Source organism: Rhizobium moroccans (assembly GCF_057559155.1).
Map to the genome: position 1 here is coordinate 27022 of NZ_JBHFJG010000019.1, position 56700 is coordinate 83721.

A 56700-nucleotide genomic window follows, 5' to 3' on the forward strand; every position below is an offset into this window, starting at 1 on the left:
GCCCCCCCCCGGCACCCTTGCGATTTGGGAATGGTAACTGATGCAAAAACAGTCAGCAGGCTATCTGTTCGTTCTTCCTGCGCTGATGGTCCTTGGAATGCTGATCGCTTATCCGATCGCCTATACCGGACTGCTGAGCGTAACGGACAATGCCGGAAATTTCGTCGGCCTGAACAATTTCAGGCGCATCCTGGCGGCGCGAGCCACTCCGACAGCCTTCTGGAACACGCTCTGGTGGGTTTTCGGCTCGATCGTCTTTCAGGTGGTGCTCGGTGTTTTGACGGCCGTGCTGCTGAACCAGAATTTCCGCGGAAGAGCGGTTGTGCGATCCGTGACGCTGGTGCCCTGGGTCGTGCCGGGCATCGTCGCAGCCACGACCTGGGCATGGATGCTGCATACCGAGTTCGGCATCATCAACTACATGCTGACGTCACCGGGCGTGATCGACAAGCCGGTCGGCTGGCTGACCAACGGCAACACCGTGATGCCGGTGATGATCGCCATCAATATCTGGAAAATGTTCCCCTTCGTGGCCATCATGGTCCTGGCGGGCCTGCAGTCCATCTCCAATGATCTTTATGAGGCGGCGCGGATTGACGGTGCAAGCTTCTGGGAAGAGGTCTGGTACGTGATGCTTCCCCAGGTTCGCTCTGTGATCGTTGCGGTCACGCTGCTCTTGGTGATCTGGGCGCTCAATCACATTACCATCATCTACGCGATCACGCGCGGCGGCCCCGCCAATCGGACTTTGATCACGCCGATCCAGATCTTTCGGACGGCTTTCGAAAACGTCCAGTTCGGCCAGGCGGCGGCCCTCTCGGTCATGTTCTTCGCCGTCGCGATCGTGATCGTGTTCATCTACATCAAAACCCTGGCCTCCGGCGCGGAGGAAATGCGATGAGCCGTAAGACCGAAACTCTGAAGCGTCCCGGCCTGCCCATATGGCTGATTATCGTAGGCTCCGTCCTGCTGGTGTTCGTCTGCCTTTTCCCCTTCTGGTGGATGGTTCTTTCCTCGGTGAAGACGCTCCGAGAACTCTACACGGTACCGCCGATCTGGTGGCCCGAGATGCCGACCTGGGACAACTACCGCAAGGTTCTGTTCGAATCCAACATCCCGCGCTACTTCCTCAACAGCATCGTCATCTCGGTGGGATCGACGGCGCTTGCGCTGGTGCTGGCGATCTTCGCGTCCTACGGCTTCGCCCGCTTCAAGTTCAAGGGAAAGCCGCTGCTGCAGTCGCTGGTACTGGTCGGACAGCTCCTTCCTACCGCCGCCATCATCGTCCCCCTGTTCATTACCCTGCGGGTGCTCGGTCTGGTGAACACTTACTGGGGTCTGATCCTTGTCTACATGATCATCACGCTACCGCTCTCGGTATGGATGCTCACGAGCTATTTCAAGAATATTCCCGTGGAACTGGACGAGGCGGCGATCATCGACGGCGCCAGCCGTCTGGGCTGCCTGTTCCGCATCACCCTGCCCTTGTCGCTGCCGGGGCTGGCCTCCGTTATGGTCTACGCCTTCGTCACGACCTGGAACGAGTTCATCTTCGCGCTCTGCTTCGCCACGGATTCCTCCGTGAAGACCCTGCCGATCGGGCTTGCGGAATTTTCGACCGAGTTCAACACCGACTGGGGCGCGGTCATGGCTGCATCCGTGGTGATGACCCTGCCGATCGCCATCCTGTTTCTGTCCATGCAACGGCTTTTCGTCGGCGGCCTAACGGCCGGCGCTACGAAGGGCTGAGCCCTAGGGGAAGTATCATGAGCTATAACGCGCCTATCCCGCAACTCGGTCTCGGCACATACGGCCGCACGGGTGACGAGGGCATGCAGGCCATCCTGACGGCGATCGATATCGGCTACCGCCACATCGACACAGCCCAAAGCTACGATACCGAAGGCAATGTGGGCGAAGCAATCCGTCGCTCCGGCCTGCCGAGATCCGATTTCTTCGTGACGACCAAGGTGGCCGATACCAATCTGTCGAAATCCGACTTTCTGCCAAGCGTTGAGAAGAGCCTCGAAACGCTCGGTACCGGGCAGGTCGACCTTCTGCTCATCCACTGGCCGTCGCAGGACGATCGGGTGCCGTTCGAAGACTACGTGTTGGCCCTTGCGGAGGCCAGGCAGCGCGGATGGGCAAAGCACATTGGAGTTTCCAATTTCACGATCGCGCTGCTGGAGAAGACCTTCTCACTCATCGGCAGAGAGGCGATCGCCACAGACCAGGTCGAGATCCATCCCTATCTACAGGCACCGAAGCTTGTGGCTTATTGCCGTGAGAAGGGGCTAACGCTGACTGCATACCAGCCGCTCTACAAGGGTGCGGTCAACGACGACGCGCTCCTGAAGAGCATAGCGGTGGAGCACGGCGCCACGGCGGCCGCAATCGCGCTAGCCTTCCTCATGGCGGAAGGTCATGTCGTCATTCCGGCTTCCGGGAGCGAGAAGAACCTCAGGGCAAACTTCGCAGCACGGGATGTCGCCCTCACCACCGACGAGATCGCCCGCATCCGGACCCTGGATCGATCCATCCGTCACATCAATCCAGCCAAGTCCCCCCGCTGGGACGATTGAGGCCATTCTGACAGGAGACCGTAATTGGCACCGGTAACGATCGACAATGTTCGAAAATCCTATGGCGCCTTGGAGGTATTGCACGGTGTATCCGTCGACATCGCGGACGGCGAGTTCGTTGTTCTCGTCGGTCCATCGGGCTGCGGCAAGTCCACCCTGCTACGCATGCTTGCGGGGCTGGAGGATATCACCGCGGGCGAGGTCTCCATCGGCAGACGGGTGGTGAACTCGCTTCAGCCGAAGGAGCGCGACATCGCCATGGTTTTCCAGAGCTATGCCCTCTACCCTCACATGACGGTCGAGCAGAACATGGGCTTCTCCTTGAAGCTCGCCCGGGCACCGAAGGAGGAAATCCGCCAGCGCGTTCGCAAGGTGGCGAACATGCTCAACCTGGAAGACTACCTAAAGCGCTATCCGCGCCAGCTCTCCGGCGGCCAGCGTCAGCGCGTCGCCATGGGGCGGGCCATGGTGCGCAATCCGGAAGTCTTCCTGTTCGACGAGCCGCTTTCCAACCTCGATGCAAAGCTGCGCGTGCAGATGCGCTCCGAGATCAAGCAGAACCATCAGCGACTGAAGACCACGACCGTTTATGTCACGCACGACCAGATCGAAGCCATGACCATGGCTGACAAGATTGTCGTCATGCATGGCGGCCTCGTCGAGCAGATCGGCTCTCCTCTGGAGCTCTACGATCGTCCGGTCAACCTCTTCGTGGGGGGCTTCATCGGCTCTCCGGCGATGAACTTCCTCGCCGGAAGGATCGGCACGGGCGGCTTTGTCGGTGCTGACGGAACGCAGATCGCCCTGCCTGCTGCCGCCGGACAATCCGAAGGGACGGATGTCAAACTCGGCATACGCCCGGAACATCTGGTCCTCGATGCGAACGGGCATGCGGCGGAGATCATCACGGTCGAGCCGACGGGCGCCGAGACGCAGGTCCTGATGCGGCTCGCCGGCCATGAGATCGTCGGCGTCTTCCGTGAGCGCATCATGGAAAAGCCCGGCGAACGCCTCCATGTCTCTCTTATGCCTGATCGCGTCCATCTCTTCGACGGCAAAACCGGCCGGCGTATCGAACTTAGTCAGGAGGCTTGAACCATGGCGATCTATCCGGATCTCGAGGGAAAGACGGTTCTCATAACCGGCGGGGCAAGCGGTATCGGAGCGGCCTTGGTACAAGCCTTTGCGGAGCAGGGCTCGAAGGTGGGCTTCCTCGATCGCGACGAGAGGGCAGGCATCGAGCTTGCCGAAAAACTGGGCGCAGACGGACGGCAGGTTTTGTTTGTTCCCCTCGACCTGCGCGACATCAAGGACCTTCGTTCCAGCGTCGAAGCCGTACGGCAGAAGCTCGGGCCGATCACCGTTCTCGTCAACAACGCCGCGCACGACGAGCGGCATGTGACGGAGGAGGTGACGGAAGACTATTTCGACGACCGCATCGCCACCAACTTCAAGCACCAGTTCTTCGCCTCCCAGGCGGTGCTGCCGGACATGAAGGCAGCCGGCGGCGGGTCGATCATCTGCATGAGTTCGATCTCGTGGATGGCAGGTTTCGGTGGAATGGCGCTCTATACCGCCGCAAAATCAGCCGTGCTCGGCCTCGTCCGTTCTCTCGCCCGCGATTTCGGTCCCTTCGAAATCCGAGTCAACGCCATTTCGCCCGGCTGGATCATGACCAAGCGCCAGCTTGATCTCTGGCTGACGCCGGAGGCGGATGCGATGCGAAAGGAGCGTCAGGCCCTCAAGCGCCGCCTGCTGCCTGAAGACGTGGCCAAGATGGCGCTCTTCCTGGCCTCCGATGAGGCCGGCGCGATCACCAGCCAGAACTACATCGTTGATGGCGGCTGGGTCTGACCATCCGTTCCTCCCCAAGCATTTTCACCGAGGTCCCCCATGCAATCTCCCGCAGACATTAAAGACATCGCACGCCCTCCGCGCGAACTGTGCGACGCGCTTGCCAGAATCGGCTCGGCGACCGCCAGCAGCGAACTCAGCCTGATGGGTATCCGTGACCCGCAGATTCGCGGTCCGCAGCCCCTGAAGTACGGGCGCTCGGTCGCCGGTCCGGCGTTGACGCTGCAGTGTATGCCGAAGCGCGAAGACCTCTACGGCTCCAATGAATACGAAAATCCCGAACTCCAGCTTCATCGCCATGTGCTCTATCCCGCTCAGGCGGGCGACATGGTGGTCGTTGACGCGCGTGGCGACATGTCGAGCGGCATCTTCGGCGAGATGATGCTAACCTTCCTCGCCGGCCGCGGCGGCGCTGGTGTGGTCATCGACGGCTGCATTCGCGATTCCGCTAAGGCCAAGGAACTTGATCTTGGAATTTGGGTAAAGGGCGTGACGCCGAATTACCATGCCCAAACGGGGCTCATCCCCTTCGCCGTGAACGTGCCGGTCGCTTGCGGAAATGTACTCGTCATGCCGGGTGACATCATCGTGGCAGACGATGACGGTGTCATTGTCGTCCCGGTGGCACTTGCGCCGGAGGTGATCGAGCGCTCCAGTGAGCATGCGGAGTGGGAGGAATTTGCCCGCCTCAGGCTCTCCCAAGGCGGTGATCTGCGCAAATATTACCCCCTGACGGAAGGTGTACGGGACGAGTACGTCGCCTGGCGGGACAGACTGAGCACCGGGGTCTGATGCGTACGACTTGAATCTAGGCAGAATATGGCCGGGCAGCGTCCGACCATGTCTCTAAGACCCTCTTCCGGAGTACCAAAATGCCTACCTCTCCAAGCATCGAAGACCTGCTGGCCGAGGAGGATCGTGTCCAGCTGGATCGATTCAACTACGACTTCGCGTGGCTGCTCGGCTCCGAGATCCGCCGGCTGGCCTCAGAAGAGAGGCTGCCGATTGCGATCGAGATCGCCCAAAATGGCAATCCTGTCTTCACCACCCTGCTTCCCGGTGCCTCGCCCGACAACAGCGTATGGGTGAAACGTAAGCGAGCCGTTGTCGAGCGCTTCCAACGCAGCTCGCTCTATATGCGCCTGCTCTGCGAGCGTAATGGCGTCGATTTTCACGCACGCTATCGGCTTCCGATGTCCGATTTTGCCGCGAGCGGAGGAGGCATCCCATTGCGCCTTCATAATGCTGGGGTGGTCGGGGTGGCAGCCGTCAGCGGCCTGTCTGATGTTGAGGATCACCGTATCATCATGCGGGCGATCGCGAACCTGACGCATTAATGTCGCAACGGAGGCTGAAGGCGTTTGGGGGGCGTAGGCTACCAGCGATAGCTTGCCAAGACATCACCCCAGTTTGCAACCGCCATGCCGTTGCCGACGACGCCCCGGACGTTCAAGGGATCGGCGAGCTCCCAGGGGTCGGTTTTACTGATTTGCTTCAAATTCTGCGCGAGCTTTCGCCATGGGCATCTGCGTTACCAAACCGGTTGCGCCTTTCGTTCCTTCTGGGGAATTGCGGTTCTGACAGGACCCCCCGGCGCCGCGCGAGAAAAGCGAAGTCCTGCAAGAGACCCTTTGAGATTAGTGTCGTCGCTTGATTCAGGCCAGCGGGCTCATATATGACTACTGATAGTCATATGGAGACGCGACATGAAGGAAATCCAGCTCAAGGACGCCAAGGCGAAGCTTTCTGCGGTGGTTGATCAGGCCGTGGCCGGAGAGCCCACCGTTATCACTCGTCATGGCCGCAAGGAAGCCGTGCTGGTTTCCTTCGAGGAATGGCAACGGGTCTCCAGGGTGCCGGATTTCGCCGACCTGCTTCTGGCCTTTCCCGGTGAGCCGGCAGACATTCCCGAACGGTCGCGCAAGCCTGCCCGTGCGTTGCGCGAAAATGGTTTCTGATCGTGTATCTTCTGGACACAAATATCGTGTCGGCCGACGCGCCGACCAAGCGCCAGGTCGGTATCGAGGCCTTCGCGGCGTGGATACGGGCGCATAGCGACCGCCTCCACCTTTCCGCCGTTACCATAGCCGAGATTGAGGCCGGCATTGCCCGCGCGGAAAGGACCGGGGCGACGACGAAGGCGCAGAACTTGCGCCGCTGGCTCGCCACGGTCGAACACTTCTATGAGGGGCGGATCCTGTCGTTCGGCATCGAGGAGGCGAGGCACGCTGGTCTGATCCTCGACCAGGCGCGAGCTCACAACCCCGGCTTTGAGGACATTGCCATTGCCGCCACCGCCGCGGCGCACCGCCTCACTGTTCTGACGGCCAATGAGCGTCATTTCGAGCCGCTCGGTGTGCCGCTCGCCAATCCCCTGAAACAACTGCCGATCATACAATAACGGATCGTGCCCTGTTTGGCCTCTTCGCGACGTGCCAGTATTTTCGATGGCCTTCGCTGGGCTGCCACGCAAGCTATCGATCATGTTGAAATAACCTCCGGAGTTTCCTCCCACCGAATGTGAAGCCATGTAGCGAAAGCACCGATCTGCCACCTCGTCGGTAATCCGGTAATGCCAGCAGCTACATGGCTATGGCCAACATTCTCAAGCGTAGGTTTGATGATGCCTCGCCGCAGAGCGAAGGTTGTCCTCGGCGAATTTGACCGTGCGACCCAAGCCCGGACCGCCCCTATTCATCCCCATCTCGCCTCGGATCGGTGTCAGCTACCTTCACGATCGTTCCGTCCTTGACAAGGCAAGGCTTGCACGGGAGCTCCATTCTCCTGGGATTGAGATTTGCGACTTCTCTTGACCCCTCCTTCCATTTTCAGTATCTTATACTAGTTCAATATACTGAACAAAGGATACATGATGAGCGGACGCGGCGTCGAGCGTGTTTTGGATATGATCGAGTGGTTTGCGGCTTCACCGGAGGGTGCAAGCCTTTCGGAGATCGCTGCAGCACTTGCGATGCCGAAGTCGAGCGCGCTTCTCATGCTGCAATCGCTGACCGAGCGCGGTTATATCCATCGAACGCCGACCGGGACGTACCAGCTTCTGAGACTTCCCGGCGAAATCTCCGCAGACGGGCGCAACTACGGCGCCCTGATCGCGCTGGTGTCCCCTTATCTCTCCAATGCCGTTGAGGAGACGGGAGAGAGCGGCTTCATCGCCGTGCTGGAAAGCCAGTCGATCCGCTATCTCAACAAGGTATTGCCGAAGCGGGAGATTCTCTACGACCGCGACATCGGGCCGACGCGTCCGGCACACAAGGTCGCAAGCGGGATCGTTCTTCTGGCCGCCGGCAGCGATGCCGAAGTCGATGCCTATGCCGCATCGGCTTCTCTTTCCGACGCCGAACATTCGACCCTTCGCAAGGCCGTCGAAAGTGCCAGGACAGCGGGCTTCTACCTGAACGCCATGGGCGTCGTCGAAGGTGCGGCCGGCGCCGCTGCTCCCATCGTCGGAGTCGGCGGCAAGGCAATCGCCGCACTTAACATCTCCGGGCCCCAGGTCCGGTTCGTCACCCATTCCGACCGCATATGCGAAGTGGTCCGGGAAACTGCGGTCGCAATCAGCGAGGAGCTGGCGCGGCGCAGTCGTCGTCTATCGAAAGGGAGGTAATTGATGAAACTCTTCACGCTTTCGGCCATGGCCGGATTGTTTGCCGGCATTGCCGGTTTCGCCCAGGCACAGGAGGTGCCCTCCTACTATCCGGCCGATTATTCCAAGATCATCGAAGGGTCGCGCTCGGAAGCTGGCCTGATGATCTATTCCAACATGGCCGACAACAATTGGCAGCCTATCCTCAAGGGGTTCAATGCCAAATATCCGTGGATAAAGGTCGAGACCGTCGATCTCGGATCGGGCACCGTCCATTCGCGCTGGGAGGCCGAAAAAGGATCGAGCGCGCGCACCGCCGACGTGCTGGTTTCCGGCGCAAATGACCGTTGGGCCGCCTACGGCAAGGACGGCGCGATGGAGGATTACAAGAGCCCCGAGGTCGCCCATCTGCCGGAATTCGCCCATCCCTACCCCGGCGTGAACGTGCTTTCGACCGATCCACTGGTCATCACCTATAACGCAGCGCTGCTGCCGGAAGACCAGCGTCCGAAGGGTTTCGCCTCTCTGGTGGAGGCTGCGACCGCCGACCCCGACACTTTCCAGGGCAAGATCACGACCTATGATGCGGCCCGCAACAGCTTCGGCCTTGCCGCGTGGTGGAGCTATATGGACAAGGAAGGTGATACGGCCTGGGAAGGGCTTCGCAAGATCGGCCCGATGATCCGCGGCGAGACCTCCGGCGGCCCGATGAACGAGAAGATCGCGACCGGCGAATATCTGATGGGGATCGCCGTTTCCGGCATCACCATCTTCCCGCGCCTGGAACAGCCGGGCGGCGAGATCCTCGGCTTTGCCTTCCCCGACGACGGCACCATCATGATGCTGCGCGGCATGGGCATTCCCAAGGGTGCAGCCAACCCGAATTCGGCCAAGCTGTTCGTCGACTACGCGCTGAGCCACGATGGCCAGACGCAGGTCGGCAAAGGCGGGCTCGTTCCCTATCGCGAGGACGTTGCCGAAGATCAGGTCCGCTACACATTCCAGGAGATCGGCAGTCAGATCGGAAACGAAAACATGATCATCGCCGGTTTCGACCAGCGCCTGATCACCGAAGCGGGTCCCTTCGTGGAGAAGTGGAACGCTGCAATTGCCGGCCGTTGAGCCGTGACGGAGGGCTGCCAACGCAGCCCTCCCACTAACCCTGACAGGAAAATTCGATGACGGATATCAGCCACGCCGGCACGGCCGGACGGGGAATAGACCGATCGCGTGCGATCTACTGGGGCGTTGCGGCGCTTACGACGATCCTCGTGTTCGGCCCGATCACCCCGATCATCTTTCAGGCCTTTCTCGACAAGCCCCTCTATGACGATACAGCGGTCCTGACGCTTGGCAATTTCAGCCGCCTCATCAGCGAACCGGGCATGGCCGGCGTCTTCTTCAACACGCTCTACTTCGGCGCTTTGACGATGCTCGTCGCCCAGGTGTTCGGCACGATCATGGCGGTTCTTGTCGGGCGCACCAATCTTCCCGGCCGCAAGTGGCTGGGCGAGATCTTCATTTGGCCGCTCTTCGTCTCGAACCTCGTGATCGCATTTGGCTGGTTCACCATGTACGGCCCTTCCGGCTTCATGACGTTGGCCGCTAAGACCTATCTCGGCGGCGCGCCATGGAACCTCTACAGCGTCACCGGCATGGGCGTGGTCGCGGGCCTCAGCCAGGCGCCGCTGACTTATCTGATGTGCCTTGCAGCCGTCACCAAGGCCGACCCGCTGCTGGAAGACGCGGCGCGCTCGACCGGTGCCGGGCCGTTCCGGGCGCTGTTTTCGGTCACCATTCCGATGATCCGCCCAGCGATCATCTATTCGGCGGTGCTGAACTTCGTCGTCGGCATCGAGATGCTGGCGATCCCGCTGCTCTTCGGCGGCCCCTCCGGCATTCAGACGGTCACGACCTTCCTCTATAATGCCGGCATCAACGCCGCCGTTCGGCCGGAATACGGCATCGTTGGTGCGGCGGCCGTCATTCTGCTGATCGTGGTTGCGCTGCTCGTCTGGCTGCAGGGTTTCCTGATGAAATCCTCCGGCCGCTTCGTCACCGTGCGTGGCAAGGCAAGCCGCCCTTCGACGCTCGATCTCGGCGCCTGGCGCTGGCCGGCCTTTTTCTTCGTCTTCGCCTTCGCCTTCCTGACGATCATCTCGATCTTCGGCGGCATCTTCATGCGCTCGGCGGTGAGCTTCCTGACGCCGCTCATTCCCTTCTGGAAGGTGATGACGACAGCGAATTTCGAGAGTGTGCTCGGATCGGCGACCTATGTGCGGTCGATCGTCAATTCCGTCGTCGTCGCGACGATCGGGGCTGCCATCGGTACGTTCTTCATTCTGGTGATCGCGCTCGTCTCTCGGCGTTCGGATTTCCGCCACAGCCGGGCGCTGGAATACATTGCGCTCTTCCCGCGTTCGCTGCCGGGTATCATCGCTGGCCTTGGCTTCTTCTACGCGGTGATCTGGCTTCCCGGGGCAGATATCATCCGCGGCACCGTTGCCGTGCTGATCCTCGCCTTCATGATCCGCTATATCCCGGTCGGTTTCGGCGCCATTGCGCCGGCGCTTGCCCAGGTCGGAGAAGAGCTCGACCGCGGTGCGCGCATCTCCGGCGCCGACTGGTGGACGACGGTGACCCGCATCATCGTGCCGATCCTGAAACCCGCGCTGTTCAGCTGCTACGCGCTGCTGTTCATCCACTTTTTCAAGGAGTACGTGACGGCGGCCTTCCTCTACCAGCCCGGCTCCGAAATCATCGGCACCACCATGCTGCAGCTCGTCGCCCAGGGTGACAATGGCCCGGTCTCCGCCCTCGCAACCATCCAAGTCGTCATAACCGCCGCGTTCGTCATTCTCGCACGCCGCGTCATGGGAGCCAAAATCTATGGCTGATCTCGTCCTCCAGAATCTCACGATCAAATACGGCTCCGTCACGGCCGTCGACAACCTCAATATCCATGTCGCATCGGGTGAGTTCCTGACGCTGCTCGGACCGTCCGGCTGCGGCAAGTCAACCTCGCTGTTTGCGGTCGCCGGCCTCAACCATGCGACCTCGGGCACGATCCGCATCGGCGACCGGGTGCTGTTCGACGGCAACCCGAACAACACGGTGCCGCCGGAAAAACGCAATATCGGTCTCGTCTTCCAATCCTATGCACTGTGGCCGCACAAGACGGTGGCGGAGAACCTCGCCTTTCCGCTGACCCTCAGAAAGATCGGCAGGGCCGAGCGCGACGAGCGCATTAAGGAAGCGCTCGGCCTCGTCGAAATGCTGCCTTATGCGGATCGCTATCCGTTCGAGCTTTCCGGAGGCCAACAGCAGCGTGTGGCGCTTGCCCGTGCGCTCGTCTATCGCCCGCCGCTTCTGCTCCTCGACGAACCGCTGTCGAACCTCGATGCCAAGCTGCGCGAACGCGCCCGCGTCTGGCTGCGCGAACTGCAGGAAAGGCTGAACGTTACTACCATCTATGTGACCCACGACCAGGCCGAAGCGCTCGCCGTCTCCGACCGGATCGCGGTGATGAGTATGGGACGGATGCGGCAACTCGGAACGCCGCGCGATATCTACGAGCGGCCGGCCGACAGCTTCGTCGCCGATTTCATCGGCTCGTCCAACTTCTTCGACGGCACGATGATCGAGAGCGGCACGGAAAAGGCCCGTATCCGGCTGGCGGACGGCAGCGAGATCGTCACTCCGCCCGGCCCGGCCGGCAAGGATGGCAGCGTCGTCGTCGCCATCCGTCCGGAAAAGATCGAGCTCACCGGCGAGACCGGCCCCAACACGATGCGGGTTTCGATCGAACAGCGAACCTATCTCGGCTCCGTCTGGCAATACGCGGTGCGCTCGGGTGCAGTGGATTTCCGCATCCAGACTCCTTCGGAGCTGAAGGAGAATTCTATCCTCGTGCGCATTCCTCAGGAACACTGCGCCGTTTTCCCCGAAAAACCCGGCGCGAATTGAGGTTTACATGGCAGAGACTAAGAAAACCATCCGTTTCCAGCCGGAACAGAAGGGCCCGCTGCACGGCATCCGCGTCGTCGATCTGAGCCGTGTGGTCGCCGGCAACATGCTCTCCCTGCAGCTTGGCGATTTCGGCGCCGACGTCATCAAGGTCGAGCCTCCGCAAGGAGATGCATTGCGGGAGTGGCGCGACAATGGCCATTCGCTGCACTGGAAGACCTATGGCCGCAACAAGCGCTCGGTCGCGCTCAACCTGCGCCAGCCGAAAGCGCTGGAGGCCTTGAAGAAACTCATCGAAAAGGCCGACGTCTTCATCGAGAACTTCCGACCCGGAACGCTGGAGGAAATGGGCCTTTCACCCGAAGGCCTGCTCGAGCTCAATCCGCAGCTCATCATCGTGCGGATATCCGGCTTCGGCCAGACCGGTCCCTATGCCAAGCTTCCGGGCTTCGGCACGCTGGTCGAGGCGATGAGCGGCTTTGCCTCACGCACCGGTTTTCCGGATCGCGAGCCGGTCCTTCCCCCTTTGGCCTTGGCCGACATGATCTCGGGGCTGACCGGGGCGAACGCGGTGATGATGGCGCTCTTCGCCCGAGAGCGCGGAGATGCGGCCGGCCAGGTTATCGACCTTTCGCTTTTGGAGCCGATCTTCGCCTCGCTCGGGCCGGAAGCTTCGATCTACCGCGTGACTGGCAAGGTCAAGCAAAGGTCGGGCTCCGGGTCCAACACGGTCTCGCCGCGCAACGTCTATCTCTGCAGCGACGGCAAATATGTCGCGCTTTCCGGATCCACCCAAGTGATCGCGATGCGGATCTTCGACATCATCGGCCGTCCCGACATGAAGGACGACCCGCGCTTCTCCACCAATATGGAGCGCGTCAGGCATCGCGAACTCGTGGATGCCGCGCTCGGCGAATGGTTCGCGACCCGCACACGCGACGAGGCTCTGGCCGGAATGCGTGCGGCGGGCGCCACGGTCGGGCCAGTCTATGACATTGCCGACATCAGCAACGACCGGCATTTCGCCGAGCGCGAGATCGTGGTGGAGGTCGAGGATGCCGATCTCGGCAGTATCCCGCAACACAATATCTTCCCGCGCTTTTCCGCGACACCCGGCGTCTTCCGCCACCCGGCGCCGGCAGTCGGCGAGCAGACCGAGGCGATCCTTGCGGAAATCGGCATGACCTTGGGCGATCTGGAGGGCGAGGAATGATCTCTTCGCTTCTCTATGTACCTGGCAATGCGCCCCGCTTCCTGGAAAAGGCGGGGCAGCGCGGCGCCGATGTCGTCATTGTCGACCTTGAGGATGCCGTGCCGGAAGCGGCGAAAACCGAGGCCCGTGATGGTCTGGCGAAGTGGGTGCCGGAAATCAAACGGGGCAGTTGCCAGGTCTTCGTGCGCGTCAACCAGTCGGATCGCCTCATAGAGGATGCTATCGCTGCGACCCTTGCAGGCGCCGACGCGGTCTATATCCCGAAAGTCGACAGCCCGGATATTCTTGCCGGCTTGGACAAAACCCTGACGGCGCATGAAGGCGACCGCACACCGATCTCCTTCGTGCCGCTGATCGAGGACATGAAGGGCCTGTTCGAGGTCCGCGCCATCGCGCAGGGGCCGCGTGTCATCGCTTTGACTGCCGGCGGCGAGGACCTGGCGACCGCCATGGGTGCCAAGCCGACACCTGAAGTGCTGCGCTATCCCAAACTGATGATCCACTATGCCGCCAAGGAAGCTGGCGTTCTCTCCTTCGGCATGCTCAGGACCACGGTCGATTTCGCCGACAAGGATGCGCTGCGGGCCGCCGCGCTGGAGGCGCGCGATTTCGGTTTCGACGGCGCGAGCTGCATTCATCCCTCTGTCGTGCCGATCCTCAACGAATGCTTCGCGCCAAATCCGGAAGAGGTCGAATGGGCACGTAAGGTCCTCGCAGCCAATGGCGAGAACGCCGCTGCAGGCCGCGGCGCCTTCATGCTGGAAGGAAAGTTCATCGATGCGCCGATCGTGACGCGCGCCCGGAATCTTCTTGCGCGATTTGAGAAAGGACGGGCCACCTGATGATTCAAAACAAGCAACACGGCGAACGCCGACGGCGCATTCTCGTGACCCATAACAAGATCGCCGAAAAGGCTATCCGGCTCTTGAACGAGCATGATGTCGACGTGTTCTTCTCGCCACCCTACGATCCGTCCGACATGGTGGCGAAACGCGCCGCCGAACTTATGATCGATGGGCTGATGGTGCGCCAGGGGCGCATTACCCAGGAGGTGATTGCCGCATCCCCCAATCTCAAGGTCATCGCCAAGCATGGCGTCGGCGTCGACAATGTCGATATCGCTGCTGCGGCCAAACGCGGGATACCCGTGCTTAGGGCGATGGGGTCGAATTCCCGCGCCGTCGCCGAACATACGATTACGCTCGCTCTCGCGCTGGTGAAGGAAATCCTGCCGCTCGACAGGGCCGTAAAAAGCGGGGAATGGCCGAAGCCGGTTTTCACCGGTAAGGATTTTCTGGACGCGACGATCGGCCTGATCGGTTACGGCGGTATCGGCCGCGAGACCGCCCGCATGGCGGAAGCCCTCGGAATGGAGGTCGTGGTCTATGATCCCTTCGCGCCGGGTGCTGCCGAAGCCGATGGCTTTGCGTCCGCGACGGATATCGACGCCATGCTCCCGGGTCTCGATATTCTGAGCATCCATTGCCCGCTCACCGCCACGACCCGCGACATCATCGATGCCCGGCGGCTGACGCTGATGAAGCCGACCGCCGTTGTCGTCAACACGGCCCGCGGAGGCATCGTCAACGAGGCTGCGCTCGCCGAGGCGCTTTCGGCCGGCAGGATTGCCGGTGCCGCGCTCGACAGTTTTTCGATCGAGCCTCCCCCGGCCGACAGCCCGCTCTGGGCGCTGAATACGCTGATCGCAACGCCTCATATCGGCGGGGTTACCCATGGTTCCGCCGACAGCATGGCCGAAATCGCCGCCCGCCACATCATCAGCGTGCTCGACGGAAATGCGCCCGACGAACGCTCGCTCGCCCGCCCTATCGAACTGTCTGCCTGAGGTTTTCCATGACATACGGATTTAGAGTCAAACTGAGCTGGGATCGTACCGCGCCGGAACTGGTGGAATCGTTCCGCAATCTTCCGGTCGCCAATGTCAGCGATTCCATGTCGCGCATCTGCGCGCTCGGCGCCGATCTGAGGCCGATGCATCGATCCGGCAATCTCGCCGGTCCGGCGCTGACTGTCAGAACACGCCCCGGCGACAATCTGATGTTACACAAGGCGATCGACATGGCAAAACCCGGCGACGTGATCGTCGTGGATGCTGCGGGCGAAACGGCGAATTCGCTGATGGGCGAGCTGATGCTAGCCCATGCGATCCGCCGTGGCGTTGCCGGCTTCGTGATGAACGGGGCGATCCGCGACGCCGAGGCTTTCCTGGAGCGCAACCTGCCGGTCTTTGCCTGCGGCGCAACGCATCGCGGCCCCTACCGTACCGGACCGGGCGAAATCGGTTTTCCGATTGCGATCAACGGTTCCGTCATCGAGCCGGGCGACCTGATCCTGGGCGATCTCGACGGCGTCGTTTCCGTACCCAAGGCGAATGCCCCGGAAATCCTGAAGGCTGCGATCAAGAAGCACGAGGCCGAAACCCGTCAGATGGTGGAGACCGAAGCCGGTACCGTCAATCGCGAGTGGGTGGACAAAGCTCTGCAGGATGCAGGCTGCGAATTCATCGTCTGACGGCGATTCGACTGGGAAATTGCGCCACGTCGGCGCTAGGACCAATCGACAATCAGGTTGCGGGCGCGGCGCGAGCGAATTTCGTGGATGGCAAGGAGAAGCGACCGAGGTGGAGCATAACTCCACGAGGGCGCTTCGACGCCGCAAGGCACGAAATCCGCCGCGTCCCACGCTGCGCCAGCCGGCCCGAAGGCCGGCTAAAGGACGCAGCGCTCCCTGAAACACGCGCAATCCTTTCCGAAAATGCTGAAGCATTTTCGGGGTTGCGCGTGGGATATGGTTAAAATCGCCCATTGCCGCGTCGCGAAACCTTGATGGAGTTCGGTTCCACCATTGGTTTCGCTCCTGGAACTGAACGATTTTCCCGCGAGAGGCTCTTCGCCGAAGCCCGCCAGGCATGGATGCAGCTCCATCGTCGCGTCGAGCGCGCAGGGCGCGACCAGCAGCGCGCCTTTAATCCTGCGTGCGATCCGACGCCCGGCATAGCTTGCCGCCAGGAGGCAGCCCAGGCTATGCGCTACGAGAAAGGCGCTTCCGGTTTGCGAAAGCGCCTCATCAAGTTCCCGCTGCCAAACCGAGAGAACCGGACAGGCCCAATCCATTTGTTCGACGACCATCGAATGTGGGCGCTCGCGCGCCCAGATCCGCTGCCAATGCGCGTTGGAGGAACCATTCAACCCTGGAAGAATGAGCGTCGCTGACATGCTGACTCCCTAAATCGTAGGGATATGAGTTTATCTCATGCATCGAGGCAGTCAGCGTATGAAAAGCCAAAAGCGACAAGATCGTAGATTTTTCTCCCGCCGCAGAGCGCTCATCCGCCAAATGGTAGCCGCCGCTTGCCGATCGCGCTTTTCTGCCGACCCAAATGCAAGTACGGCATTCCAGGAATCGCTGCATTTAAGATGTATTTTCTCATTTTCCGGCGGGAAATTTAGAATAATGGATTTATTTTTCAAATCCGCACTGAATTCGATTGAGCCGACTCGTACAATAATATAGCGATTTGTGGATTAACTGACCCTAGGAGACAGCTATGACCGACAGCATCGAAAACGCAGTGGTTTCCGCTCGCCTGGGCCAGCTCCCCACCTCCTGTTGCCACTCCCCTGCCTTGCGAATGCAAAGCGTCGATGACGCCAGCCATCCGGTAAGACAATTCCAGACAGGCCTGACAGGGCGGAGTGACCAACATGAACAGACAGGTTATTGAACACGCCGGCCTCCCCGTCGGCATAGCAGTCCGGCAAGACGATCTATACCGCTTTATCGCCGTCAAGTTTCACGTCATCGATCTCGATGAGAGGCGCTTCGCGAGCCTGAACGAGCTCAAGGCCGCCATACGCGATCACGTGAACCATAATACCGCCCTCGCGGCATGACTGAAGCGCTGCGGCGACAAAGCAAAGATCTTTTCCTTTCCGCAGGTTCTATAGAATTTATCGCGTCGCGCACCCCATCGTTCTCGTGGACTGTCTGGCCGGGATGAGATCATCCTTCTCTACATCTTCCCACGAGAACGAGTGGAATAATCGGGCATGAGCGCTGCATCGGACTTTCTCTGGTACATACCCAACGACACCAAGGCCGGTCATCGCGGCGATGCGCCGGTTGAAAACCATAACAGTCTCGAAGCACTGCTGGCCCAGGCGACCGCGATCGAGGAACACGGCTGGAAGGGCGCTTTGATCGGTACCGGCTGGGGCCGCCCGGATACGTTCACCGTCGCGGCGGCCCTTGCCGCCCGCACGCGTACATTCGAGCCTCTGATCGCGGTCCGTCCCGGTTACTGGCGGCCGGCGCAGTTTGCCTCGGCTGCCGCCACTCTCGACCATCTGACCAATGGCCGCGTGCGGGTCAACATCGTCTCGGGCAAGGACGATCTCGCAGCCTATGGAGACAATGAAGGCAATCAGCAACATCGCTACGCCCGCACCAAGGAATTTATGCGGCTGGTCCGCAGATTGTGGACCGAGGAAAACGTCACTTACGCCGGCGAGCATTTCCAGGTCGCCGGCTCGACGGCCGAACCGCGCATCCAAACCCGGGGCCAGCGGCGCCATCCCAGGCTCTATTTCGGCGGCGCTTCGCAAGCAGCCGAACACATTGCGGCGACCGAAGCGGATGTGCAGCTCTTCTGGGGCGAGCCTTTGGAGGATATCGCGGCACGGATCGAACGGCTGAGAACACTCAGCGCCACGCTCGATCGCGACCTGCCGCCATTGGAGTTCGGCCTGCGCATCACGACGCTGGTGCGCGACACGACCGAACAGGCCTGGACAAGTGCCGAGGCGAAAATCGCCGCCATGGCGGCGGGTACGGCCGGCAGTTGGCAGGATCATCGCCGCGCGGTCGCCGTAGGGCAGCAACGCCTGTTCGAACTGCAGGAACGCGGCGATGTGCTGGACGACAATCTCTATACGGCGCCGGGCAGGGTCGGCGGCGGCGGCGCGGGCACGACGTGGCTGGTCGGTTCCGCAGAAGATGTTGCCCGCTCGCTGCGGAGATACCGCGAGCTTGGCATATCCCATTTCATCCTGTCCGATACGCCCTACCTGACCGAGATCAAAAGGCAGGGCGAGCAATTGCTCCCCCTCCTGCTCGATCGCTGACCGCCGCCTGTCACCGGTTGCCTGCAGGACGTTTTACTTCACCACGGAGCGCGATCAGGCAGACCGTTTTGGCCGCCAGCGCAACAGATAGGACTCCAACGAATAGGCCAGCCGGTTGAGCGAAAAGCCGACCAGGCCGAGAATGATAACGCCCACCATCACCATGGCCATGTCAAAACGTTCCCGGCCGGCAATGACAAGCCCCCCGATGCCAGGCCCGACCGCGAGGAAATATTCCGCCCCGACAGTCGCCAGCCAGGAATAGATCAGCCCGAGATGCACGCCGGTGGCGATCGACGGCATGGCGGACGGGAGATAGATGCGCAGGATGCGCTGGCGCCGGTTGAATTTCAACGCACGCCCGACCTCCAGCAGATCCGTCGGTGCGGCGCGCATGCCGTCATAGGTATTGAGCACGATCGGGATGAACGCCGCGAGCGCCACGAATACGATCTTTGCCTGTTCGCCGAAACCAAACCAGACGGATATCAACGGGATCCAGGCAAGCAGGGAAACCTGCTTGAGGCCATTGAAGGTCGGCATGACCAGCCGGTCTGCGATACGAGAGGATGCAACCACCGCGGCGAACACGATGCCGATCGCGGCCCCGATCAGGAAACCGGTGAGATTGCGCATGAGGCTGAAGGCAAGATCGCCGCTCAGATCGTTGTCGATCAGTTCGCGCTTTGCCGTTAGCACCACGTCCTTGAGTGAAGGCAAAAACCGCGGGTCGGAAAGTCCCGTCCGGTTGGAGATTTCCCAGGCAAGCAGCAGCAGGATGGGGAGCGTGATGCCGCGGCGCAGGCGAACGGTCCTCGATGACGTCGTCATTGTTCCGCCTCTCCTTTTTTCCAGCGCTGTAAAAGCTTCTCCATATTGTTCAGCCCCGCATCCATGACGAAGCCGATCAACCCGATAACGATCATCGCGACGATGACGGTATCGAGCCAGAACATCTGCCGGCCCCAAACCAACAGGTAGCCCAGGCCTTCGGACGAGGCGAGCAGTTCGACGCCAACCAGTGAGGTCCAAGAATGCGTCAGTCCATAGCGGATGCCGGTGAAGATCGAAGGAATGGCAGCCGGCAGCACAATCAGCCGGAGTTCCTGGCCGCGCCCAAAGCGCAGCGCCCTGCCCACTTCCAGATAGCTCGGCGGCACATTACGAATGCCCGTGAACGTATTGAGCGCCATGGGGACGAAAGCACCCTTGGCGATCACAATGATCTTCAGCGTTTCGTCGATGCCGACGAGCAGCATCAGAAGCGGAATCCACCCGAGCGTCGGGATCTGGGCAAATGCCAGGAAAAGCGGTTTGACGTAGTCTTCAATCCGCTCGGAAAGGCCCATGGCAATCCCCAAGCCAAGGCCCAGAACGGCTCCGATGGCAAATCCGAAGACGACACGCCGCAGGCTGACGGCCGTGTGATAGAGAAGCTCGCCACTGGCAACCATGTCACGCGCCGTCTCGTAGACGTAAGCAGGCGGCGGCAGGATCTGTTCGGCGAGCCATCCCCTGTCAGAGGCCAGCCACCAGAGCGCCATGAGGGCAACCGGCAGGATCAGCGCTGTCAGCGCGATGCCGATCCGTCTGCGCGACGGCCATGACAGCGAAGAGCCGGCATGGCCCGATGGTTCTGAAATCGCGGCCATGCCGTCTTCCTCACCCCTTGGCGGTCAAGGCTCACGATGCGAGCGGCTTGCCATCAGCGCCGTAGGCCTGCCAGAATTTCTGCAAACCAAAACGTTCGATGGCGCTGTTGAGATATTTTGGTTCGAACCAGCCATCGAGATCGATGACGCGGCGAATAAGGCCGAATTCCTTGCTCTTGACGCCCTGCTCGGCATATTGCGACAAAAGAAGTTCGTCGAGCAGCGGCGAGTTGCGATAGGCAAGCGTGTCCTTGCTGAAGTATTCCTCCAGGATCGGAATCGGCGTACCGGACTTGTGCCAGAGTTCGAACAGCGCGGCGCGATTGGGCTCGTCCGAAGACCATTGCGCCGCCTTGACGAAAGCATCGATCACGCGCTGGGTGATTTCGGGATGTTCATCGATAAACGCCTGACGGCCGATGATGCCGGCATTGCGGCCGAAGCGCGGATCATCCCCCTTGGTCGTGTAGACGACGTCGGCCGAGCCCTTGGCGGCAAGATTGATGAGCTGGGTATCACCGAAGGCGGCGTCGATATCCTTGCTGGTCAACGCCGCCACCGTGCCGGCACTGTCCAGATTCACCACCTGGATGTCGCGCTCCTTCAGTCCGTGGGCCTCCAGCACCTTGATGGCTGCGAGGTGGCCGTTGGTACCGCGTTGAAAGGCCACTTTCCGGCCCTTCAGGTCTTCAATCCTGGTGATGCCGCTATCTTTGGCGACGGCCAGATAAAGAGGTTTGCGGGCGCCGCTGGCCATCAGGTATTTCGTCTTGAGCCCGTTGGCGCGCCCGATCAGGGACGGCAGATCACCCTGATAGGCGAAATCGAGCTGGTCGTTGGCGAAACCTTCGTTGACCGCCGGGCCTGCCCCCTTGAAAAAGGTCCACTCGATCTTGATGTTCGGATCGTTGACGAATTCCTTCTCGAGGAATTCGCCAGCCCTCGCCGTGGCCGCAGACGTGCCTTCGGCGAAGGGGCGGTTATCGACGCCGATAGCGGCATAACCGACATGGATCACCAAGGGATCTGTGGCCTTGGCGGAGGCTGTGGCAATGCCGATGGCGATGCCTGCGCCGGCGACCAGGCGCAACAGGGTCGTGAATTTCATCATTCTATCTCCTTGAGAAGGGATCAACCGGCGGCGACAAGCGGGCGGCGGTTGGCGGAAACGGGCTCATCGCCGTGGTCCTGCAGGGGGATCGCACCGGCGCGTATCGTGCCGTTGAGACTATCGAGAACACGGTTGCGAACGGCGGCGAGTTCGGCGGTGGTGCGATCGCGCGGCCGTGGCAGATCGACCGGAACGATATCGCGGATCCGGCCCGGCCGGGGCGACATGATCACGACGCGGTCGCCGAGATAAACGGCCTCGTCGACGTCATGCGTCACCAGAACCATGGTAATGCGCTCCTTGGCCCAGATGACCTGTAATTCATCCTGCAGCCGCGTCTTGGTGATGGCATCGAGGGCACCGAACGGCTCATCGAGGAAAAGCACGTTGGGCCGGTTGACCAGTCCCCTCGCAATGCCTGCACGCTGCGCCATGCCGCCGGAAAGTTGATGCGGATAGGCCTTGGCGAAACCGGAAAGGCCGACGAGTTCGAGATGCTGTTCCACCAGCGTCTTCTTTTCAGCCTTGCTCAATCCCGAATTCTCCAGGCCGAGCGCTATATTGCGCTCGATGGTCAGCCAGGGAAACAGACGCGGCTCCTGGAAGACCATGCCGCGATCGAGACTGGGGCCGTCGACCAGGCGACCGGCATGACGGATCGCGCCGCTATGCGTCGTGTCGAGGCCGGCACCGAGACGCAGAAGCGTCGACTTGCCACAGCCGCTTGCCCCGACAATGGTGACGAATTCGCCTTCAGCGACATCGAGCGTGACGTTGTCGAGCGCGGTCAGGCTTTCGCCGTTGACATGGAACTGGCGCGTGACGTTCCTGATTTGAAGATGGGTTTCGGATGTCATCTGTTCTCCTATTCCGCGGCGACCTGCCTGCTGGCGGGATGACGGGGAATGTTGAGACCGAGATTGTCGCGCAGCGTGCTGCCCTCGTATTCGGTGCGGAAAAGGCCGCGGCGGCGCAGTTGCGGCAGGACGTGGTCTATGAAGTCGGTAAGGCCGGCCGGCAGATGCGGCGGCATGACGTTGAAGCCGTCGGCAGCTTCCTCGCGAAACCAGGCCTCCATCTGATCGGCAATCTGAACGGGCGTGCCGACGATCTGCCAGTGACCCCGCGCGCCTGCGATACGCAGATAGAGCTGGCGAATGGTGAGGTTTTCGCGTCGCGCCAGATCAAGCAGCAGTCTCTGTCGGCTCTTGCTGAGATTGGTTTCCGGAAGCTCCGGAACCGGCCCGTCAAGCGGGTATTGCGAAAGGTCGGTGCCGCCGGCCATGCCATGCAGCAGAGACAGGCCGACGACAGGATGGATGAGCTCCTGCAGTTGCTCGAACTTCTCCCGAGCCTCGGCTTCACTGCGCCCGACCACCGGAAAGATGCCGGGCATGATCTTCAGATCCTCGCGGTGTCGGCCGTATCTGGCAAGGCGCCCTTTCAAGTCCGCATAGAAGGTCTTTGCATCCTCGATCGTCTGATGCGCAGTGAAAACGACCTCGGCTGTTCTTGCCGCAAGTTCCTTGCCGGGTTCAGACGACCCGGCCTGCACCAGAACCGGATGGCCCTGCGGTGCGCGTGAGACGTTCAGTGGCCCGCGTACCTGGAAATGCTTGCCCTTATGGTGAAGGATGTGCTGCTTTTCCGGTTCAAAGAAAATGCCGCTTTGCTTGTCGCGCACAAAGGCATCCTCTTCGAACGTATCCCACAGACCGCGCACGACATCGGCAAATTCCTCGGCACGTTCGTAGCGCTCATCATGGGCATAATGTTCGTCGCGCCCAAAATTCTGTGCTTCGTGGTCGTTGGCCGACGTCACGAGGTTCCAACCGGCGCGACCACCGCTGATATGATCAAGCGAGGCGAACTTTCGGGCGACGTGATAGGGTTCGTTGTAGGATGTCGAGGCCGTCGCCACGAAACCGATCCGGCTGGTCACCGCCGCCAGCGCTGAAAGCAGCGTGATCGGTTCGAACTGGGCGACATAGCGTTGGGCGGTGCGACTTAAAGCATCGATATCGTCACCGCGTGTTCCGACACCGTCAGCCATGAAGACAAGATCGAACTTGGCGGCTTCGGCTGCCTGGGCAAGGGCGACGTAGTGGGCAAAATTCGATCCGGCATCGGCCTGGGCCTGCGGATGACGCCAGGCCGCGATATGATGCCCGGTCGGGTATAGAAATGCTCCGAGCTTCAACTGATTTTGCCTGCCGGCCATAACTGCCTCCTGGTTGCAGGGTGCAAGCTAACAGGAATCTACTATTTCTATAGAAATTATGTTCTATTTAGAGTATCGAGTTTAAACTTTTCTCATCACGCGAGAACGAGCCCCACAGTGACCACCCGGGCGCGACCGCTGAAACCTATGCCCGGGTTCTATGCGGCGGGACGGGTAAGCGAGGCCGAGGGCGGCTACCGCGTCGATACCGGACCGAATTCCGCGTCGCGTCTTTTCGTCGATACCCCAACCGCGCAAAAGCTTTTCCCCGGTCTCGATATCGAAGGCACCCCAGTCAATGGATTTGCCGCGCTTCGCATCCAGGTTGGCGATATCGAGCGGGCACGCGCCGCGCTGGCCAATAACCGGGTCGCTTTCGTGCCCCGCCAGGCGGGCCGCAGTCGGACCTCACGAGGCAAGCGGCACGGCCATCGAATTTACGGCAGACTAGGAAGAAGAGCCGCGGCTAGATCGCCTGTTTCCAACGGAGCAAAGGCGATAGCCGCCACAATGCCTAACCGCGGCCCGGCCTTCCAGGCCTGTGGGCCGATCCCGCCTCAATAGACCGGATACATGCCCCAGAAGAAGGTTTCCGGTTGAGTTTCAAGATCGTCGCGTTCGTCGTCATCGGCACGAAATCGCGCAGCCTCAGTCTCCCCGATGGTATCCTCCTCCTGCGGAGGCGGGCGCCGGGTCAGGCCAAAAAGGTCAAATCCGAATATTGAAAAGCCGCTGATGGTCATCGTCCGTTCTCCGGTTGATCCTTCATCCATCTTGCAGCGTTCAATGGCTCCAGGTCAATTTAGTCTACAATCTCTATATACTAAGTTCCTCTCCGGATCTGAGAAATTCCCGCGAAATTTAACGGGCTTACGAAAACGCATTCTTTGCAAGAGGCTTCGCATCCCTGCAGCTAAAAAATCATTCCCATTCTGCATTATCGGTGCTGGGGTGCGCCCAAAATGAGGAACAGGCCCGCAAGGGGCAACTATTTGCCCTCGGGCGATACGGCCGCAATAACTTTTCCCTCAATGTCGGAAAATAGTATATAAAATTTGTAGATTATAATCCTGGCGCCCGATTATTATCCCCCATCAACTGACGACCGAGCGGATGCTCATTTTGGCGCCGCATCCTCCCTCCTTGTGACACATGTCCACCGTCAGGCGATCGCAATATCCGGGATCTGGCTCTCACGGGGACCATGTCCCACCGATCGCCTGCCCCTTTGCGAGTATCCTGCATGACCACGACACCCGACGAGACCGTCTCCCTCCCCGACATTCCAGACCTTATCCGCAGCTATCATCCGGATCTCATCGCCATCCGGCATGATCTGCACGCGCATCCAGAGATCGGCTTCGAGGAGGTGAGAACATCAGGTATTGTGGCCGACAAGCTTTCCTCATGGGGCATCGACGTCCACCGCCACATCGGAAAAACCGGTGTGGTCGGTCGCCTGCAGGGACGTCATCCCGGCAACCGCTCTATCGGACTGCGCGCCGACATGGATGCGCTGCCGATGCCCGAGGATACCGGCCTTCCCTACGCCTCGATCTATCCCGACCGGTTTCACGGCTGCGGCCACGACGTCCACACCACAATTCTTCTGGGCACGGCGCGCTATCTCGCCGCGACACGGGATTTCGCCGGCACCGTCACATTCATTTTCCAGCCCGCCGAGGAAGGATTGGGCGGTGCGCGTGCGATGATCGCCGATGGGCTTTTCGAGCGCTTCCCCGTGGACGAGATCTATGGCTTGCACAATTCCACCCAGTCGCCGCCGAACCACCTGCACGTCACCGCCGGATCGATTCTCGCTGGAGCCGATTTCTTCGACGTGACCTTCAAGGGCAAGGGCGCCCATGGCGCGCATCCCGACGTCGCGCATGATCCCATCCCGGCGATCACTGAACTCGTGCAGGCGCTGCAGACGGTCGTCAGCCGAAACGTGACGCCGACGAGCCCCGCCGTCCTGTCGGTTACCAAGATCGGTGGCGGCTCGGCCTATAACGTCATTCCGGAGACGGCGAGCGTCGGCGGCACCATCAGGGCCTTCTCCGACGAAGTGCGCCAGCTGATCCGCAAGCGCGTGGCGACGATCGCTCAAAATATCGCGGCTGCACACGAACTTCGCGCCGAGGTCGATATACGCGACATTTTTTCGGTTCTGACCAATCACCCGGATCACGTCGAGATCGTCGCCGATGTCGCCCGCAGCGTACTCGGCCGGGATCAGGTCTCTACCGCGCCGAAACAATCGATGGGAAGCGAGGATTTCGCCGACATGCTGCGGCACGCGCCCGGCGCCTTCTTCACGCTCGGCCATTCCGGCAACGTGCCGGCCCACAATCCCGGCTTCGTCGTCGACGACGACATCCTTCCCGTCGGCGCCACGCTTTTTGCCCGGCTGGTCGAAACCCGTCTGAAGGCCGCCTGACACCCTTCTTCCTCCGATTTGAAAAGAAAAGGAACGATCCATGCGCATTTCCAGACGTCACGCGTTGCAGCTGTCCGTAGCCTTCGGGGCCAGCATCCTTCCCCTCAGCCGATCGTTTGCGCAATCCGCCGCCTCGCCCAAGACGGGCGGCGTTCTCACCACCATTGCCGTCGGCGAGCCGACGACGCTCGTGCCGCTTCTTGATTCCAACACCCGCACGCGGGTGATTTCGACCAAGATCCTCGAGGGTCTCGTCAGCTTCGACGACAAGTTCAATCCTCGTCCGGTACTGGCGGCATCGTGGTCGGTTTCCGACGACGGGCTGCGCTATACCTTCAACCTGCGCCCCGGCGTCAAATGGCATGACGGCAAGGACTTCACCTCCGCCGACGTGCGTTTTTCGCTGCTGGCGTTCAAACGGGTGGGGCCGCGCGGCCGCATCACCTTCGCCAATGTAACCGATGTCGAAACACCGGACGCACATACCGCCGTGGTCGTGCTGTCCAAGCCGACACCGTTCCTGTTACGGGCGCTGACCGGCGGCGAAACCCCGATTCTGGCGGCGCACACCTATCCGAGCGAGGATTTCGCCGCGAGCCGCAACGGCAGCAATCCCATCGGCACCGGCCCCTTCGTCTTCCAGGAATGGGTGCGCGGCAGCCATGTCACGCTTGCCCGCAATCCGGATTACTGGCAGTCGGGCCTGCCCTATCTCGATAGTGTCGTCGCCCGGTTCGTCGGGGATGCCGCAGCCGCGACGATCGCGATCGAAACCGGGGAGGCGCAGCTTTCCACCGACGTCTCGCTTGTCGATCTCGAACGCCTCAAGCAAAATCCGCAGATCGCCGTCGACACCTATACGGATGCCTATCTGAACAATGCGCAGGTCTTCGAGTTCAATCTCGAAAATCCGGTTCTGGCCAAGCGCGAGGTACGCCATGCGCTTGCGCATGCGATCGATCGCAAATTCATCATCGACGCGATCTATTTCGGCACCGCCAAGCAAGCCGGTTCGACCATTCCGGCCGTTTTTGCCCAATATAATGACGAGGGCCCCTTCCAGTATCCGTTCGATCCGCAAAAGGCAGCCGAACTGCTCGACGCCGCGGGATACGAAAAGAAGGGTGATGGCTTTCGGTTCAGCCTGAAGCTGGCTTTCATGCCCGGCGACGCCTTCCGCAAGACCGCGGAATATTTCCGCTCGGCATTCGCGAAGGTCGGCGTCAAGGTCGAAGTCCTGGATGGTGATCTCGCCACCTATATCAAGCGCGTCTACAACGAGCGCGGCTTCGATCTCAACCTCAACGGCATCAGCCGCCTCTTCGACCCCACCACTGGCGTGCAGCGCCTCTACTGGTCCGACGGCATCAAGAACGTCGCGCCTTACGTCAATGCCGCCCATTACAACAACCCTGAGGTCGACGAACTCTTCCGCGCGGCCGCCGTGGAGCAGGACGACGAAAAGCGGGCGGAAGTATTCAAAAAGATCCAGGCGATCGTCGGCGCCGACCTGCCGAACTTCGCGGTCATCGCTCTGCCGACCGTCATCACCCGCTCGGCTACGGCAAAAGACGTCGTCACGACCATCGACGTTGCCTCGAGCGATTTCGCGCGGGCATGGCTCGACCAATAGCCAAACAGGAAGGGCCGGCTTTCGCCGGCCCCTCTCAAGCTCAAAATCTCGATGTGACCTTAGAACACCTTACCTTCCAGCAGATGTGTGGTCGTGCCGTTGAGCAGATAGTCCCCGACGACGCGGGCCTTGTGGTTTAACGGATTATGGCTGAGCACCGTGCGGATATTGCGCCAGTGGCGATCGAAATTTCTGCCGCGCGATGTCGCCGAACCACCGCCCAGTTCGAACAGCCGTTCCGCCGTCCGTGGTCCGAGTTGCCCCAGGAGTAGCTGGGCTTGCGCTGTCGCCATAGCGCTGTCCAGCAGCGCCTGTTCGATCTCCGACGGATTGCCTGCAACGAAGGCCGCCACCGTCCGATCGAGCGCGGCTGCCGCAGCCGCGACGGCGGCATCGATGGCAAAGGAATTGGCGGCGATCTCGCCAACCACCTGCTGCACGAACGGGTCCTGATTGGCGGTCTCGGCCATGCTGTGCGCGGCCGAGCGCGCCTGACCGCGCACATAGGCGAGACCATCCGACAGCACGTTCCTGACTGCGCCCGCGGCACTTGCCGCCAGATGCAGTTGCCTGAGTGTCGAGCAATGGCGTCCAATCTGACCGTCGAGCCCGCGACGTGCGAATTCGTGCGAAAACACCTCGACATTCTCAAGGAGAACGCCGCCGCTTGCGGTCAACCTCTGCCCCATGCCGTCCCAATCGTCGAGAATGCGGATACCCGGCCGGTCGACGGGAAGAAGCGCCCTTACGACCTGGCCGTCTTCATCGAGGGCACTGAACGAGGCGAAATCGGAAAAGGCGGTCCCGGTCGCATACCATTTCCGGCCGTTGAGACGGAAACGATCCCCATCGCGGACGATCGTGGTCGTCACCTGCCCCGGCCGGGCGGTGTTCTGCTCGGTGTGGGCGCCGCCGAATAGCTTGCCCTCCAGAATACGTTCGATGGCGCCGGCATCATGCTCCTGTGGCGCGCTGAGGATGGTGTTTTCCACATAGTTGAAATGCGATCGCAATGCGTGGGCGACGTTGGAATCCGCCGCGCCGATCGCCGCAATCATCTCGATATAATCGGTAACGGTCCCACCGGGGCCGCCGAGTGATACCGGAACGCGCAAGGCGCCGAGCCCGAGTTCCTTGAACAGGCGGAAAGCGGCAAACGGCAGTTCGCGGTTGAGCTCGCGTTCCACAGCACCCTTCTTCACTTCCGCGACGAAATCAGGGATCCGCGCCAGCAATTCGGCGCGGTCCGGCCCGGTCTCATTCTTCAATCTGACGATACTCAAATCACGTTCCTCTTGGATCAACAGGTCGTCCACCAGGCCGGGCCTATGGTTCGAGGTAGATATCCGCGCCATTCGACCACAGGTCCTCGACGCCAATCTTGAGGTTCTTCACGCGCTTGTCGTAGACGGTGATCGCAGCCGGCGTGACGATGTCGAGCGTCGGCAGGTCCTTGACCACCAAGGTCTGGAACTCGTTGAAGAGCTGCAGGCGTTTTTGCGGATCGATTTCGACGGCTGCATTTTCCAGCAAGCGATCGACTTCGGGATTGTTGTACTTCGAGCCATTCGTGAAGGGCACGCCCGGCTTGAAGTTCTTCGACCAGTAGAGCCGCTGGATACCGACGGTCGGATCATAGAGATTGCTCATTCCCTCGATCGCAATGTCGAAATCACGATCGGTGAAAATGCGCTTTACGAAGGTGGCAAAATCCTGCGTACGCAGCTCGACCTTGATGCCGACCTTGGAAAGCGCCTGTGCGAAATATTCCGCAGTCTGCTTCGGAGGCCCGGAGGGCTGGGTCGGATCGATGAACAGCTTGAAACGGAAGCCGTCTGCGCCACGGGCATAGCCCGCCTCGTCCAGAAGCGCGTTGGCCCTGGCCGGATCGAACGCGTATTTCGGCACGTCTGGATAATAGAACTTGGCGAGATCGGGGCTGACGGGGCCATCGAGCCGCGTCGCATATCCGAGATAGATCGTGTCGACGATGAAATCCTTGTCGATCGCATGGGCGATCGCATGCCGGACGCGGATATCGGCGAGATACTCGTTTTCCAGGTTGAACTCGGCGCGGGCGATGCTCGGCGAATACGGAGCCGGCGCGGTGTCCACCACGAGGTTGGGATTGGCCTTCAGCCGTTCCAGGTCCGTCAGCGGCAGGTTGGCGGTCGAGACCTGCACCTCGCCTGCCTCGATGGCAGCGACGGCGGCGGCCGGATCAATGATGAAGCGGAAGATGATCTGGTCGAGATAAGGCTTGGGCGATCCCCAATAGTCGTCATTGCGTTCGAACAGCGCGTGGCTGCCGCGCACCCATTCGACGAACTTGTAGGGCCCGGTGCCGACAGGCGCCGCATTGTGCGGATTCTCGGCGATCTTGGTTCCCTCGTACAAATGCTTCGGCACGATCGGAGATTCGAAGCTCGCAAACGCCGTCAGCAGGTAGGGTGCCGGCTTCGACAGGATAAGCTCGACCTCGTGCTTGCCGAGGACATTGGCTTTTTCGACGGTCGCGAAGGTGGCGCGCCCGCGCGGATGGTTCTCCTTCAGCGCCAGGATGGAGAAGGCGACGTCTTCGGCAGTGAAATCCTTGCCGTCATGCCAGCGCACGCCCTCGCGCAGCTTGAACCAATAGCGCAGTCCATCTTCGCTCACCTTCCACTCGGTCGCGAGCAGAGGCTGCGGATTGAAATCCCTGTCATAGGTGAGAAGGCTCTCTGTGGATTTGCTGCTGATGTAATAGGCCGCTCCGGCACTGTGGGCGATCAGAACGAGCACCGGCGGCTCGGTGCCGATATTGATCGAGACGCTTCCCCCGCGTAGCGTCTCTTCCTCAGCATGCGATAGATCCGGCAACGCGGCCACGGCGGCAAGCGCGGCGGTGGAAAACAGAAAGGCACGTCGCGTGGGAGCGAGCGCCCGAGTGGCATAGTAGGTCATCGATATCCCCCTGCCGGCCCGTCCATGGGGCCGTACGTTAAAGCCTACCCCTCAGGGAAGGCTTGATGTTCCTTGTAGTGCCGGTCCGGCACATCGGCCGGACCGGATAATCAGCGGGACGGCGCCGTATGAGCACGCATCAGGCGACGCGCTGAGAGCGCGTCAGCGGGATGATTTCCGCCGAGGCCGCCGCCGAATACGGGACGCGTCCTTCGACCGGGTGCCCCGGATCGGTGAAGCCGGGCGTCGAGGGGTGGCCGGTCGCGACCAGCCGGTCGACCAGGGCCTCATCCTCGGCGTCGAGCTTGACGTTGAGGGCGCGCAGATAACCATCCCACTGTTCCTCGGTGCGTGGTCCGGCGATCGCCGAGGTGATGAGGCGGTTGTTCAAAACCCAGGCGAGCGCGAAATCGGCAGCGGCAATGCCTTTGGCTTCCGCATGCGCGGCGATCTGCTTGGCGATGGCAATCGACTCCTCGCGGAATTCGACGTCGTGCATGCGCTTGTCGCCGCGACCGGCGCGGCTGTCTGCCGCCGGCGCCTCGCCGACATTGTACTTGCCCGTCAGCACGCCGCGCGCCAGCGGGCTATAGGAGACGACGCCAAGTCCGTAGGCGGCCGCGGCCGGCAGCTGTTCGGCCTCGGCGGTGCGGTTGACGATATTGTAGAGCGGTTGGCTGGCGACCGGGCGGTCGATTCCGAATTGGTCGGCGAGATGGGCGACCTCCGCGATGCGCCATCCGCGGAAGTTCGACACCCCGAAATAGCGCAGCTTGCCCGCCTTTATGAGATCGGCGATCGCCCGCACAGCCTCTCCGAGCGGAGCGTCGAAGACGGCGCGATGGAAATACAGGATGTCGATGTAGTCGGTGCCGAGATTGCGCAGCGAGTTTTCCACCGTCTGATAGATCCACTTGCGCGAATAACCGCCCAGATTGGGACCCTTGGTGTGCGAGTTGACGAACTTGGTCGCAACCACCCAGCTGTCGCGGTTCTTCTTGATACCGCGACCGACCACCTGCTCGGATTTGCCGTCATGGTAGACGTCGGCGGTGTCGATGAAGTTGATGCCCTGTTCGTGCGCCTTGTCGATGATGCGGAAGGCGACGTCGTCCGGCGCCTGGTTTCCGAACATCATCGCACCCAGCGTCAGCGGCGACACCTTCAGCGCACTACGGCCCAGATAACGGTATTCGACCATGGTCTTCTCTCCTTGATTTTTCAATTGATACGGTCGGCAAAATGGCAGGCCACGTCGTGGCCCGACGCAATCTGACGAAACTCGGGTTCCTGCGCGCGGCAGAGGTCGGTCGCGAGCGGACAGCGTGTATGGAAACGGCAGCCGGACGGGATGTTGCTGGGGCTCGGCAGATCGCCGCCAAGAGGTGCTGCCTGTCGCGGACGCGACGGATCGGGCACGGCGTCCATCAGGGCGCGCGTATAGGGATGCCGCGGATCGGACCAAAGGGCCGCGTTGTCGGCGCTCTCGACGATCCGCCCGAGATACATGACCATGACGCGGTCGGCGAAATAGCGCACCACGGAAAGGTCGTGGCTGATGAACAGATAGGAAAGCCCGAATTCCTTCTTCATCGCCACCAGAAGATTGAGGATCTGCGCCTGGATGGACAGGTCCAGGGCGGAGACGGGTTCGTCGCAGACGATCAGTTCCGGGTTCAGCAACAGTGCCCGCGCAATGCCGATACGCTGCCGCTGGCCGCCCGAGAATTCGTGCGGGTAGCGGTTGACGGCATCGGCAGGCAGCCCGACCTTGGCGACGATGTCGGCAATGATCTGGCGGCGTCTCGTGCGGTCTCCGAGCCCATGGACGATGAGTGGCGCCTCGAGAATTCCGCCGATCGTCTGGCGGGGATTGAGGGAGGCGAAAGGATCCTGGAAGATCATCTGCACCGACCGGCGGACGCGGCGAAGGTCCTTCGGGCCGAGATCGGTGATATCCTCACCGCTGAATTCGATGCGACCGGCGGTCGGATCGACCAGGCGCAGCAATGTCTTGCCGAGCGTCGATTTCCCGCAGCCGCTTTCGCCGACCAGACCGACCGTCTCGCCACGCTCCACGACGAGGTCGACACCATCGACGGCGCGCAGAAGACCGTCGCCGGTCTTGTAATGGGTCTTCAGGTCAGTGACTGACAAGAGCGGCATTGGGCATGGCCTTTACGGGCAGGGTGAAGGGGCAGGCGACGAGGCGATCGGGCGCGGGAACGGTCAGCGGCGGAACCTGGTGCGCACAGGCTGCGCGCGCCTGCGGGCAGCGGGGGCGGAAGGGACAGCCCGTTTCTCCGGCAGCCGATACGATCGAGCCTGGAATTTCGGTGAGCGCGCCGTCGCGATAGTGGAAATCGTTCTTCAGCCGCGGCGAGGCGGCGAGAAGACCGCGCGTATAGGGATGCAGCGGCGCGTTGAAGAGATCATCCGGCAACGCCTGTTCCACCTTGCGCCCGGCATACATGACCACGACCTTGTCGGCCCATTGCGACACGACGCCGAGATCGTGGGTAATCAGCACGACCGCCATCCGCAGTTCGCGCCGGAGCGCGTCCAGAAGATCGAGGACCTGCGCCTGGATGGTCACATCCAGCGCCGTCGTCGGTTCGTCGGCGATGAGCAGTTTCGGCTTGCAGGCGACCGCTATCGCGATCATGACGCGCTGGCGCATTCCGCCCGACAATTGATGCGGATATTCGTCGACACGTTTTTCCGCCGCTGGAATGCGCATGAGCTTGAGCAGTTCGATGGCGCGCTGGCGCGCCTGCCTCGCCGACATCCTTTCGTGAACCTCGAGCACTTCGGCGATCTGCCGGCCGATCGTCATCACGGGATTGAGGCTGGTCATCGGCTCTTGGAAGATCATCGCGATGTCGCGCCCGCGCCGCTGCCGCATGTCCTTGCGGTCGAGACGCACGAGATCGCTGCCTTCGAAGAGGATCCTCCCAGTTGGCACGGCCGAGCGCGGCAGTAATTGCATCAATGCAAGCGCCGTCAGCGATTTACCCGATCCGGATTCCCCGACGATCGCCAGCGTTTCGCCCTCATCGACCTCGAAGGACAGGTCACGAACCGGGGTGGCACGCGGAAAGGCAATGGTGAGGTTCTCGACCTTGAGGAGAGATGCCATCGTTATCGATCCTGCGTGAAACGGGGATTGAGAGCATCGTTCAAGCCATCGCCGATCAGGTTGAGGGCAAGAACGGTGAAGACGATGGCGAGCCCCGGCAAGGCCGTCAGGTACCAGGCGGTGCGCACCAGCTCGCGGCCGGTACCGATCATCGACCCCCAGCTGACGACGTTGGGATCACCGAGCCCCATGAAAGAAAGTGCCGATTCCATCAGGATGGCGCCGGCGACCATGACCGAAGAGGTGACGATGATCGGCGGCAGCGCGTTCGGCAGGATTTCCCGGAAGATGATGCGGGCATGTCCGAAACCCAGGCTGCGGGCTGCGACCACGAAATCCTTTTCGCGAATGGCGCGGAATTCGGCACGCGTCAGACGCGCGACCGTCGGCCATGAGATGATGGCAATGGCAAACGTAACCGTTGTCGCCGAAGGCTGGGCGATGGCGACGAGCACGACCAGCAGCACGAAATTCGGCAATGTCTGGAAAATTTCGATCAGCCGCACCAGCACATCGTCGATCCAGCCACCGAAATAGCCGGCGATTGCGCCGATCAGCACGCCGCAGGTCAGCCCAAGCGCGGTGGCCGCCAGGCCGACGAACAACGAGATGCGTGATCCGTGCAGGATGCCGGCCAGCACGTCGCGGCCGAGCGAATCCGTTCCAAGCGGATAATCCGGGTCTTGCCCAGGCCAGAGGAACGGCCTTGCGACCATGGAGAGCGGGTCATCCGGATAGAGCACCGGCGCGATGAAGGCGATGATGACGACCAGAGCCAGGAAAGCACTGCCGACCAGGGCGTTTGGATTGGACAGAAACACCCGCAGGGCGCGCCCACCGTTGGTCATGGTAACGGCGGCGCTGGTCTGCGACCGCGCATCCGGCGCCTTCATATTGGCCCAGCCATTGGTCTCCGGCGACACGGGAGCGCCCTTGCGTTCGGTCATGACGGCCTTGTCGGCGGAACCGCCGCCGAAAGCCTCGATATCTGTGGTGGACATCAATGCGCTCCAATACGGGGATCGAGCCAGGCGTGAACGAGATCCACGACCGCGTTTGCGACGATGACGAGAAGCGAGGACAACAAAAGGATGCCGAGCAGGACCGTGAAGTCGCGCCCCATCACGGCTTCGAAGGCCAGCCGGCCAAGGCCCGGCCAGCTATAGACGGTCTCGACCACGACGGCGCCGCCAAGAATGCCGCCGATATGCATGCCGGCCATGGTGGTGATCGGGATGAGAGCATTGCGTAACACGTGCCTCGCTGTGACGCCGAAAGTGGTCAGACCCTTCGCATAGGCGGTACGGACGAAGTCCTGGTTCTTAACCTCCAGCATCGAGGCACGGGTCAGGCGCGCGTAGATCGCCACGTAGAACAGAGCAAGCGAGGTCGCCGGCAGGATCATGTAACGGGCCTTGTCGGCAAGCGCGGCGAAGCCCGTCAGCCGCGAGCCGATCGTGCCGGCGCCACCGCTCGGCAGCCATCCGAGTTTGACCGAGAACAATACGATCAGCATCAGGCCGATCCAGAAGCTCGGGATCGAGTAGAACAGCAGGGAAAACACCGACAGAAGACGGTCGGGGATGCGGCCGGCGAAGGCGGCCATGACGGAACCCAGGATGACGCCTAAAACGATGGCGATGCCGAGAGCTACGGCCATCAGGGTCAGGGTGCCCGGCAGGCGCTGCGCAATGAGGTCGGCGACAGGCATGCCGTAGCGCGGCGAATAGCCCAGACTGAAATGGGCGAGATTGTTGAGATAGTCGCCCAACTGCACGAGGACAGGATTGTCGAGGCCGAAACGCGACCTCAATGCCGCCATGCTTTCCTCCGTGGCCGAACCCGCCTCTCCGGCAAGCACGTCGGCCGCATCGCCAGGCGCGAGCTGCAGGAGGAAGAAGTTCAAGATGACGATCCCCAGCAAGGTGGGAACCGCTTGCAGGAGGGTTCGTCGCAGGGTGCGCCCTAGTCTCAAGAGTGCCGGCATGAGCTCCACCTGTTCGGATTGAAACGCATCGAAGTTCGGCGGCGCCTGTCAGCCGCATCGTGATTTAATAGTTGACTAAATCTATAGGCTTTGTCAAATATCAATTAGCAAATAAAACCTTCCACCCACCGATTGCAGGAATAATGATCCATAAATCAACACACAAATGCACAATAGTGGCATTTTTTCCTAATTCTCAGCAACTACGCGCAAGTTTACACTTCACAACGCCGCGTTCCCGAAAAATGCATTTTCGGCGCGCCATCCATCGGAGGAACAGGGTTCATGTCAGGAAGAAATGCCGTCTCTGAGATCTGGTACACACGCTGCCCGGTTCCCACGCCCGTCGGGCTCGCCACCCAGCTCGGACTGCTGGAGCGGGCCTTCGCGAAGGAAGGCGTGACCCTGAACTCCATCATCGACAGCAAGGATCGCGCCGTCCGGTCGAGCCATTTCGACCATCATCTCGCCTATTCCTTCCGCCATGGCGGCAACGTTCCGCCTATCCGCGCCCGTTCGGAAGGCAATCCCACACGCCTGGTCGGCATCACCTGGACAGACGAGTTTCAGGCCATCATCACCCTGCCCGAGACGAAGATCCGCACCACCCGCGATCTCGTCGGCCGTCGTTTCGGCATTGCCAGAAGGCCGCCGGGCATCGTCGACTTCATGGCCGCAACCGCGCTCAAGGGGCTCGTTTCCGCCCTTTCGCTGGAAGGTCTCTCCCATACCGATGTCGAGATCGTCGATATCCCCCTGGCGGACTCCGTGCTCGACAACCGCGAAGGACCTCAGCTCTACGGCCTGCGCAACAGGCAGGCCTATGGTCCAGAGATCGCGGCGCTCCTGAAAGGCGAGGTCGACGCGATCTACGTCAAGGGAACGTCAGGTATTAACGTCGCCAATCTGTTTGCCACCCCCACGGTCAGCGAATTCGGTTTTCATCCCGATCCGAAGGTCCGGATCAATTCCGGCTCGCCGCGCATCCTGACCGTTGACGAACGGCTCGCGGACGACCGGCCGGACCTGGTGGCTACGCTGATCGCGACGCTGCGCCAGGCAAGCCGATGGGCCGAAGATCATGCCGACGAGGTCCGCCGTTTCGTGGCGCGCGAAGTCGGCGCCTCCGAAGAAGTCGTCGCGGCAGCAAACGGCGCGGATCTTCACCGGCATCTCGGTATCGGGCTCGAGCCGGACCTGATCGACGCCATCGGCCACTACAAGGACTTCCTGTTCCAATGGGGCTTCCTGGCAGATGATTTCGATGTCGATCAATGGGTCGATCGTCGCCCCTGGGCGCTGCTCGACACGGCGGCCGTCGCGTGAGGACGCGTCCATGACCGCATCCCGCGATCTTTCCGCCGCACTGGCGCGCGCCGACGATCTCGGCCGGCGTTTCGCATCGCCGGCCCGCGACTACGATCGCTCGGGCGCCTTTCCCTTCGCCAATTTCGAGGCCCTTCATGAAGCAGGGCTTCTCGGCCTCGTCACAGCCACCGCGCATGGCGGGCTTGGGGGAGGTCTGACGGAAGCGCTCGCCGTGGTCTCGGCCATTGCCCGCGGCGATCCATCGACAGCGCTGGTGCTGTCGATGCACTATAACCAGCACTATTCCATCCGGGCTTCGGGCACCTGGCCAGAACATCTCGTCGCACGTGTGACGAAGGCCAACCGAAGCGGCGTTGCGCTGTTGAACGCCGCACAGGTCGAACCGCGGGTGGGATCTCCCTCGCATGGCAGTCTGCCGGAAACGATCGCCAGAAAGATCGGCGGCGAGTGGCGCATCAGCGGTCACAAGAGTTACGCGACCGGCATTCCCATGTTGCGCTGGGTATCCGTTCTCGCCGTGACCGACGAGGAAGAGCCGCGCCTGGGTTCGTTTCTCGTGCCGACTGACGCAAAGGGCATCATCGTTGAGCAAACCTGGAACGCCGCCGGCATGCGAGCCACCGGCAGCGACGATCTGATCCTGCAGGACGTCGCCGTGCCGCTGGAAGACGTTATCGATCTTGCCCCGGCCCGCGAAGGTCTCAAGCGCGATCAGCGCCTCGGCGCCTGGTATTTCGCGCTTGTTCCCGCCGTTTACGACGGCGCGGCACGGGCCGCGCGGGACTGGCTGCTCGAATTCGTCACCAGCCGGGTGCCGGCCAGCCTCGGCGCGCCCCTGTCGACCGTTCCGCGCATCCAGGATGGGCTCGGCCAGATTGAAGTCCTGCTTGCCGCCAATCGAAGGCTGCTGCGCTCGATCGCCGAAGATTTCGATGCCGGCCGTCCCTTCGGCTCCGACGCGGCCGCCGTCAAGCATGTGGTGATCGAGAACGCGGTCGCGATCACGGCGCTTGCGCTCGACCTCGGTGGAAATCCGGGCATCAGTCGCGACAATCCGCTCGAACGCCATCATCGGGATGTGCTCGCCGGCCGCGCGCATGCGCCGCAAAACAATCTGGTGCGCGGCGTGCTCGCCAGGGAGGCGATATCCCAGTCTCTGGCAAGGCCGGCGTCATCGGCCGAACCACAGGCCATCCACCAATCCCCGCGCCTCGCCGTCGCGAAGGCTGGATAGGAGATCTCCATGCCCGCATCGCCCGAATTCGTCTGGTATACGCGCTGTCCGGCGCCCACGCCGCTATCGATCGCCTACCAGCTTGGCTGGATCGACCGGCAGTTTGCCGCATCCGGCATCGGCGTTCGCTCGATCCGCGATCACAACGATCCGATCGTCCGCCAGAGCCATTTCACCCATGCGCTCGATTTTTCCTTCCGCCAGGGCGGCAACATCCCGCCGATCTGGGCGCGCGCGGGCGGCCGCCAGACCCGGATCGTCGGGACGACGACGACGGACGAGTTCCAGGCGATCATTACTTTGCCCGCCACGGCTATCCGAACCGGAGCGGATCTGAAGGGGCACCGCATCGGCATACCCCGCGACGCCAGCGCACCAGTCGTCGATTTCCAGCGCGCAACGGCGTTGAAGGGAACCGTTTCGGCACTCTCGCTCGCGGAACTGCGCATTGATGACGTCGAACTCGTCTATCTCGATGTGGCGGAAACAAGCCTTTCACACGGAGGGGATGCGCCCGGCCTTCACGGCCTGAAGCGCCGCTACCCCTATGGCCGGGAAGTCCTGGCGCTTGCTGCCGGTGATATCGATGCCTTCTTCGTCAAAGGCGCCGAGGGTCTCATTCTCGCCAATCAGATCGGCGCGGTGGTGGTGTCCGAGTTCGGCTTCCATCCGGATGCGAAAATCCGCATCAACAACGGAACGCCGCGTCCGTTGACCGTGGATGCCCGCTTCCTCGACCAGCATTTCGACCTCGTGGTCGATCTCGTCGCGACGGTGAATCGGGTCGCCGGGTGGGCAGAGACCAATCCCCAGGACGCGGTCCGCTTCATCGCCAACGAAATCGGCGTCGGCGAAGACAGTATCCGGGCGGCGAACGGTCCGGATATCCACCGTCATCTGGCATTGACGCTGGAGCCGGAGCAGGTCGCTGCTTTCGATCATTTCAAGCAGTTCCTGCGCGAATGGGGCTTCATCCAGCAGGACTTCGATGTCCTCGACTGGATCGACGACCGGCCGCTGAAGGCCGCCACCGCCAGGGTGGCGGCATGACCGCCGGCACCATTCTCGTCACCGGCGCCACCGGCCGGCTCGGCCGCCTGATCGTCGATCGGCTCCTGGCAGCTAACCAATCGGTGCGCGTCTATGCCCGAAGTCCGGACGCCGCGCAGGCGCTGTTTGGCGCGCGCGTTCAATTGGCGCACGGCACATTTGAGGATGAGGCAGCACTCGGCCGCGCTCTCGCCGGCATCGAGAGGGTTCTGCTTCTGTCGCCGATCGGGGCCGATCTGAGCAGGCAGCAGATCGCCGTGGCCGATGCTGCCGCTGCTGCCGGTGTGCGACGGATCGTCAAGATCTCCGGCTCCAACTGGACGATCGGCACGGGCGGACGCTCGATCTCGGGCGACGCGCATGAGGCGGTCGAGCGCCATCTGGGCGGGCTTCCCCTGCAATCGGTGTCGTTGCGCCCAAACGCATGGATGCAAGTCTCGCTCGCCAACACGATCAACCGCGCCCTGGCGCATGAATCGATCCTGGCTCTCAATCCCGATGCCGGGATCGGCTATATCGACGCTCGCGACATCGCCGATGTGGCGGTACATCAGTTGATTGCCGAGAATGTCCCGACCGCCATCCTCGATCTCAGCGGTCCCGAAAGCGTGACGCCGCGCCGGATTGCCGCCATGCTTGCCGAAAAACTCGGCCGTCCGGTACCACTCGTGACGCCGCCGCCAACCCGCTCCCCAGATAATTTCGAACATCGCGCTGTCGGTGAATTCGCGACCCTGATCGCCGAAGGGCGGGCTGCCTATACGACCTCTGCCGTGTCCGATCTGCTCGGCCGCTCGCCACGCAGCGCGGAGAGCTTCGTTTCGGAAACGCTTGCCGCACTCGCGGATCAGGCCGGATAGGTTCCTCCGCATGCCGGTGCCGATCGACGATCAGAGAAATCAAGCTGCCGGCAGAAGGCGTGCCGGCAGGCCATGCCCAAGAAGGAAAATCCTGGAATGACCGCCGCACGCACGCTCAATCTCAATGTCGGGATCAACACCACCGGCTATCTGCCGCATGCCTGGAAATACCGCCGCGGCGACCGCCACGATATCAACGATCCGGACTATTATCGGAGACTGACGGAACTCGCCCATCGCGGCCTGTTCGACGCAGTGTTCTTCTCCGATCATCCGGCCCTGATGACTGACCCGAACAGCCGGCCGTTCCACACGATCGACCCGCTCATCCTGTGCACGGCGCTCGCCGCCCAGGTGCCCGACATCGGCTTTGTCGCCACCATGTCGTCCACCTATAATTCGCCGTTCAACCTGGCGCGCCGCACGCAATCGGTCGACATCATTTCCGGCGGCCGTCTGATTGTGAATATCGTCTCCTCCTTCAACCCGAACGTGGCGGCCAATTTCGGCCCCGATCCCCTGCCACCGCGCAGCGAGCGCTATGCGAAGGCCTCGGAGTTTCTCGATGTCGCCAAGAAACTCTGGTCGAGCTGGGATCCATCCCGGGAAGGCGAGGTCGCGGATGATCGTTTCTGGGATGCGTCCGCCGCACAGTCGATCGACCATGCCGGCGACTTCTTCACCGTCAAGGGGCCGCTCAACGTGCCCCTCGGTCCGCAGGGTCACCCGGTCATCGCCCAGGCCGGTGCGTCCGAGGGTGGCATCAACCTGGCAGCCCGCCACGGCGAGATCATCTACTGCAATATCCTGTCGCGCCCCGCCGGCCAGGCTTTCGGGAAAAAGGTCAGGGATCGTGCCGTCGCGCTCGGTCGCGATCCGTCCGGCATCCGCATCGTGCCTGGTCTGGTCGTCATTCTCGGAGAAACGCGCGAAGAGGCCTTGCGCAAGCACGAACTGTTCAGCGGCGCCGGGTCCGAGGACGGCCTGATCGCGCGCTTCGTGAAGGAGCACGGCATAGATCCGAACGGCTTCGACCCGGATGCCGTGCTCGATGCCGAAAGCTTCATCCCCGATCCGAACCGCCTGCAGGCCGTCGGTATGGGACTGGGCCTCTCCGACCTGCTTACCCATGAGAGGCTTACCGCCCGGCAGGCGGTGCGCCGCGCCGAAGGCAATCACCGCCTGCTTCTCGGCACGCCGGAAGAGGTCGCCGACGGCATCATCGATCTATGGGCCGACGGGACGGTGGACGGTTACACGCTGCAGCCGCCGCGCGCGCCCGACGACATCGAGGAGTTCGTCGACAAGGTGGTTCCGATCCTCCAGGATCGCGGAGTCTACCGCACCCGCTACGAGGCAGGCACGGTGCGCGAGCGCTACGGCCTGCCTTTTCCCGCCTCAAACTAGTTTCGAACGGTCGACGAAAAGGCCCCGCGATGGTTTCCCATCCGGGGCCTTTCGACTGTCCGGTCCGCCTCGGAACAGCCAAGTGTACCAGGAGAAAGCGACGCTCAGGCGACCTCGCTGCTCGGTCCATGCGGATTGATGATCTTGCGATATCCAACCGCAACCGGTGTCTTGCCCGAGACGGCAAACTCTCCGACCACCCGATCATGATAGATGCGGGGGTTATGAGAGCTGATGGTGCGGGCATTGCGCCAATGGCGGTCAAGCGCGTGCGTGCGTTTGGCTGCCGATGCGCCGAGCGCATCGAAGAGCACGGTCGTCGCCTCCAGGATCAGCCTCGATACGACGGTCACCGACTGGCTGGTCTCGATTTCGACGAGGTGATGCAGGTTGCTCGTCGCCGGATCGAGACCTTCGAGATTGGCCTCGAAGGATCGCTGCAGCGCCTCGGCGACATTCAGGACGATGGCGCCGGCCGCATAGGCCGGGCCCCGCACACGCCCAACCACTTCGAGCACCTGCGGATCCTCCGCGCTCGACTTGCCATTGCCGCGCGGATAGGTGCGTGAACGCGCCGCGACATGACGGGAGAGCTCGTCAGCCGCGGCCCGGCCGATCCCGGCAAGGCTTGCCAGATGCACGAGCTGGAAGAAGGACGGCGTATATGGAAAACGGCCGTAATCCGGCTTGACGTGGAATTCTTCCAGCCGCACCGCCTTGAAACGGGCCGTGCCGCTGCCGCTCAGGGCCTGACCGAAACCGTCCCAGTCGTCGAGGATTTCGACGCCAGGTGCTGAGGTCGGCACGAGTGCTGCGACCGGGCCGCCGGTCGCGTCGACGGCTGCAAGATTGATCCAATCCGCATAGATCGAACCGGTCGTATAGAATTTTTCGCCGTCGAGCCGGTAGCCCTCTCCATCCCGGACGATCCTCGTGGAATAGTCGCCCGGCCCGCTGCCGGCCAATTCGGAAAACCCGCTTCCGATCATCTCGCCGCGCCCGAGCCTTGTCAGCCATTCCTTTCGCCAGGCATTGTCCGGCGCATTCAGGAGGTCTTCGGTAAAGCCCTGATGGCTGCGGAAGATGTTGGTGATGTTCGGATCGGCCGCCGACAGTTCGATCAGAAGGGCGAACAGTTCCGGCAAGGTCACGCCGGCTCCACCATATTCCTCAGGGATGCGCAGTGCGCCGAAACCCGCCTCTCGCAGCCAGCGGACCTCTTCGCGGGGAAGGCGCCGCTGCTGATCGCGCTCGACGGCCCCCGAAGCGATTCTTTCGAAAATCGGCCGAAACCGGAAAGCGATGTCTTCGTAACGAGATGTTGGGCCCCTGCCCCATCCCTGGTCGATCCTGGTCATTGAGAGATCCCTTCGATGATTTTGTTCTTTTGTCAGACCGGGTTCAGGAGACGCCGAGCCATCCAAGCAGCTGGGTGCGCAAGCGGTCGAAACTCTCGCCGCCGGTAGTGCGCGGCCGCGGCAGATCGACCACCGCTTCATGCGCGATCGCGCCATCGCGCATCACCAGGACGCGATCGGCAAGCAACAGCGCCTCTTCTACGTCATGGGTCACGAGAAGCACCGCCTGGCGATGCTTCTGCCATAGGTCGGCGACCAGCGCCTGGGCCTTGAGCCGGGTCAGGGCATCGAGCGCACCGAACGGCTCGTCGAGCAGAAGCAGGTCGGGCTTGCGAACCAGGGCACGCGCCAGCGAAGCACGCTGCGCCTCCCCGCCCGACAGATCCTTCGGCCAGGCATCGCCACGATGCGACAGCCCTACCTCTGCAAGCGCGACCTCGGCTCCAGCCCGGCCGGTTCCCAGGCCTGCGACGACGTTGCTCCACACCCGTTTCCATGGAAACAGCCGCGGCGACTGGAAGGCGACACCACGGCGGGGCGATACGAAGACATCGCCTTCGATTTCATCGTCGAGGCTTGCCAGTATCCGCAGCAGCGTGCTCTTGCCGCAACCGCTTGCCCCGAGCAGGGCAACGAATTCGCCCCGCCTGATGTCGAGATCGAGATGATCGATGACGATGCGATCGGAGAACCGGCGCACGAGACCGCGCACGCTCACGGCCACGGGCCGCAGGTCGGATAAGTGGATCGTCATGGTCACGCTCCGTCGAAGTTCTGGCGCCATCTGAGCAGGACGCGTTCCAGCAGGCGGACGATGAGATCGGCGCTCAGGCCGAGCAGCGCGTAGATGATGAGGCACAGGATGATGATATCGACCCGATAGACCTCACGCGCGTGGGTGATCAGGTATCCGAGCCCGCCTTGCGCGTTGACGGTTTCGGCAAAGACGAGCGCCAGCCAGGCTGATCCGAGCGCATAGCGCAGCCCGACCAGAAGGTTCGGTAGCGCGCCCGGCAGAATGACCTGGAAGATCAGCGCGGAACGGCTGAAGGACAGCGTCCGTGCCGCTTCGACCAGCGTTTTGTCCACATTGCGGATGCCGGCAAAGGTGTTGATGTAGAGCGGAAAGGTCACGGCGAAGGCGACGAGAGTGATCTTCGGCGTCTCGTCGATGCCGAGCCAGATGATCAGAAGCGGCACCAGCCCCGCCCAGGGGAGCGTGCGCGCCATCTGCATCGGCGCGTCGATGAAATCCTCGCCGATCCGCAAAAGCCCCGACACGAGCGCCAGGCCGATACCGATCACGAAGCCGAAACCAAAGCCGACGAGGACACGGTAAAGCGAGAGCGACACCGCCTCTGAGAACTCGCCGCTGGCAATAAGCTCGCCAAGCGTGACCCACAGGGCCTGCGGGCCGGGCAACAGGTCCTCCGATATCCACCCATAATGGGTGGCGGACCACCAGGCCACCGCAAGAGCGAGCGGGCCGAGAGCCTTGCCAAGACCGCGCGGGAACCGCGACTGACGCCTTGTACTGGACGGGACCAGTCTTACGAGATCCGGCTCGGTCCCGGCACGATCCGGCGTCTCGTTTTCGATATCGGCAAAGCTGGAAACGGATGCCATCAGTTTGTCTTCGCCAGCTTCTTGTTTTCACTGTCTACGACATCACTGAAGTCCTTCGCGACATAATCCTCGACGGCGAACTCCTTGCGGAACTGCCCCGCCTCGTGGAAATAGGTCACCTGCTTCTGCCATCCGGCGAGTGCTTCAGGATCTGTCGCCGGCGCGTGCTCAACGCGTGAACGGCTGGCCTGGAGGTTGGCGACTTCCGGGGAAACCTTCGAGAGCTTGGACACCTGCTCGGCCCATTCGGACGGATGCGCGTTGACCCAGGCCTGGGCTCGGATGATGCGTCTCGTCAAATCCTTGAGCGCAGCCTTGCGCGCCGGATCTTCGAGCGACGAAGTCGGCACATAGACCACGCCCGCCGTATCGATCACCTTGCCCAATGGCTGCAAAATGCGGGCGCCATGCTGCAGCTGTGCGATCGCGGTGTTCGGGTCCCACACCACGAAGGCATCGACCTGGCCATTGACCAGCGCCGACAGGCCATCCGTGGTGTTGAGGTTGAGGATCAGCTTGGAATCCCAGGGCACGCCGGCCTGCTCGAGCGCATTGGCGAACTGATAATGCTGCTTGGTGAAATAGGGCAGCGCGACCTTGCGACCCTTCAGGTCGGCGACCAATTTCAGATCGGAATCGCCGCGAACCAGGATGGCGCTGCCGCTTTCCTTGCGCTCCCAGGTGGCGGCGATGATCGTTACCTTGACGCCGTTGGCGATGGCCGCGAGCACGCCCGTATCACCGCCAGCGGCGATATCCACATGGCCGGCGCGCAACGCCTCGACGAGCGGCGGCGTGGAATCGAAATCCGCCCAGCGGATCTTGTAGGGCAGGTTCTCGACCTCGTTTGCAGCGATCAGCTGCCGGTGAAGCCCGGTCTTGTTCGGCGTGCCGACCGTCAGCGTGACATCGGTGAGGTCGAGCGTCTCCTCGGCATGCGCGGCAAGACCGATGCCGGATGCCAGGCTCAATGCCAGACCCACCTTGAGAACCACTCGCTTGCAATCGCTAAATGCTGTCATGCTGCTTCTCCGTCGCTTGGACCAGGCACGGGCAGGTCTGCCTAGCCTCGTATCCAATTGCGAGACAGCCTAGGAAAACCGGATGTGGCGGGTAAGCAATATTAGTCTATTAATTTTATAGATTATGAAATTGCCTTCCCGATTCCGAGATCGTGCCGAGGTGTCTCGGCCTTCGATCGCTGGGCCGGCCGCAATAGGCTGAAGAGGCCAAACCACGGAGAGGAGCCTCATCATGAGCGAGAAAATCATCACCATCGACATCTTCCGCCAATGGCTGGCCGATGGGTCGGAACTTGCCGTTCTCGATATCCGGCCACCCGAAGAGGTCGGCTATGCTTCGCCTCTGTTTGCCACCAATCTGCCGTCCGAAAGGGTTTTGGCCGAGATCGGACGTTTCGTGCCGCGGCCGGTCATCCGGACCGTCCTCCTGGATGCCGGCGACGGGAAGGCGGCGAAACTGGCTGAAGAACTCGCAGTAAGCGGGCGCGCGAACGTCTTTGCCCTGGAAGGCGGCATTCCTGCCTGGAACGCGCAGGACGGCACGGGTCCCTTGCCGACCTTCGACATCCCTGGCCGGGACTTCTCGCTGGCCGTGAAGGACGAACGCGGAACCCCGGTGATTTCGGCCGAGGAGTTGAAAGCTCTCAGGGACAAAGGCGAGGACGTGATCGTCATCGACACGCGCACCGTGCCGGAATTTGCGCGCGATCACGTTCCGGGTGCCGTCGGCATTCCGGGCGCCGAACTGCTGCTCCGGTTCAAAGATGTCGTCCCCTCCGACAAGACGAGGGTTGTCGTGTCCTGTGCCGGCCTGCCGCGCGCCATTCTTGGCGCCCAGACCCTGATCGATGCAGGTGTGGCCAACAAGGTTGCCTATCTGGACGACGGCACGAAGGGCTGGACGCGCGCCGGCCTCGAACTCGAAACCGGCAAGGCGCGGACCTATGGCGATCCCAGCCCGGCTGCGCTGGACTTCGCGCGTGAGCGCATTTCCGAATTGAGCGGCAACGACAGTTTTCCCGAGATCGATCTCTCCACCGCCAGGGCCTGGGCCGCCGACCCCGAGCGCACGACCTATCTGCTTGATGTCAGGACACCGGAAGAGTTCGAAGCGGGACATCTGCCCGGCACGTTGTCGTCGGAAGGTGGACAGCTTTTGGGTGTCGCCTATCGCACCATAACCGTGCGCGGCTCCCGCGTCGTGCTGATCGATGATCTGCTCGGCGTGCGAGCCCGCACTGTCGCCCATTGGCTGCAGCGGCGCGGATATGAAATCGCCATCCTGCTCGTCGACTTCGATCAGGAGAGCCTAAGCCAGGTCGCCTAATCCGAACGGACCGCCGGCACGTCGACATGTGCCGGCCGTCGCTTCGGTATATCATTTTTCGCCAAGTCAGGAGCCGAATGGCACCTGGCCTGGCTGTCCTCGACTCAGCAGCCGACGGTCCGCTGAAATGGGCATCCGGACCATTATCGGCTTGAACCGGCAGGATGCCGAGAAATTGGCCGAGCTTCTCAACAAGCTGTATGCGCGGCGACCGGAGCCAAAAACGTGATCGTGAAAGACAGCAATGGAACGCCGCTCCAGGACGGAGATTCCGTCACGCCCATCGGGGGATCTCAAAGTGATGGGAACGCAGTTTCCAGTCTCATCGGCCTCACTCCATTTCAAGATCGCCGTTCTCGTCTGATCGACCGATATCGAAAGCGTCACGAACCACCGCTTCCGCTGACTTTACCTCCTCGTTGGTCATCTTTTCGAACTCGCGGCTTCGCCGCTTCTTGGAAAGCGCACCATCGTTCTGACGGATGAGGTTAACGAGGCTAGAGATCATCGCGTCCGGCATCTCAAGAAAATTCTGAATGCGTCCCTTCGCGTCATCGAAGCGCGCAAGGTGGTCGATCTCGTTTGGCAGGTCCTGCCTGATCGTCTGTACAACGCAAGCGTAAAGAAATTCCGTCAACTCCGTGTAGTCTCCGAACCTGTAGAGATCGGCGGTTTCGTTGACTACACGCACGTTTTTCTCCGCTGTCGGCACCCATTCGATAAAAGTTAGTAACGGTCCAGTATAGCCGCGCAGACGCGCGCTATACTCCTCTTGACGTTCAAGAAGTACGGAAGAAACAGGAAAGATCATGCCAGGAGGCGTGTATCCGCGTTCGGACAGGACATGGTGTATGAGGTATCTGTGCAGGCGACCGTTTCCGTCTTCGAAGGGATGGACGAACACGAAGGCGAAGGCCATGACGGAGGCTTGAAGCACGGCGTCAACCCCACTCTCCGCCATCCTGTTTCCTCCGGCTATGATGCCTCCGAGAAGACCGTTAATGTCTTCGTGCCGGGCTGAAACGAATTCTGGGAGAGGATCGCCGTTCCAGTCGCGATCACCAATAAAGCCGCCGGCGTCTCGCAGCCCGTGCTTGATGAATCGGTTCTCCTCGATGACGAGGTGCTGGAGGCGCACGAGCTCATCCACTGTGATTGGCCGCTTTCCAGCTTGGGCGACGGCCCGCATCCACCGCTCGAGGCGGCTTCGCGGCGGGCGTTCGCCTTCAATCTGATAGGATGCTTGGCTGTCCGACAGAAGGAGGAAACTTGCCGTACGGGCGATGAGCCCTTTTCCGATTTTTCCGATGAGTTCCTTGGCTTCAGCGTCCCAGCGGCGGGTGACCGTTTCGACAAGGTATTCGGTGCGCCTTAAAACGGGGCAAAATTTGGGTGTGCCGAGAAGATTGTCCCGCACGCGGTGGCGGGGCGAGTTCACAGGGGTGGATGTAAAGTAGCTCCCAGTATCAAGCGCTTCAACATAGTTCCCCCGTTCCGCATCTGGAATGTCGAGGCGCGTACCGATCAGCCATTCATAGAAGAACCAGATCCGGCGCGTAGCACTGCTTGTCGGCTCGGCTTTGATCAGCGCAACGAACTCACTTGCCGGGACGATGTTAAACAGCTTTTTCAAAATCAACAGGTCGATTGTCTCGTGCCTGAGCGCGAAAGACAGATGCCCGAGTAGGTTGTCCTCTGGAGTGAAGCGCTTGTCAAAGATCGTCCAATCCTCATGTGCTCTCCTCGAGCCATAGACGAAGCCTTTGGCGACACACGAGGGGAGGCGAACAGGGGCTGCGATCCCGTATTTCTGAACGAGTGCGGCAAATCCGACGGGAACCGTATCCGTGGGCACAATACGTTCTTGGAACACCGCCGCATTTGCAAGGCTGGCTGGCATGCCGACTTCCTTTCTCATCGAGAAACAAGTTACATCATCGAAGGATGGTTATTTTCGGCCTATAATATCGAAAACTGATTACATCGGAAATCAATTATTCTTATAGAAAAATGCTTATAAAATATCCATCCTATCGAAAATCGATTAAAATCCTCGGCGACTAACGAGTTCGCCTTTTCGCTCACCACGCTACAAGCGTCTATTCGGCAGCCATTACAGTTTGAAACTCCAGTTGCTCCGTCAGCTTCCCTTGGCTTTCGTATTCGGTCGGCTTGATACGGAACCATGCGGCATAGAGCGCAGGAAGGAAGAGCAAGATCATCACCGTTCCAACTGCGGTACCGCCGATCAACGTGTAGGCCATCGATCCGAGAACACTGAATGGGTGAGAGGAATGAAAGCCAGCACGGCGGCAAGCGCGTCGCCTCGGAACCATTTTTCGCTCAGCGCGCACGTTAGAAATGTTTACAGGATCAGCCGACGTCGTAGTGAAGCCGATGCGGAGTCAATCACATAGACCATGGCAACGATCAGAAAGATGATTGACCAGGCTTCTGGCCATCGGAAGGCATGCATGCGGTCGGCGAGAAGGAACCCGATGCCGCCGGCCCCGACAACCCCGATAATGGTGCCGGAGCGAACATTGGATTCGAAATTGTAGAGAATGATCGAGAGGATCACCGGTAAAACCTGCGGCACGATCCCATAGCGGATCGCCTGCATGTTGCTGCCGCCGGAGACCTTCACGCCATCGACCGGCTTGCGTGACGTATCGATTGCCTCGGCAAAGAGCTTGGCAAACGTGCCTATCTCGGAAACCGCGATGGCAAGGATACCAGCCAAAGGACCAAGCCCGAAAGCGCGAATGAACACCAAAGCAAGAATATCTGCTCGACCGCGCGCAGCGCGTCGAAGCCTCGGCGCGAGAAAAGCCTGAGCCACCCGAACGGGATGATGTTTTTCGCGCCGAGCAGCGCGAGCGGAAGTGAAGCGGCGGCACCGAGCAACGTACCAAGGAAGGCCATGACGATCGTCTGACCAAGTCCCTCCAGAACCTCCTGCCACTCCATCCAGGTTGTCCAAATGTGCGGCGGGAACATAAAGGCAATGATGCCAGCAAGTCGCGATAACCCTTCCGCAAACCTTGTTGGCGTGGCACCAAAAGCTAATGCACCAAGGATAAGCGGGATCAAAAGAATGATAGCGATAGCCCACGGCATCAGCCGGCCAACAAGCGGTCGTTCGAATGCGCCGCGCAGACGGACCTTGGCATCATGAACGGCATTCGTTTCGGTTTGAAAATCAGCGTGGCTCATATCCCATGCTCCGAAATGCCGATGATACGGTGACGCAGGCGCTCGCTCAGAAAATCGATGACAGTCACACTGACCAGGATGATCAGGTAACCGGGTGATACTGGCCAGAAGCGGCCAGGTGTGAGTTTATCTGACCAGAAATAGGGTGGCCTGCGCCAGCACCTGGCAACCAGCGACGGCATGTCGTGGTTCGACGGATTCCTCCTCGTTGTGGCTCAATCCGTCACGGCACGGAACGAAGATCATGGCAGCGGGCGCGACACGATTGACAAACAGCGCATCGTGGAAGGCTCCCGACAGCATCCGTACGCTGTTGAAGCCTTTCGCCGCTGCGGCCCGTTCGACCGCGTCCTGCAGATCTGTAGAAAATGTACAGGGCGGCATGTCAAAGGATCGCGAAATTGCAACCAAGCAGCGCTGCCGCTCGGACTGACTGGTGATGGTCGCAGCAACCAGGTCTTCGAGTTCGTCCAGCCGGCCCGGATTTGGATGGCGGATATCGACCGTGCAGTGTGCCACGTCGGGAATGGCGTTCACTGAGCCCGGCTCGACCGAAATGCGCCCAACGGTGAACCGTGCGTCAGGATCTGACGGCATGATCGTTTCATGGAGGCTGGAAAGTGCTGCAGTCAGCGCGCGTAACGGGTCTCTCCGGTATGCCAGGCCCGTTGTGCCGGCATGTGCGGTCTGCCCCGTCACGGTAACGTCCAGCCACCGCGTCCCCTGGATGCCGCCGACGACGCCGATCGGGATATTATCCGCCTCAAGTGACGGACCCTGCTCGATATGAACCTCGAGATAGGCATGGATCGGGAAGCCGAGGGGGATCATCGTTGCCCTCGGCAGGCTTTCGATCGTCGCCGTCAACTCGTCGGTTAACGGTGCACCATCGGTCGCAAGCTTCTTTCGCCATTTGTCAGGAATCTCGCCCGCGGAAAACGCCATGGATCCCATGCAGCCCGGCGCAAAGCGGCAACCCTCTTCATTGGTCCATGCCACGACCACCACGGGACGCTCGGTCTCAATACCGGCATCTTCCAGACTTTCCAGTACCTCGAAGGCCGACAGCGTGCCGAGTGCTCCGTCGAACCGGCCGCCGGCCGGCTGGCTGTCGAGGTGGCTGCCGATCACCAGCGGTGGCAGGCCTTCGTCTCGTCCGGCACGTCGGATGAAAAGGTTCGCCATCGGATCCTGAAAGACTGAAAAGCCTCGCGCCCATGCGAGTTCCGCAAGAAGCTGCCGGGCACGACGATCCCCTTCCGTCAGTGCCTGACGATTGACGCCGCCCTTTTGCGTGGCGCCGATTGCCGCAAAGGTCTCAAGTCTGCCATTGAGACGGATGCCGTCGATCTCGATCATGCGTTTTCCTCACAGATAAGGAGCGTCGTGGAAGGCGATCTCGAGAGCCTGCGCATGGCCGAATATGCCGCTCAGGCGGGACCGTTCCTGCGGGCTCATAACCCGGCCGGCCGCGTCGAGCTCCGCTTTCAACCACAGTGCCTGCGCGGCGAAATCCTCATGTGCGTGCAGATCGACCCATTCCTTCAGCAGTGGGTCACTCATCGGCTGCCGGGCGGCCTCTTTCGACCACGTCCAATACATCCACTCGGCGGCAAACATTGCCGCGACCGTATCGAGATAACCGCCATCACGGGAGATCGCCAGCATACCGTCGCGGAAGGCCGCGACTTCGGGAATGGACGTGTCGAAGGCAGCAGGGTCAATCCCGCGTTCGGCAAAGGTCTTCTCAAAATAGGCGATCTGCTGGTTAGCAAGTGCGTCCAGCACGCCGATCAGCCAGCGTTTCTGCTCGATCGTCTCAGCCTTCGCAGCGGCGAAGGCGAAGATCGAGATCGCCGTGTCGACGAAGGCGCCTTCGAACACGAGGTAGCGCTCGAAGACATGCTTCGGCAGCCGATCGCCCTTGATGTCCTCGACGAAGCGGTGTCCCACCATCGCATCGAGGACGACCTTGTTCTCGCGCAGGATCTGCTCGGAAAGCATCTCACTCATCTCAGGCAGCCAATGCTGGGCGCGCAGCCTCGACGAACGCCTTCACACGGGCGGGCTCGACCGGGTTCCACCAGACACCACCCTCCTTGAGCGACGAGGCAACGATGACGCCGTTGGTGCGCTTGAGAATCTCGACGATATTCTCTTTGGTGACACCGGAGCCGACGAGCAGCGGCAGATGGGTCGCGGCAGCAATCGTCTCGATCTCTTCGACGGTCGCCGAATTGCCCGTGCGCTGGCCGGTGGCGATCACCGCGTCGGCATCGAAGAAGGCGAGATCGCGGGTCAGTTCCTCGATCGTCCGGTCGGCTGTGATCGCGTGTGCCCCGTGCTTTACATGACTGTCGGCGAACACCTTGATGTGCTCGGCACGGAGAGCCGAACGGTAGCGCATTGCTTCGGCCGCCCGGCCTTCCATGAAACCCTCGTTGGCGACATAGGCGTTGGCCCATTGGTTGACGCGGATGAATTTGGCGCCGCCGGCCATGGCGATGGCAAAGGCCGGGATCGGCGCGTTAGCCAATACATTGATGCCGGTAGGGAGACCGACTGAGCGGACGATCCGGTCGGTGACGACGGACATGAAGGCGGAGGTTTCCGGGCCAATATCATCCGGCTTGGAGAAAGGAATATCGCCATGGTTTTCGATGATCAGCCCATGCATGCCACCATCGATCAAGGCTTCGGCATCGCGCATCGCAGCGTCGTAAATCGCGTCCATCGCCGCCCCTCGATAGCGCGGTGCGCCGGGAAAGGGCGAGCAATGGATCATCCCGATCAGCGCCTTGTCAGTGCCGAATATTTCCCTTATGGCGCTGGAATTATTATCCGATATCGTCTGCATTGTCTGTTCCTTTCAAAGGCCTGCCATGCCTGCCCGTGTTCGTGCTCATGTCATCGGTAACGTCGCCGTCGACGAAACCATATCTGTTTCGACCATGCCGGAAGCCGGAGCTTCGATCCTTGGTCGCGAGGAAACCCGCGACCTCGGCGGCAAGGGTGCGAACCAAGCCGTGGTCATGGCCAGAACCGGCCTTGCCACCACCCTCGTCGCGGCCGTGGGCGAGGATTTCCGCGCCCAGACCATTCGCGATCAACTGGCGCCAGAACCGGTCAAGGCGAAGCTCATCGCTCTTGCCGGCCGCTCCAGCGACTTCTCCATCATCTTCACCACGCCCGACGGCGAAAATGCCATCGTCACGACCACCGATTCCGCCGGCTCGCTTGAGCCGGGCGAGGCGATCGCGGCAATCGACACAGCCGCTGCCGGCGACCTCATGGTCCTGCAGGGCAATCTCAGCCAGGTGACGACCCTTAGCCTGCTCGAGGAAGCCCGACGCCGCGGCCTCGTCACCGCGTTCAACCCTTCGCCGCTCCGTCCTTACTTCGCGGACTTCTGGCCGCTGGTAGACATCGCCTTCTTGAACCGGGGCGAAGCGCAAAGTCTCACAGGCTCGTCAGACACCGCCGCGACCGCAAAGCTACTGCAATCTGGCGTCCGCCACGTCGTGCTGACACTCGGTGGCGACGGAGCGATGCTCGCAAGCCGGGATGCAGAGATCGCCACCGTTCCGGCTGCCGCCACCACCGCAATCGACACGACCGGTGCCGGGGACACGTTCATGGCGGTGGCGCTCGCTTCAGCCGCTTTGCGCGGCGTCGAACTGGACATCCGCGCGATCGGCCATGCCACTGCTGCCTCCGCGCTTACCGTCAGCCGCCGTGGTACCCGGTCAGCCTTCCCGACCGGTGACGAGCTGCAGGCGGTCCTAGCGCGCTGATGCTCGCCTGAGCCCGGACCTCATCGTGTGTCGCTCAGCCAGCCGAGAACGTTCTTCCACAGTCGGCCATAGCCGTCCCACTCGCAAAATGCCGGGGAGAGCCAGTGCGGGCCGATATCCGAGGTCCAGGCGGCGCTGCGTCCCTTGCCGAAGCTGCCGGTAACGAGCAGCGGATGACCGCCCTGATCATCCGGCAGTCGGGCGACGACTTCGACATCGGCTCGGTCGCGCACTTCAACTTCGTTGACGCCGAGCAGCAGCGGCCATTCGCCGGACATGCCGGCGACCGTCGGATGATCCGCCATGGTGACGACGGCCTTTGCGCCCTCCGGAATCTCGACGCGGTCGTCATAGGGAAGGCAAGTGACAGGCAGCACGTCTTCGACCGCCGTGCGGCGCCAGCGAGCTTTTCCATCGATGCCTTGGAAGGAGAAGTAGCCGCCGACCATCAGTAGCCCGCCGCCCTTTTCCACCCAGGTTTTGATCAGCTTCAGACGGTTGGGTACCGTCTTGGAATGCAGCCAGACGGCGGGCGGCAGAAGAAGCGAATTCGCCCCGATATCCGACAGGATAATCACGTCATAGGCATCAAGACCCTCCATATCGAATGGAAACTTCTCTACCGCCTCGTGGGCCGGCATGTAGGTCAGCTCGTATTCGCTGCCTTCCAGCGCCTTTACCAGCGGCTCGGCACCGAGATGAAAGGTAACGCTGCCGAACTGGTCGAAGCCTTTGTAATGGGTGGCGGAGCTGATCCAGCTCTCGCCGACGAGGAGGACTTTTTTGGTCATGATCGTTCCATTTCTGTCATTGCTTGGGTGATCAGGCCTTCGCCTCGAACACCGATCTCGGATTGCCGCGCATGAGAATGTCGAGTTGCGCGTCAGTTACCCCATGCCGCTTCAATCGCGGCAGAAAGTGCTTGAGTATGTAGGCGTAGCCATTGCCGCCGTATCTGGTCAGCATCATCTTCAAGAACACATCGTGGGAGAGCAGGATGCGGCCGATATGGCCGCGCTCGATCAGCTTGACGATCGCGCGCGCCGCCTCTTCGTCGCTCGGACACTGCACCTGCTGATCGGCATAGAAGAAGTCCATACCGATCATGTCGTATTCCAGGAAGGCGCCGCGTGAAGCGAGCTCCGCCTGATAGGCGAGATCGTCATGCGACGGATTCATGTGGCAGAGCACCGTATGACCAAGCTCCGCCCCCTCCTGTTCCGCGATGTCCAGAACCTTGTTGCCAAGCCGGAGCCAGCCGGGCAGATGCACCATCAGCGGCAGGCCCGTGCGCGCCTGCGCCCGCGCTGCAGCCCTCAGCGACTTTTCTTCCTGGTCGGTGAAATCCGACGAGACGCCGATCTCGCCGATCAGCCCGACCTTGATGTCGGTGCCATCGACACCGACGGTCGCCTCGGCCACGATCTCGTCGGCGATCTCGTCGATCGTCATCCCGGCGACCTTGGCCGGATGGGAAGAGCCGAGGTAGTAGCCGGCACCCATGACAATGTTGAGTCCCGAGCCCTGCGATATGCGCTTCAGCGCCCGCGGATCGCGGCCGATCCCCTGACAGGTCGGCTCGACCACGGTATTCCCGCCATGCCTGGCGAAATCCTTGAGTTCGATGATCGCCAGCGGCTCGTCGTCCAGCGTGATATTGTGCTTGTTGATGAATGGATCTTGGTGCAACTCGCCCAAGATCTCGATGCAGACGAAACTGTCGGCGAGATACTGCCGCTCCGGCGTCTTCGGCGCATGCCACCAGCAGCGGCAGTCGTTGAGGATGTGCTCGTGCATGAGCGTGACACCGAGCTCGGAGACGGGGATTGCCCCCGCTACCGTCATTACCTTGCCAGAGCGAATATGCGCTTGCGAAAGCTCACTCATTTCCGCCCTCACCTCTTGCCGCCGAAGCGGAAATTGGTGGTGAAGATCTTGGTGTTGAGCCAGATCGCCACGAGGATGATCGCGCCGGTTACGATCTGCGTGAAGAAGGGCGAGATATGCATCAGGATCAGCCCATTGCCGATGACCGCGATGGTCAGTGTGCCGAGCACGGTCCCGAGAATGCTGCCCCGGCCTCCCATCAGCGACGTACCGCCGAGCACAACCGCCGCGATGACCTGTAGTTCGAAGCCAACGGCTGCGTTGGACGAGCCGGAGCCGAGGCGTGCCGCGATCAGCAGACCGGCCAGGGCACAGGCAATGCCGGACACCATATAGACCGACGCGACGATCCACTTGGCCGGCATGCCGACGCGGCGGGCAGCCTCAAGGTTAGAACCGACGGCCACGACCTGACGGCCGTATTTCGTATAGGCGATGACCACGTAACCGATCGCCGCCACGAGCACTGCAATTACCGCCGGAACCGGAAGCCCGAGAAGTTCGCCGCGGCCGAGCCAGAAAAACCCCGGCACGTCGTTGATCGGGATCGAATAACCCTGTGTCAGCCAGAGCGCGAAACCACGCAGGATCGACAGACCTGCAAGTGTCACGATGAAGGCCGGGATGCCCTGATAGGCGACAAACCACCCTTGCGCGATGCCCATGAGTGCGCCGAAGGCGATCATGCCGATTACCACAGTCGGCCAGGGATAGCCCATGGCGAGGATAATTGCGGCGACCGCATTGACCAGCGCCACCTGCGAGCCGACCGAAAGGTCGATGCCACCGGTGATGATGACGAACGTCATCGCCACTGCCACGACAAGGATCGGGGCGGCCTGGCGCAGCACGTTGAGAATGTTGCCCAGGGTCAGGAACGTGTCTGTGGTGGCGGAGAAGAACACGAGGCAGGCGAGGAAGAACGCCGTGATCGACAGGACCTGCGCATGTTCGGAAAGGAAGTCGGCGACCGGGGAGCCGGCCGCGCGTTCGGTATAGGCGCTCAATGTCTGCCTCCGACGATAAGCTGCACGAGGTCCTGCAGGTCGGTTTTGCCGATATCGCGCTCGGCAACCTTGGTGCCTTCATACATGACGGCGA

56 protein-coding genes and 1 pseudogene (1 of these 57 only partly in view) are annotated in these 56700 nt (G+C 61.4%); 28 read left to right on the forward strand and 29 right to left on the reverse strand.

What is annotated here, in order from left to right; genetic code table 11:
- Positions 1-40 precede the first annotated feature (40 nt).
- The 17 genes from ACE04I_RS12245 to ACE04I_RS12325 all read left to right on the forward strand — a co-directional run bounded on the left by ACE04I_RS12245 (position 41) and on the right by ACE04I_RS12325 (position 15751).
- Positions 41-901, forward strand: a complete 861-nt coding sequence (locus ACE04I_RS12245) for a carbohydrate ABC transporter permease (protein ID WP_487207100.1) — start codon at positions 41-43, stop codon at positions 899-901.
- Positions 898-1749, forward strand: a complete 852-nt coding sequence (locus ACE04I_RS12250; protein WP_487207101.1) for a carbohydrate ABC transporter permease — start codon at positions 898-900, stop codon at positions 1747-1749. The genes ACE04I_RS12245 and ACE04I_RS12250 overlap by 4 nt, the downstream gene beginning before the upstream one ends.
- Before the next feature lie 17 nt (positions 1750-1766).
- Positions 1767-2582, forward strand: coding sequence for an aldo/keto reductase (locus tag ACE04I_RS12255; RefSeq protein WP_487207102.1), 816 nt, complete (start codon positions 1767-1769; stop codon positions 2580-2582).
- A 24-nt stretch (positions 2583-2606) separates the two neighbouring features.
- Positions 2607-3677 (forward strand): ABC transporter ATP-binding protein, encoded by a 1071-nt coding sequence (locus ACE04I_RS12260; RefSeq protein ID WP_487207103.1) that lies wholly within the window; start codon positions 2607-2609, stop codon positions 3675-3677.
- A gap of 3 nt (positions 3678-3680) precedes the next feature.
- A complete protein-coding gene (locus tag ACE04I_RS12265) occupies positions 3681-4436 on the forward strand; it encodes an SDR family NAD(P)-dependent oxidoreductase (protein WP_487207104.1) in 756 nt (251 codons plus the stop codon).
- Between the two features lie 39 nt (positions 4437-4475).
- The gene (locus tag ACE04I_RS12270; RefSeq protein WP_487207105.1) at positions 4476-5228 is read left to right on the forward strand and encodes a ribonuclease activity regulator RraA; all 753 of its coding nucleotides are present in this window, start codon (positions 4476-4478) and stop codon (positions 5226-5228) included.
- A gap of 80 nt (positions 5229-5308) precedes the next feature.
- On the forward strand, positions 5309-5773 hold the full coding sequence (locus ACE04I_RS12275) for a heme-degrading domain-containing protein (RefSeq protein WP_487207106.1): 465 nt from the start codon (positions 5309-5311) through the stop codon (positions 5771-5773).
- A 369-nt stretch (positions 5774-6142) separates the two neighbouring features.
- Positions 6143-6394 (forward strand): type II toxin-antitoxin system Phd/YefM family antitoxin, encoded by a 252-nt coding sequence (locus ACE04I_RS12280; RefSeq protein WP_487207107.1) that lies wholly within the window; start codon positions 6143-6145, stop codon positions 6392-6394.
- A gap of 2 nt (positions 6395-6396) precedes the next feature.
- Positions 6397-6837 carry a PIN domain-containing protein gene (locus ACE04I_RS12285; protein ID WP_046797060.1) on the forward strand — a complete coding sequence of 147 codons (441 nt, stop codon included), beginning with the start codon at positions 6397-6399 and terminating at the stop codon, positions 6835-6837.
- 471 nt (positions 6838-7308) lie between these two features.
- Positions 7309-8061 carry an IclR family transcriptional regulator gene (locus tag ACE04I_RS12290; protein ID WP_487207108.1) on the forward strand — a complete coding sequence of 251 codons (753 nt, stop codon included), beginning with the start codon at positions 7309-7311 and terminating at the stop codon, positions 8059-8061.
- A 3-nt stretch (positions 8062-8064) separates the two neighbouring features.
- Positions 8065-9162 (forward strand): ABC transporter substrate-binding protein, encoded by a 1098-nt coding sequence (locus tag ACE04I_RS12295; protein WP_487207109.1) that lies wholly within the window; start codon positions 8065-8067, stop codon positions 9160-9162.
- A 56-nt stretch (positions 9163-9218) separates the two neighbouring features.
- Positions 9219-10937, forward strand: coding sequence for an ABC transporter permease (locus ACE04I_RS12300; protein ID WP_487207110.1), 1719 nt, complete (start codon positions 9219-9221; stop codon positions 10935-10937).
- Complete coding sequence (locus ACE04I_RS12305; RefSeq protein ID WP_487207111.1) at positions 10930-12006, forward strand: ABC transporter ATP-binding protein; 1077 nt, start codon at positions 10930-10932, stop codon at positions 12004-12006. The genes ACE04I_RS12300 and ACE04I_RS12305 overlap by 8 nt, the downstream gene beginning before the upstream one ends.
- Before the next feature lie 7 nt (positions 12007-12013).
- Complete coding sequence (locus ACE04I_RS12310) at positions 12014-13219, forward strand: CaiB/BaiF CoA transferase family protein (RefSeq protein ID WP_487207112.1); 1206 nt, start codon at positions 12014-12016, stop codon at positions 13217-13219.
- A complete protein-coding gene (locus ACE04I_RS12315; protein WP_487207113.1) occupies positions 13216-14061 on the forward strand; it encodes an HpcH/HpaI aldolase/citrate lyase family protein in 846 nt (281 codons plus the stop codon). Before ACE04I_RS12310 ends, ACE04I_RS12315 begins: the two co-directional genes overlap by 4 nt.
- Positions 14061-15065: a hydroxyacid dehydrogenase gene (locus tag ACE04I_RS12320; RefSeq protein WP_487207114.1), complete on the forward strand. Its 1005-nt coding sequence runs from the start codon at positions 14061-14063 to the stop codon at positions 15063-15065. Before ACE04I_RS12315 ends, ACE04I_RS12320 begins: the two co-directional genes overlap by 1 nt.
- A gap of 8 nt (positions 15066-15073) precedes the next feature.
- Positions 15074-15751 carry an RraA family protein gene (locus ACE04I_RS12325; protein ID WP_487207115.1) on the forward strand — a complete coding sequence of 226 codons (678 nt, stop codon included), beginning with the start codon at positions 15074-15076 and terminating at the stop codon, positions 15749-15751.
- Between the two features lie 197 nt (positions 15752-15948).
- Here ACE04I_RS12325 and ACE04I_RS12330 read toward each other — a convergent pair whose 3' ends face one another.
- Positions 15949-16455: an RBBP9/YdeN family alpha/beta hydrolase gene (locus tag ACE04I_RS12330; protein ID WP_487207116.1), complete on the reverse strand. Its 507-nt coding sequence runs from the start codon at positions 16453-16455 to the stop codon at positions 15949-15951.
- A gap of 489 nt (positions 16456-16944) precedes the next feature.
- On the opposite strand from ACE04I_RS12330, the gene ACE04I_RS12335 reads away from it, so the two are divergent.
- The gene (locus ACE04I_RS12335) at positions 16945-17133 is read left to right on the forward strand and encodes a hypothetical protein (RefSeq protein ID WP_487207117.1); all 189 of its coding nucleotides are present in this window, start codon (positions 16945-16947) and stop codon (positions 17131-17133) included.
- A gap of 156 nt (positions 17134-17289) precedes the next feature.
- Positions 17290-18363, forward strand: a complete 1074-nt coding sequence (locus ACE04I_RS12340; protein ID WP_487207118.1) for an LLM class flavin-dependent oxidoreductase — start codon at positions 17290-17292, stop codon at positions 18361-18363.
- Positions 18364-18417: 54 nt separating this feature from the next.
- Here the strand turns inward: ACE04I_RS12340 and ACE04I_RS12345 are convergent, their stop codons facing one another.
- From ACE04I_RS12345 to ACE04I_RS12370, 6 genes are all read right to left on the reverse strand, one after another.
- A complete protein-coding gene (locus tag ACE04I_RS12345; RefSeq protein ID WP_487207119.1) occupies positions 18418-19194 on the reverse strand; it encodes an ABC transporter permease in 777 nt (258 codons plus the stop codon).
- Positions 19191-20015 carry an ABC transporter permease gene (locus ACE04I_RS12350; RefSeq protein ID WP_487207120.1) on the reverse strand — a complete coding sequence of 275 codons (825 nt, stop codon included), beginning with the start codon at positions 20013-20015 and terminating at the stop codon, positions 19191-19193. Before ACE04I_RS12350 ends, ACE04I_RS12345 begins: the two co-directional genes overlap by 4 nt.
- Before the next feature lie 31 nt (positions 20016-20046).
- On the reverse strand, positions 20047-21123 hold the full coding sequence (locus tag ACE04I_RS12355; protein ID WP_487207156.1) for an ABC transporter substrate-binding protein: 1077 nt from the start codon (positions 21121-21123) through the stop codon (positions 20047-20049).
- A gap of 23 nt (positions 21124-21146) precedes the next feature.
- A complete protein-coding gene (locus ACE04I_RS12360; protein ID WP_487207121.1) occupies positions 21147-21983 on the reverse strand; it encodes an ABC transporter ATP-binding protein in 837 nt (278 codons plus the stop codon).
- Positions 21984-21991: 8 nt separating this feature from the next.
- Positions 21992-23347: an LLM class flavin-dependent oxidoreductase gene (locus ACE04I_RS12365; protein WP_487207122.1), complete on the reverse strand. Its 1356-nt coding sequence runs from the start codon at positions 23345-23347 to the stop codon at positions 21992-21994.
- Between the two features lie 557 nt (positions 23348-23904).
- The gene (locus ACE04I_RS12370) at positions 23905-24090 is read right to left on the reverse strand and encodes a hypothetical protein (protein WP_487207123.1); all 186 of its coding nucleotides are present in this window, start codon (positions 24088-24090) and stop codon (positions 23905-23907) included.
- 500 nt (positions 24091-24590) lie between these two features.
- Between ACE04I_RS12370 and ACE04I_RS12375 the strand changes: the two genes are divergently transcribed.
- Both ACE04I_RS12375 and ACE04I_RS12380 read left to right on the forward strand, forming a co-directional pair.
- A complete protein-coding gene (locus ACE04I_RS12375; protein WP_487207124.1) occupies positions 24591-25787 on the forward strand; it encodes a M20 aminoacylase family protein in 1197 nt (398 codons plus the stop codon).
- Between the two features lie 40 nt (positions 25788-25827).
- Positions 25828-27420 carry an ABC transporter substrate-binding protein gene (locus tag ACE04I_RS12380; RefSeq protein ID WP_487207125.1) on the forward strand — a complete coding sequence of 531 codons (1593 nt, stop codon included), beginning with the start codon at positions 25828-25830 and terminating at the stop codon, positions 27418-27420.
- Positions 27421-27479: 59 nt separating this feature from the next.
- Here ACE04I_RS12380 and ACE04I_RS12385 read toward each other — a convergent pair whose 3' ends face one another.
- The 7 genes from ACE04I_RS12385 to ACE04I_RS12415 form a co-directional block, all read right to left on the reverse strand.
- Complete coding sequence (locus tag ACE04I_RS12385) at positions 27480-28703, reverse strand: acyl-CoA dehydrogenase family protein (RefSeq protein ID WP_487207126.1); 1224 nt, start codon at positions 28701-28703, stop codon at positions 27480-27482.
- 43 nt (positions 28704-28746) lie between these two features.
- Positions 28747-30363, reverse strand: coding sequence for an ABC transporter substrate-binding protein (locus tag ACE04I_RS12390; protein ID WP_487207127.1), 1617 nt, complete (start codon positions 30361-30363; stop codon positions 28747-28749).
- Positions 30364-30502: 139 nt separating this feature from the next.
- Positions 30503-31564 carry an aldo/keto reductase gene (locus tag ACE04I_RS12395; RefSeq protein ID WP_487207128.1) on the reverse strand — a complete coding sequence of 354 codons (1062 nt, stop codon included), beginning with the start codon at positions 31562-31564 and terminating at the stop codon, positions 30503-30505.
- A gap of 20 nt (positions 31565-31584) precedes the next feature.
- Positions 31585-32529: an ABC transporter ATP-binding protein gene (locus tag ACE04I_RS12400; RefSeq protein WP_487207129.1), complete on the reverse strand. Its 945-nt coding sequence runs from the start codon at positions 32527-32529 to the stop codon at positions 31585-31587.
- Positions 32507-33502 carry an ABC transporter ATP-binding protein gene (locus ACE04I_RS12405; protein WP_487207130.1) on the reverse strand — a complete coding sequence of 332 codons (996 nt, stop codon included), beginning with the start codon at positions 33500-33502 and terminating at the stop codon, positions 32507-32509. The genes ACE04I_RS12400 and ACE04I_RS12405 overlap by 23 nt, the downstream gene beginning before the upstream one ends.
- Positions 33503-33504: 2 nt before the next feature.
- Complete coding sequence (locus ACE04I_RS12410; RefSeq protein ID WP_487207131.1) at positions 33505-34503, reverse strand: ABC transporter permease; 999 nt, start codon at positions 34501-34503, stop codon at positions 33505-33507.
- Entirely contained in the window at positions 34503-35489 is a 987-nt protein-coding gene (locus ACE04I_RS12415; RefSeq protein WP_487207132.1) for an ABC transporter permease, read from the reverse strand. Before ACE04I_RS12415 ends, ACE04I_RS12410 begins: the two co-directional genes overlap by 1 nt.
- 285 nt (positions 35490-35774) lie before the next feature.
- Here ACE04I_RS12415 and ACE04I_RS12420 point away from each other — a divergent pair, with 285 nt between their 5' ends.
- The 5 genes from ACE04I_RS12420 to ACE04I_RS12440 all read left to right on the forward strand — a co-directional run bounded on the left by ACE04I_RS12420 (position 35775) and on the right by ACE04I_RS12440 (position 41369).
- The gene (locus ACE04I_RS12420; protein ID WP_487207133.1) at positions 35775-36815 is read left to right on the forward strand and encodes an ABC transporter substrate-binding protein; all 1041 of its coding nucleotides are present in this window, start codon (positions 35775-35777) and stop codon (positions 36813-36815) included.
- Between the two features lie 10 nt (positions 36816-36825).
- Complete coding sequence (locus tag ACE04I_RS12425; RefSeq protein ID WP_487207134.1) at positions 36826-38052, forward strand: acyl-CoA dehydrogenase family protein; 1227 nt, start codon at positions 36826-36828, stop codon at positions 38050-38052.
- Positions 38053-38061: 9 nt separating this feature from the next.
- Positions 38062-39102, forward strand: coding sequence for an ABC transporter substrate-binding protein (locus ACE04I_RS12430; RefSeq protein WP_487207135.1), 1041 nt, complete (start codon positions 38062-38064; stop codon positions 39100-39102).
- Positions 39099-39962: an NAD(P)H-binding protein gene (locus tag ACE04I_RS12435; RefSeq protein ID WP_487207136.1), complete on the forward strand. Its 864-nt coding sequence runs from the start codon at positions 39099-39101 to the stop codon at positions 39960-39962. Before ACE04I_RS12430 ends, ACE04I_RS12435 begins: the two co-directional genes overlap by 4 nt.
- 96 nt (positions 39963-40058) lie before the next feature.
- Positions 40059-41369, forward strand: coding sequence for an NtaA/DmoA family FMN-dependent monooxygenase (locus tag ACE04I_RS12440; protein WP_487207137.1), 1311 nt, complete (start codon positions 40059-40061; stop codon positions 41367-41369).
- A 104-nt stretch (positions 41370-41473) separates the two neighbouring features.
- Here the strand turns inward: ACE04I_RS12440 and ACE04I_RS12445 are convergent, their stop codons facing one another.
- From ACE04I_RS12445 to ACE04I_RS12460, 4 genes are read right to left on the reverse strand one after another with little or no spacing between them, the layout of a single operon-like run.
- Complete coding sequence (locus ACE04I_RS12445) at positions 41474-42727, reverse strand: acyl-CoA dehydrogenase family protein (protein ID WP_487207138.1); 1254 nt, start codon at positions 42725-42727, stop codon at positions 41474-41476.
- 43 nt (positions 42728-42770) lie between these two features.
- Entirely contained in the window at positions 42771-43481 is a 711-nt protein-coding gene (locus ACE04I_RS12450) for an ABC transporter ATP-binding protein (protein ID WP_487207139.1), read from the reverse strand.
- A gap of 2 nt (positions 43482-43483) precedes the next feature.
- Positions 43484-44353 (reverse strand): ABC transporter permease, encoded by an 870-nt coding sequence (locus ACE04I_RS12455; RefSeq protein WP_487207140.1) that lies wholly within the window; start codon positions 44351-44353, stop codon positions 43484-43486.
- Positions 44353-45375: an ABC transporter substrate-binding protein gene (locus ACE04I_RS12460; protein ID WP_487207141.1), complete on the reverse strand. Its 1023-nt coding sequence runs from the start codon at positions 45373-45375 to the stop codon at positions 44353-44355. The genes ACE04I_RS12455 and ACE04I_RS12460 overlap by 1 nt, the downstream gene beginning before the upstream one ends.
- A gap of 232 nt (positions 45376-45607) precedes the next feature.
- Here ACE04I_RS12460 and ACE04I_RS12465 point away from each other — a divergent pair, with 232 nt between their 5' ends.
- Positions 45608-46702: a rhodanese-like domain-containing protein gene (locus tag ACE04I_RS12465; protein ID WP_487207142.1), complete on the forward strand. Its 1095-nt coding sequence runs from the start codon at positions 45608-45610 to the stop codon at positions 46700-46702.
- 331 nt (positions 46703-47033) lie between these two features.
- On the opposite strand, the gene ACE04I_RS12470 is transcribed toward ACE04I_RS12465, so the two are convergent.
- From ACE04I_RS12470 to ACE04I_RS12500, 7 genes and pseudogenes are all read right to left on the reverse strand, one after another.
- Entirely contained in the window at positions 47034-48602 is a 1569-nt protein-coding gene (locus tag ACE04I_RS12470) for a Fic family protein (protein ID WP_487207143.1), read from the reverse strand.
- Between the two features lie 199 nt (positions 48603-48801).
- Positions 48802-49022, reverse strand: a pseudogene (locus ACE04I_RS12475) (hypothetical protein); the annotation flags it as partial.
- Positions 49023-49067: 45 nt separating this feature from the next.
- On the reverse strand, positions 49068-49445 hold the full coding sequence (locus ACE04I_RS12480; protein ID WP_487207144.1) for a PhnE/PtxC family ABC transporter permease: 378 nt from the start codon (positions 49443-49445) through the stop codon (positions 49068-49070).
- Positions 49409-49918: a hypothetical protein gene (locus ACE04I_RS12485; RefSeq protein ID WP_487207145.1), complete on the reverse strand. Its 510-nt coding sequence runs from the start codon at positions 49916-49918 to the stop codon at positions 49409-49411. The genes ACE04I_RS12480 and ACE04I_RS12485 overlap by 37 nt, the downstream gene beginning before the upstream one ends.
- 126 nt (positions 49919-50044) lie before the next feature.
- Entirely contained in the window at positions 50045-51277 is a 1233-nt protein-coding gene (locus ACE04I_RS12490; protein ID WP_487207146.1) for a Zn-dependent hydrolase, read from the reverse strand.
- Between the two features lie 9 nt (positions 51278-51286).
- Positions 51287-51931, reverse strand: a complete 645-nt coding sequence (locus tag ACE04I_RS12495; RefSeq protein WP_046797071.1) for a TenA family protein — start codon at positions 51929-51931, stop codon at positions 51287-51289.
- 1 nt (position 51932) lies between these two features.
- Positions 51933-52775: a BtpA/SgcQ family protein gene (locus tag ACE04I_RS12500; RefSeq protein ID WP_487207147.1), complete on the reverse strand. Its 843-nt coding sequence runs from the start codon at positions 52773-52775 to the stop codon at positions 51933-51935.
- Between the two features lie 25 nt (positions 52776-52800).
- Here ACE04I_RS12500 and ACE04I_RS12505 point away from each other — a divergent pair, with 25 nt between their 5' ends.
- Positions 52801-53712 carry a PfkB family carbohydrate kinase gene (locus ACE04I_RS12505; protein WP_046797073.1) on the forward strand — a complete coding sequence of 304 codons (912 nt, stop codon included), beginning with the start codon at positions 52801-52803 and terminating at the stop codon, positions 53710-53712.
- 20 nt (positions 53713-53732) lie between these two features.
- Here the strand turns inward: ACE04I_RS12505 and ACE04I_RS12510 are convergent, their stop codons facing one another.
- The 4 genes in view from ACE04I_RS12510 to ACE04I_RS12525 are tightly spaced (at most 31 nt apart) and all read right to left on the reverse strand, a layout consistent with a single transcriptional unit that may run on beyond the window.
- The gene (locus tag ACE04I_RS12510; RefSeq protein WP_046797074.1) at positions 53733-54503 is read right to left on the reverse strand and encodes a glutamine amidotransferase; all 771 of its coding nucleotides are present in this window, start codon (positions 54501-54503) and stop codon (positions 53733-53735) included.
- Positions 54504-54534: 31 nt separating this feature from the next.
- A complete protein-coding gene (locus ACE04I_RS12515) occupies positions 54535-55599 on the reverse strand; it encodes a phosphotriesterase family protein (protein WP_046797075.1) in 1065 nt (354 codons plus the stop codon).
- Between the two features lie 8 nt (positions 55600-55607).
- A complete protein-coding gene (locus ACE04I_RS12520; protein ID WP_046797076.1) occupies positions 55608-56606 on the reverse strand; it encodes an ABC transporter permease in 999 nt (332 codons plus the stop codon).
- Positions 56603-56700, reverse strand: the 3' portion of a protein-coding gene (locus tag ACE04I_RS12525; protein WP_487207148.1) for an ATP-binding cassette domain-containing protein. It continues 718 nt past the right edge of the window; the window shows 98 of its 816 coding nt (coding positions 719-816); its start codon lies off the right edge, out of view; the stop codon is at positions 56603-56605. The genes ACE04I_RS12520 and ACE04I_RS12525 overlap by 4 nt, the downstream gene beginning before the upstream one ends.

Coding starts and splice junctions, on each gene's coding strand:
- ACE04I_RS12300 (WP_487207110.1), top strand. CDS start 9,219: ATGACGGATATCAGCCACGCCGGCACGGCCGGACGGGGAATAGACCGA.
- ACE04I_RS12350 (WP_487207120.1), bottom strand. CDS start 20,015: ATGGCCGCGATTTCAGAACCATCGGGCCATGCCGGCTCTTCGCTGTCA.
- ACE04I_RS12365 (WP_487207122.1), bottom strand. CDS start 23,347: ATGGCCGGCAGGCAAAATCAGTTGAAGCTCGGAGCATTTCTATACCCG.
- ACE04I_RS12275 (WP_487207106.1), top strand. CDS start 5,309: ATGCCTACCTCTCCAAGCATCGAAGACCTGCTGGCCGAGGAGGATCGT.
- ACE04I_RS12445 (WP_487207138.1), bottom strand. CDS start 42,727: ATGACCAGGATCGACCAGGGATGGGGCAGGGGCCCAACATCTCGTTAC.
- ACE04I_RS12420 (WP_487207133.1), top strand. CDS start 35,775: ATGTCAGGAAGAAATGCCGTCTCTGAGATCTGGTACACACGCTGCCCG.
- ACE04I_RS12355 (WP_487207156.1), bottom strand. CDS start 21,123: ATGAAATTCACGACCCTGTTGCGCCTGGTCGCCGGCGCAGGCATCGCC.
- ACE04I_RS12245 (WP_487207100.1), top strand. CDS start 41: ATGCAAAAACAGTCAGCAGGCTATCTGTTCGTTCTTCCTGCGCTGATG.
- ACE04I_RS12330 (WP_487207116.1), bottom strand. CDS start 16,455: ATGTCAGCGACGCTCATTCTTCCAGGGTTGAATGGTTCCTCCAACGCG.
- ACE04I_RS12485 (WP_487207145.1), bottom strand. CDS start 49,918: ATGAGCCACGCTGATTTTCAAACCGAAACGAATGCCGTTCATGATGCC.
- ACE04I_RS12395 (WP_487207128.1), bottom strand. CDS start 31,564: ATGGTCGAATACCGTTATCTGGGCCGTAGTGCGCTGAAGGTGTCGCCG.
- ACE04I_RS12465 (WP_487207142.1), top strand. CDS start 45,608: ATGAGCGAGAAAATCATCACCATCGACATCTTCCGCCAATGGCTGGCC.
- ACE04I_RS12380 (WP_487207125.1), top strand. CDS start 25,828: ATGCGCATTTCCAGACGTCACGCGTTGCAGCTGTCCGTAGCCTTCGGG.
- ACE04I_RS12280 (WP_487207107.1), top strand. CDS start 6,143: ATGAAGGAAATCCAGCTCAAGGACGCCAAGGCGAAGCTTTCTGCGGTG.
- ACE04I_RS12505 (WP_046797073.1), top strand. CDS start 52,801: ATGCCTGCCCGTGTTCGTGCTCATGTCATCGGTAACGTCGCCGTCGAC.
- ACE04I_RS12360 (WP_487207121.1), bottom strand. CDS start 21,983: ATGACATCCGAAACCCATCTTCAAATCAGGAACGTCACGCGCCAGTTC.
- ACE04I_RS12305 (WP_487207111.1), top strand. CDS start 10,930: ATGGCTGATCTCGTCCTCCAGAATCTCACGATCAAATACGGCTCCGTC.
- ACE04I_RS12510 (WP_046797074.1), bottom strand. CDS start 54,503: ATGACCAAAAAAGTCCTCCTCGTCGGCGAGAGCTGGATCAGCTCCGCC.
- ACE04I_RS12375 (WP_487207124.1), top strand. CDS start 24,591: ATGACCACGACACCCGACGAGACCGTCTCCCTCCCCGACATTCCAGAC.
- ACE04I_RS12390 (WP_487207127.1), bottom strand. CDS start 30,363: ATGACCTACTATGCCACTCGGGCGCTCGCTCCCACGCGACGTGCCTTT.
- ACE04I_RS12400 (WP_487207129.1), bottom strand. CDS start 32,529: ATGCCGCTCTTGTCAGTCACTGACCTGAAGACCCATTACAAGACCGGC.
- ACE04I_RS12335 (WP_487207117.1), top strand. CDS start 16,945: ATGAACAGACAGGTTATTGAACACGCCGGCCTCCCCGTCGGCATAGCA.
- ACE04I_RS12425 (WP_487207134.1), top strand. CDS start 36,826: ATGACCGCATCCCGCGATCTTTCCGCCGCACTGGCGCGCGCCGACGAT.
- ACE04I_RS12470 (WP_487207143.1), bottom strand. CDS start 48,602: ATGCCAGCCAGCCTTGCAAATGCGGCGGTGTTCCAAGAACGTATTGTG.
- ACE04I_RS12515 (WP_046797075.1), bottom strand. CDS start 55,599: ATGAGTGAGCTTTCGCAAGCGCATATTCGCTCTGGCAAGGTAATGACG.
- ACE04I_RS12325 (WP_487207115.1), top strand. CDS start 15,074: ATGACATACGGATTTAGAGTCAAACTGAGCTGGGATCGTACCGCGCCG.
- ACE04I_RS12255 (WP_487207102.1), top strand. CDS start 1,767: ATGAGCTATAACGCGCCTATCCCGCAACTCGGTCTCGGCACATACGGC.
- ACE04I_RS12250 (WP_487207101.1), top strand. CDS start 898: ATGAGCCGTAAGACCGAAACTCTGAAGCGTCCCGGCCTGCCCATATGG.
- ACE04I_RS12430 (WP_487207135.1), top strand. CDS start 38,062: ATGCCCGCATCGCCCGAATTCGTCTGGTATACGCGCTGTCCGGCGCCC.
- ACE04I_RS12320 (WP_487207114.1), top strand. CDS start 14,061: ATGATTCAAAACAAGCAACACGGCGAACGCCGACGGCGCATTCTCGTG.
- ACE04I_RS12295 (WP_487207109.1), top strand. CDS start 8,065: ATGAAACTCTTCACGCTTTCGGCCATGGCCGGATTGTTTGCCGGCATT.
- ACE04I_RS12495 (WP_046797071.1), bottom strand. CDS start 51,931: ATGAGTGAGATGCTTTCCGAGCAGATCCTGCGCGAGAACAAGGTCGTC.
- ACE04I_RS12490 (WP_487207146.1), bottom strand. CDS start 51,277: ATGATCGAGATCGACGGCATCCGTCTCAATGGCAGACTTGAGACCTTT.
- ACE04I_RS12435 (WP_487207136.1), top strand. CDS start 39,099: ATGACCGCCGGCACCATTCTCGTCACCGGCGCCACCGGCCGGCTCGGC.
- ACE04I_RS12340 (WP_487207118.1), top strand. CDS start 17,290: ATGAGCGCTGCATCGGACTTTCTCTGGTACATACCCAACGACACCAAG.
- ACE04I_RS12450 (WP_487207139.1), bottom strand. CDS start 43,481: ATGACGATCCACTTATCCGACCTGCGGCCCGTGGCCGTGAGCGTGCGC.
- ACE04I_RS12410 (WP_487207131.1), bottom strand. CDS start 34,503: ATGTCCACCACAGATATCGAGGCTTTCGGCGGCGGTTCCGCCGACAAG.
- ACE04I_RS12460 (WP_487207141.1), bottom strand. CDS start 45,375: ATGACAGCATTTAGCGATTGCAAGCGAGTGGTTCTCAAGGTGGGTCTG.
- ACE04I_RS12455 (WP_487207140.1), bottom strand. CDS start 44,353: ATGGCATCCGTTTCCAGCTTTGCCGATATCGAAAACGAGACGCCGGAT.
- ACE04I_RS12290 (WP_487207108.1), top strand. CDS start 7,309: ATGAGCGGACGCGGCGTCGAGCGTGTTTTGGATATGATCGAGTGGTTT.
- ACE04I_RS12370 (WP_487207123.1), bottom strand. CDS start 24,090: ATGACCATCAGCGGCTTTTCAATATTCGGATTTGACCTTTTTGGCCTG.
- ACE04I_RS12270 (WP_487207105.1), top strand. CDS start 4,476: ATGCAATCTCCCGCAGACATTAAAGACATCGCACGCCCTCCGCGCGAA.
- ACE04I_RS12345 (WP_487207119.1), bottom strand. CDS start 19,194: ATGACGACGTCATCGAGGACCGTTCGCCTGCGCCGCGGCATCACGCTC.
- ACE04I_RS12440 (WP_487207137.1), top strand. CDS start 40,059: ATGACCGCCGCACGCACGCTCAATCTCAATGTCGGGATCAACACCACC.
- ACE04I_RS12415 (WP_487207132.1), bottom strand. CDS start 35,489: ATGCCGGCACTCTTGAGACTAGGGCGCACCCTGCGACGAACCCTCCTG.
- ACE04I_RS12500 (WP_487207147.1), bottom strand. CDS start 52,775: ATGCAGACGATATCGGATAATAATTCCAGCGCCATAAGGGAAATATTC.
- ACE04I_RS12405 (WP_487207130.1), bottom strand. CDS start 33,502: ATGGCATCTCTCCTCAAGGTCGAGAACCTCACCATTGCCTTTCCGCGT.
- ACE04I_RS12265 (WP_487207104.1), top strand. CDS start 3,681: ATGGCGATCTATCCGGATCTCGAGGGAAAGACGGTTCTCATAACCGGC.
- ACE04I_RS12310 (WP_487207112.1), top strand. CDS start 12,014: ATGGCAGAGACTAAGAAAACCATCCGTTTCCAGCCGGAACAGAAGGGC.
- ACE04I_RS12315 (WP_487207113.1), top strand. CDS start 13,216: ATGATCTCTTCGCTTCTCTATGTACCTGGCAATGCGCCCCGCTTCCTG.